General features: G+C 41.2%; 36 protein-coding genes. 18 read left to right on the top strand and 18 right to left on the bottom strand.

The features are described 5' to 3' along the window. Window positions 1–332 precede the first annotated feature (332 nt). From V7K55_RS14125 to V7K55_RS14110, 4 genes are all read right to left on the bottom strand, one after another. Entirely contained in the window at window positions 333–890 is a 558-nt protein-coding gene (locus V7K55_RS14125) for a metallophosphoesterase family protein (protein ID WP_334832261.1), read from the bottom strand. A 121-nt stretch (window positions 891–1,011) separates the two neighbouring features. Continuing rightward, window positions 1,012–1,701, bottom strand: coding sequence for an ElyC/SanA/YdcF family protein (locus V7K55_RS14120; protein ID WP_334832259.1), 690 nt, complete (start codon window positions 1,699–1,701; stop codon window positions 1,012–1,014). Then, on the bottom strand, window positions 1,701–2,354 hold the full coding sequence (locus V7K55_RS14115; protein WP_334832257.1) for a DUF2301 domain-containing membrane protein: 654 nt from the start codon (window positions 2,352–2,354) through the stop codon (window positions 1,701–1,703). The genes V7K55_RS14120 and V7K55_RS14115 overlap by 1 nt, the downstream gene beginning before the upstream one ends. 238 nt (window positions 2,355–2,592) lie before the next feature. After that, window positions 2,593–4,053, bottom strand: coding sequence for a TM0106 family RecB-like putative nuclease (locus V7K55_RS14110; protein WP_334832255.1), 1,461 nt, complete (start codon window positions 4,051–4,053; stop codon window positions 2,593–2,595). Window positions 4,054–4,454: 401 nt separating this feature from the next. On the opposite strand from V7K55_RS14110, the gene V7K55_RS14105 reads away from it, so the two are divergent. The 7 genes from V7K55_RS14105 to V7K55_RS14075 all read left to right on the top strand — a co-directional run bounded on the left by V7K55_RS14105 (window position 4,455) and on the right by V7K55_RS14075 (window position 11,058). After that, window positions 4,455–5,648, top strand: a complete 1,194-nt coding sequence (locus tag V7K55_RS14105; RefSeq protein WP_334832253.1) for an aminotransferase class V-fold PLP-dependent enzyme — start codon at window positions 4,455–4,457, stop codon at window positions 5,646–5,648. A gap of 253 nt (window positions 5,649–5,901) precedes the next feature. Continuing rightward, window positions 5,902–6,984, top strand: a complete 1,083-nt coding sequence (locus tag V7K55_RS14100; protein ID WP_334832265.1) for a glycosyl transferase — start codon at window positions 5,902–5,904, stop codon at window positions 6,982–6,984. Window positions 6,985–7,109: 125 nt separating this feature from the next. Beyond that, window positions 7,110–7,523: a secondary thiamine-phosphate synthase enzyme YjbQ gene (locus V7K55_RS14095; RefSeq protein ID WP_334832251.1), complete on the top strand. Its 414-nt coding sequence runs from the start codon at window positions 7,110–7,112 to the stop codon at window positions 7,521–7,523. A 425-nt stretch (window positions 7,524–7,948) separates the two neighbouring features. Further along, a complete protein-coding gene (locus V7K55_RS14090; protein WP_334832249.1) occupies window positions 7,949–8,698 on the top strand; it encodes a hypothetical protein in 750 nt (249 codons plus the stop codon). Between the two features lie 77 nt (window positions 8,699–8,775). Further along, window positions 8,776–9,564, top strand: coding sequence for a Nif3-like dinuclear metal center hexameric protein (locus V7K55_RS14085; protein ID WP_334832247.1), 789 nt, complete (start codon window positions 8,776–8,778; stop codon window positions 9,562–9,564). A 213-nt stretch (window positions 9,565–9,777) separates the two neighbouring features. Then, the gene (locus V7K55_RS14080) at window positions 9,778–9,999 is read left to right on the top strand and encodes a hypothetical protein (RefSeq protein WP_334832245.1); all 222 of its coding nucleotides are present in this window, start codon (window positions 9,778–9,780) and stop codon (window positions 9,997–9,999) included. A 747-nt stretch (window positions 10,000–10,746) separates the two neighbouring features. Further along, window positions 10,747–11,058, top strand: coding sequence for a DUF6679 family protein (locus tag V7K55_RS14075; protein WP_185580559.1), 312 nt, complete (start codon window positions 10,747–10,749; stop codon window positions 11,056–11,058). A 77-nt stretch (window positions 11,059–11,135) separates the two neighbouring features. Here V7K55_RS14075 and V7K55_RS14070 read toward each other — a convergent pair whose 3' ends face one another. The 5 genes from V7K55_RS14070 to dnaG all read right to left on the bottom strand — a co-directional run bounded on the left by V7K55_RS14070 (window position 11,136) and on the right by dnaG (window position 16,754). Next, window positions 11,136–12,803, bottom strand: coding sequence for an MBL fold metallo-hydrolase (locus V7K55_RS14070; protein ID WP_334832240.1), 1,668 nt, complete (start codon window positions 12,801–12,803; stop codon window positions 11,136–11,138). 614 nt (window positions 12,804–13,417) lie between these two features. After that, window positions 13,418–13,885 carry a DUF29 domain-containing protein gene (locus V7K55_RS14065; protein WP_334832238.1) on the bottom strand — a complete coding sequence of 156 codons (468 nt, stop codon included), beginning with the start codon at window positions 13,883–13,885 and terminating at the stop codon, window positions 13,418–13,420. Between the two features lie 176 nt (window positions 13,886–14,061). Then, the gene (locus V7K55_RS14060) at window positions 14,062–14,376 is read right to left on the bottom strand and encodes a HigA family addiction module antitoxin (protein WP_334832236.1); all 315 of its coding nucleotides are present in this window, start codon (window positions 14,374–14,376) and stop codon (window positions 14,062–14,064) included. Window positions 14,377–14,388: 12 nt separating this feature from the next. Further along, window positions 14,389–14,682: a type II toxin-antitoxin system RelE/ParE family toxin gene (locus V7K55_RS14055; RefSeq protein ID WP_334832234.1), complete on the bottom strand. Its 294-nt coding sequence runs from the start codon at window positions 14,680–14,682 to the stop codon at window positions 14,389–14,391. Between the two features lie 155 nt (window positions 14,683–14,837). Continuing rightward, a complete protein-coding gene (gene dnaG, locus V7K55_RS14050; RefSeq protein ID WP_334832232.1) occupies window positions 14,838–16,754 on the bottom strand; it encodes a DNA primase in 1,917 nt (638 codons plus the stop codon). A gap of 257 nt (window positions 16,755–17,011) precedes the next feature. On the opposite strand from dnaG, the gene tftA reads away from it, so the two are divergent. Beyond that, window positions 17,012–18,364 (top strand): hormogonium tapered terminus morphoprotein TftA, encoded by a 1,353-nt coding sequence (tftA, locus tag V7K55_RS14045; RefSeq protein WP_334832230.1) that lies wholly within the window; start codon window positions 17,012–17,014, stop codon window positions 18,362–18,364. 150 nt (window positions 18,365–18,514) lie between these two features. On the opposite strand, the gene V7K55_RS14040 is transcribed toward tftA, so the two are convergent. Then, a complete protein-coding gene (locus V7K55_RS14040) occupies window positions 18,515–18,646 on the bottom strand; it encodes a hypothetical protein (RefSeq protein ID WP_334832228.1) in 132 nt (43 codons plus the stop codon). A gap of 15 nt (window positions 18,647–18,661) precedes the next feature. Here V7K55_RS14040 and V7K55_RS14035 point away from each other — a divergent pair, with 15 nt between their 5' ends. After that, window positions 18,662–21,244, top strand: a complete 2,583-nt coding sequence (locus V7K55_RS14035) for a BsuBI/PstI family type II restriction endonuclease (protein WP_334832226.1) — start codon at window positions 18,662–18,664, stop codon at window positions 21,242–21,244. Between the two features lie 302 nt (window positions 21,245–21,546). Beyond that, window positions 21,547–23,181 (top strand): alpha-D-glucose phosphate-specific phosphoglucomutase, encoded by a 1,635-nt coding sequence (locus V7K55_RS14030; RefSeq protein WP_334832224.1) that lies wholly within the window; start codon window positions 21,547–21,549, stop codon window positions 23,179–23,181. 213 nt (window positions 23,182–23,394) lie between these two features. On the opposite strand, the gene V7K55_RS14025 is transcribed toward V7K55_RS14030, so the two are convergent. Both V7K55_RS14025 and V7K55_RS14020 read right to left on the bottom strand, forming a co-directional pair. Beyond that, window positions 23,395–25,239 (bottom strand): tetratricopeptide repeat protein, encoded by a 1,845-nt coding sequence (locus V7K55_RS14025; RefSeq protein ID WP_334832222.1) that lies wholly within the window; start codon window positions 25,237–25,239, stop codon window positions 23,395–23,397. Window positions 25,240–25,566: 327 nt separating this feature from the next. Then, the gene (locus tag V7K55_RS14020) at window positions 25,567–26,868 is read right to left on the bottom strand and encodes an adenylate/guanylate cyclase domain-containing protein (protein WP_334832220.1); all 1,302 of its coding nucleotides are present in this window, start codon (window positions 26,866–26,868) and stop codon (window positions 25,567–25,569) included. A 147-nt stretch (window positions 26,869–27,015) separates the two neighbouring features. Here V7K55_RS14020 and V7K55_RS14015 point away from each other — a divergent pair, with 147 nt between their 5' ends. Continuing rightward, complete coding sequence (locus V7K55_RS14015; RefSeq protein ID WP_334832218.1) at window positions 27,016–28,614, top strand: DEAD/DEAH box helicase; 1,599 nt, start codon at window positions 27,016–27,018, stop codon at window positions 28,612–28,614. Continuing rightward, complete coding sequence (locus tag V7K55_RS14010) at window positions 28,544–29,758, top strand: DUF790 family protein (RefSeq protein WP_334832216.1); 1,215 nt, start codon at window positions 28,544–28,546, stop codon at window positions 29,756–29,758. Before V7K55_RS14015 ends, V7K55_RS14010 begins: the two co-directional genes overlap by 71 nt. A gap of 327 nt (window positions 29,759–30,085) precedes the next feature. Here the strand turns inward: V7K55_RS14010 and V7K55_RS14005 are convergent, their stop codons facing one another. Both V7K55_RS14005 and V7K55_RS14000 read right to left on the bottom strand, forming a co-directional pair. Next, window positions 30,086–30,706: a 2OG-Fe(II) oxygenase gene (locus V7K55_RS14005; protein ID WP_334832263.1), complete on the bottom strand. Its 621-nt coding sequence runs from the start codon at window positions 30,704–30,706 to the stop codon at window positions 30,086–30,088. A gap of 53 nt (window positions 30,707–30,759) precedes the next feature. Continuing rightward, on the bottom strand, window positions 30,760–30,948 hold the full coding sequence (locus V7K55_RS14000) for a hypothetical protein (protein WP_334832214.1): 189 nt from the start codon (window positions 30,946–30,948) through the stop codon (window positions 30,760–30,762). 497 nt (window positions 30,949–31,445) lie between these two features. On the opposite strand from V7K55_RS14000, the gene V7K55_RS13995 reads away from it, so the two are divergent. Continuing rightward, the gene (locus V7K55_RS13995) at window positions 31,446–32,687 is read left to right on the top strand and encodes a phosphotransferase family protein (protein WP_334832212.1); all 1,242 of its coding nucleotides are present in this window, start codon (window positions 31,446–31,448) and stop codon (window positions 32,685–32,687) included. A 74-nt stretch (window positions 32,688–32,761) separates the two neighbouring features. Continuing rightward, window positions 32,762–33,850 carry a T3SS effector HopA1 family protein gene (locus V7K55_RS13990; protein WP_334832209.1) on the top strand — a complete coding sequence of 363 codons (1,089 nt, stop codon included), beginning with the start codon at window positions 32,762–32,764 and terminating at the stop codon, window positions 33,848–33,850. Window positions 33,851–33,994: 144 nt separating this feature from the next. Here the strand turns inward: V7K55_RS13990 and xth are convergent, their stop codons facing one another. After that, complete coding sequence (xth, locus tag V7K55_RS13985; RefSeq protein WP_334832207.1) at window positions 33,995–34,777, bottom strand: exodeoxyribonuclease III; 783 nt, start codon at window positions 34,775–34,777, stop codon at window positions 33,995–33,997. A 455-nt stretch (window positions 34,778–35,232) separates the two neighbouring features. Here xth and V7K55_RS13980 point away from each other — a divergent pair, with 455 nt between their 5' ends. The 3 genes from V7K55_RS13980 to V7K55_RS13970 all read left to right on the top strand — a co-directional run bounded on the left by V7K55_RS13980 (window position 35,233) and on the right by V7K55_RS13970 (window position 37,686). After that, entirely contained in the window at window positions 35,233–36,303 is a 1,071-nt protein-coding gene (locus V7K55_RS13980; protein ID WP_334832205.1) for a glycosyltransferase family 4 protein, read from the top strand. A gap of 56 nt (window positions 36,304–36,359) precedes the next feature. Then, complete coding sequence (locus tag V7K55_RS13975; protein WP_334832203.1) at window positions 36,360–36,545, top strand: hypothetical protein; 186 nt, start codon at window positions 36,360–36,362, stop codon at window positions 36,543–36,545. A 118-nt stretch (window positions 36,546–36,663) separates the two neighbouring features. Further along, window positions 36,664–37,686 (top strand): zinc-dependent alcohol dehydrogenase, encoded by a 1,023-nt coding sequence (locus tag V7K55_RS13970; protein ID WP_334832201.1) that lies wholly within the window; start codon window positions 36,664–36,666, stop codon window positions 37,684–37,686. Between the two features lie 383 nt (window positions 37,687–38,069). Here the strand turns inward: V7K55_RS13970 and V7K55_RS13965 are convergent, their stop codons facing one another. Then, window positions 38,070–39,686: an ArnT family glycosyltransferase gene (locus V7K55_RS13965; protein WP_334832199.1), complete on the bottom strand. Its 1,617-nt coding sequence runs from the start codon at window positions 39,684–39,686 to the stop codon at window positions 38,070–38,072. Between the two features lie 675 nt (window positions 39,687–40,361). Here V7K55_RS13965 and V7K55_RS13960 point away from each other — a divergent pair. After that, the gene (locus V7K55_RS13960; protein ID WP_334832197.1) at window positions 40,362–41,531 is read left to right on the top strand and encodes a hypothetical protein; all 1,170 of its coding nucleotides are present in this window, start codon (window positions 40,362–40,364) and stop codon (window positions 41,529–41,531) included. 241 nt (window positions 41,532–41,772) lie between these two features. Here the strand turns inward: V7K55_RS13960 and V7K55_RS13955 are convergent, their stop codons facing one another. Together V7K55_RS13955 and V7K55_RS13950 are read right to left on the bottom strand one after the other, a co-directional pair. Next, window positions 41,773–43,113: a recombinase family protein gene (locus V7K55_RS13955; protein WP_334832195.1), complete on the bottom strand. Its 1,341-nt coding sequence runs from the start codon at window positions 43,111–43,113 to the stop codon at window positions 41,773–41,775. A 59-nt stretch (window positions 43,114–43,172) separates the two neighbouring features. Continuing rightward, on the bottom strand, window positions 43,173–43,532 hold the full coding sequence (locus V7K55_RS13950; protein ID WP_334832193.1) for a VOC family protein: 360 nt from the start codon (window positions 43,530–43,532) through the stop codon (window positions 43,173–43,175). Between the last annotated feature and the right edge of the window lie 141 nt (window positions 43,533–43,673).

Below are 43,673 nucleotides of genomic sequence, written 5' to 3'. Positions count from 1 at the left end.
CAGTTGAGTGAGGTACAAGAACCCCACCCCCAACCCCCTCCCCGCAAGCGAGGAGGGGACTATGATGTACCTCATGTGATTAGTAAACGCTATATAGCTATCCTAAATAATTGGTAAAAATTTTAGAGATGATTGGGCGAATAGAATTAACTTTTGACGAATTAATAGGAGGTCTAAATCCATTCACCCCAATCCATCTTAATTTTTTTAAATGGTCGTGGCGTTAGCTAAAAACGTCCTTCTGGATACTAGGAAAAAGTTGTTTAAATATTATTTGGTAATGGGTAAAAGCCTGTACTATAATTTTTCCATTTTGCACCCAATCCCTTTACCTAATCTCCCCTCAGTTGGGGAGCTATCCAGTTTTTTGTTTTCAAAATACGTTTAACATCGTTGTAATTTATGGGTGCATAATTATGGCAATCTACTCCCACATCAAAAGATAAAGACGTGGAATCGTCAGGTAATTGACCATGTGAGTGTCCATAAAGATGACAAGTACCGTAGTGAGAAGCTTGCCAAACTCTCATAGCATAGTGCAACAGAACAATTAATTGTCTGCCTTGATATGCCTCAGAATCTGGCATTTTCAACTCGTAATAATCTTTGATCCACTCAAAACGGTCTTTACAAGCTTCGGCTGCTTGATCGTGATTGCCACGAATCAGATATATTTTACCGTTAAGCCGTTGAAGAATTTTCTGTAATTTCTGAGGAGAACACAGTCCAACATCTCCTACATGATACACTTCATCATCAGCAGAGACTTTGCTGTTCCAGTTCTCAATTAATGCTTCATCCATCTCCTCAACAGAAGAAAACGGTCTTTCTGTGTACTCTAAGATTTTTTTATGCCCGAAATGAGTATCAGCAGTAAACCAAATCATCATTGAACCTGTTTTGTTAGGGTATTTTTGAAAAATTGTAAAGGTAACTCTTGGGAGGATACCTCAAATTTATCCATTTTTTCGCTAATAACGCAGCCAAATTATGAACTATGAATTATTACTTTTAGGCTTTCCAATTCAAAAACCGCGCATAAATATAAGCGACACCTTCATCAATAATTGTCCGCACGCCTTGGCTAGAATCCCACCATTTGCTTGGATCGTAATCTTGTGTTTCAGCAGCGATCGCCCCAACTTTGATTTTAGGGCTGAGTAGTTTTCTGAATAGCAACCAACTCCTACGAGTGTGAACGTCCAAAGAAAAAAGATTAATTGATTGCAGCTTTAAATTTGAATTAGATAGCCAGCGATCGAACTCGGCAGCAGATGCATAACTCCGATCCTTAATTACCATAGGTGTAGGAACAGCTACCACCTTCTCCGATTCTAAACCGAGTTTCTCAAAGGTGGCAGCTGATACTTCTGCAAAGTTTTTGTATTCGCTAAGATAATTTCCTTTTTCTATTGAGCCTCCCGTGGTAATTACTAGACGATAGGAACCGTTTTTAAATTCAGTCAAAGCTTGTTGGATGGCATAATCTGGTAGCCATCCTTCAACAACTAATATTTCTGCTGATTTGATCGGGGAAGTCACGGCGAGAAATGAGTGTACATGAGTGATAGTGAAAAATATTAAGTAAGCAATCAAAGCGATCGCAATCGCCCACCCCTGAGCCGTAAGTGTCCACATTTCTTGGCGTTTTATTAGTTTGACTTTTGGAAATTTTTGACACCGACGATTTTTTGCCTGCATTAAACCTTAGCTAAACGTTGTTCTTTTAAGTAACTAAATACAGACTTATCTCCAATATCATCAGGAATTGCTTGCACTGTCTTTCTCAGGGCAAATACCAAAAACAGCGTTGCCCAAATTCCTAATAAAACACTTTCACCCTGAACTGGTAAAATTCCCACCAAATGTCCTAACAACAGTAGCGGTACTATTAGGGTTAATACTTTGGTTTCCAAGCGATTGAAGCAAAAAGCCTCTTTAAAATAAATCCCTGTTAAAGCAACGAAGATAAAACCAACTCCAAATAAGGTGAGAGGCTGATTGTAAACAGTCAGAGCTAAAGGTTCAGTATTAGAGATTGCCAGAATCACTGATGATATACTACCGATAGCCCAAAAAATTTGCAACATTCGATGCAGTGATGCCATGTAGATATGAATGGTAAATAGACTTACACCAAGAGCGAGACTAAAGCAAGCATATAAAGGTGTAAGTGCAGTTACAATCTGGTTGTTGTTGAACAAAACCAAACCGCTACCGATGGCAAAGCTCAGTGCTGCTACCATTAAGCCAGCACGGTAGATAATTACGCCAGTGCGATCGCTCTGAGTAACTGTAAATTCCCCAAACTGACCCTGATAAACTTCTGGTGAAGATAGTGTTTGCGTAGTCATAGTTAAAAATATTGTTACGATTTACTAATAGAGTACAACGGGAAATTCCTGAAAGCTTACTTTTATTATTATGGGCAAGGAAACTAACTTAAGTGTTACAATGCCGAGATTTTTAGGCCACTTTTGTAGTATCGGTTGACTTGACGTACATGGTAACGGACGAGTTATCTCTACAATATTAGACCCCTTTTCAACTGGATTGCAGGCAATTGAAAACCTTAAGAGAATCCGAAATTACTTAAGCTAGTCGCAAACCATATTCATCCTGAAAAAAGTTTACAAGCCAGTCTTTGACTTTATGGGTAGCGCGACAGTCATCTTCGTTGTAGCTTTGGATAATTTCTAGTAAGGTGCGATCGCCTGTTTCTAGCCACTGATCGTACCAGTAAATACATTTAGCACCACTAGCTTCTTTTTCTCGCCATTCAAATCCTAACCAACGAGCGATCGCTTTCAGGGCATAACTTTCTATAGGTAATGCTACACTTTCGGTTAATTGTTCATACACATCCACAAATCGATTCAATACAGGACGCACTGAGGAGTATGGAGTGTTGTAAAGCTTTGCTAGCCGTTTGACTGTATCAAACTCGTAGGCACAAAAATGATAAATTGGTGCTTCGGGATATTGCCAAACCAAATCCAAAAATTGCTGCCAAACTAACTCTTCGTCTTCTGGTTTCTCTGCTAAAAACGAATAAAATTGTTCTGTGTTGGCAAGTCTATCAACGACCAAAACCCCCAAAAGATAATCTAAATCTAAGTCTGGCTGCGCCTCAATATCAAAGTAAAGTTCTATGGGTGCTGTGAATGTAATCTCTTTTATTGATAGTGGGTATGGTAAAAGAAGCGGTCGTCTTTCCAGTGCTGATTTAGCTTGCACTACTAACTTGGGTGCTACTTTCCGGTCGAAACCAAGCAGGTTTTCTAAGGTGCTAGGACTGGTATTAGCGAGAGATTCTAGTGTGGTGATGGCTACATCTTGGAGTTGAGTATAGCGCAGAGGTGTTACGCCTGGTAATAGTGAGAGATGTTTTTCAGATTGAGCAACAGCATAACATTGACTATACCAATGGCAAAAATTACACTTTTGCCGAGAAATAAATACCTCTGGCGGATTCGGTAACTCTAAAACTTCAATGAACTCCTCCAGAATTTGCTGCATCCGTGGCATCCATTTAAACAAATCCACCGTATAGTTGGTGTTTTTGGTTCGTAATATCAGCAAAGCTGTTTCTGGTACAACTTCTTGTACTGTTGCCAAGACTTGGGTATGAAATGCAGCGACAACTTGATACTCTTGTTTAGGGCGCTTACCCAGTTCAATACTAGCCGGGACATACATCCAATCTCCAAAACGAGACTTTCCTGGCTGTTTGACGAGTAAATTTGGCCGACTCAGCAGGGTATATGCTTCAGAATAAGTTGCTAATAGTACTCCTTTATAAATGTACTCAACCCCACGCTCCATCAATTCTAAAGTTGCCTTCTCTGCCTTTTCCCAGTTTCCATAAGAATAATCTGGTTGGTGATAAGTCATCTGTGCCAAAGCACCCATCTGATGAGCGATTTTATCCTGTTGCAGTTTCCGCAGCAACTCATTAGGGGCATCGCGCTGATTTTTGTCACCGTGGATATCTAGAAAAGTGCGGCGTTTACAGCGTTGGTATTGCAGTAGGAGTTCAGCATTGATTAGCATTCTTTTAAGTTAACAAGAATTAGTATTATGTGGGAGTAACTTAGACAACTAAAGTTTGCAAGTAGCGATCGCTTTTACATCTGATTTGCTGTTTATTCTATACCAGCCATATCTTTATTAATTCTCGCACTGCGTTTCTATCCCGCCTGGGAATTCAGTTTTGGGTGGGATGTCAGTCAGCGTGACAGTTTCACTCTGACAAAAATCTGGGTAGAGGATTTTTCGACTTGTGTGTATACCGTAGGGTGAGAGATGAGGGAGAATAACAAAATCGCGTTTTATCTATCCATCATTGCAAGCGTACATCTAATCTCATCCTTATTTTTAGCGTTGTTACTAGGACAAAGTACAAATACCTGCTATATAAATAGCCTGTAAACAGCAGATATCCCTTTTAAATTATGACTAGTCTTTCTGTCGCCCAAACTAAGTTACATAACCATCGAGAGCAATTTCCCGCTTTAGCCAATAAGACTTATTTCAATTATGGCGGACAAGGGCCGATGCCCCAAAGGGCAATGGATGCGATGACCGAAACTCAAGCTTATGTTCAGCAAATAGGCCCCTTTGGGAATGAGGCTTATCGCTGGATAGCACCGCAGACTCAAGCCGCTAGAGTTGCGATCGCTTCTGAGTTACATGCACCAAGCGAAACAATTACTCTTACCCAGAATGTCACGGTTGGCTGTAATATCGCCATGTGGGGTATAGATTGGCATTCTGGCGACCATATACTGCTCTCAGACTGCGAACATCCAGGCGTAATTGCCACCACACAGGAAATCGCCCGGAGATTCGCCGTAGAAGTTACCACTTGTCCCCTGAAGGTGACTTTAAATGAGGGCGATTCTGTAAAAATTATTGCCCAGCACTTACGCCCTAATACCCGTCTTGTAATATTAAGTCATGTTTTCTGGAATACTGGTCAAATTTTACCTCTTGATAAAATTGCCGAAGTATGTAGAAACAATCATTCTTTTTTATTGATAGATGCTGCCCAATCTGTTGGTTTGCTGCCTTTAAACTTGACAGAATTGGGTGTAGATTTTTATGCTTTCACTGGTCATAAATGGCTATGTGGCCCTGCGGGTGCTGGTGGTTTGTATGTTCGCCCAGAAGCGCGAGAAAGCCTGAAACCTACCTTTATTGGCTTAAATGGTATTGTTGTGGATAGTCAATCTCAGCCTGTAGACTGGCTTCCAGATGGGCGACGCTATGAAGTGTCTACATTAGCTTATCCATTGTATGTTGGGTTAAAGGAAGCGATCGCAATTCATCAGCAATGGGGAACCTCACAGGAACGTTACGAGCAAATTTGTCAAAACAGTGAGTATCTTTGGCGGCGTTTAGTGGCGTTACCCGATGTTAAATGTTTGCGAACTTCCCCACCGGAAAGCGGTATAATTTCATTCCAACTTGTAAATAATCAGTCCCAAGCTAATCTTAAGTTAGTGCAGTTTTTAGACTCACAAAACATATTAACTCGCACAATTGCCGATCCTAGCTGTATACGCGCCACTATACATTACCTGACTTTAGAATCGGAAATCGACCAATTGGTTGAGGCAATTCAAAGTTTTTGCAAAACTAGTTAGTCATTATTCATTAGGAGTTAAAGTCATAATTCCTAATTACAAATACTTCTCTACGAGACACTACACGAACGCTCATACCATTTCTTTGTGAGGCTGCGCCAAATTTTCTTTCTTTCTCTCTCTCTTTCTCTCTTTCTTTCTTTGTGTACTTTGCGCCCTTTGCGGTTCGTTTTTTTTTCTTATACTTCACTCCTAATATGGTTTAGCGCATCTTCATGCAGAATTGGTATCAGTACAAATGACAAACATAAAAATGGAACGCCCAATCTTATACTTAGCCATAACTAACCACGGCTTTGGACATGCTACCCGCATGGCTTCTGTAGCTGCGACAATTCAAAAATTATGTCCCGAAGTTCTGCTAATTCTCGTAACCACTGCCCCACGCTGGTTGCTAGAGTGTTACATAGAAGGCGATTTTATCTATCGTCCCCGTGCATTTGATTTGGGTGTGGTGCAAACAGATAGTTTGACAATGGATAAAGTAGCTACTTTAGAAAAATTGCTGGATATTAAGAAACATCAAAATTCGCTCATTGCCTCAGAAGTTAATTTTATCCGCCAAAATCGCGTTAATCTCATTTTGGCAGATATTCCCTTCCTCGCTCCTGGGTTTGCCAAAGGTGCAAATATTCCTTGCTGGATGATGAGTAACTTTGGCTGGGACTTTATCTACCGGGATTGGGGGGGTGAATTTACAGCAGTTGCAGATTGGATTAGTGATTGGTACTCAAAGTGCGATCGCTTATTTCGTCTACCCTTCCACGAACCGATGCAAGCTTTTCACAATATCACAGATGTTGGTCTAACAGGCGGTTCCCCCCGTCACTCTGCTGATGATTTACGTTCTCTTTGGGGAATAACCGCACCTGTCGAAAAAACTATTTTATTGACATTTGGCGGCTTGGGTTTGCAGCAAATCCCCTACGATAATCTGCGACGATTCCCAGATTGGCAATTTATCGTCTTCGATCAATCAGCGCCTGATTTACCTAATATAGTGAAAATTAGCGATCGCAAATACCGTCCTGTAGATTTTATGCCTATTTGTGGGCGAGTCGTCTCTAAACCAGGTTTCAGTACTTTTGCTGAAGCCACACTATTAGGAGTACCTATTGTTACTATCCCCCATAAGGATTTTGCCGAAGCAGCTTTTATAGTAGAAGGCATAACAAATTATAACCAGCATCAAATTATCACCCCATCTGAGTTTTTTCAAGGTATTTGGGATTTTCTGCATGAGTTACCCCAAGCACCAAAGCAATCTCAGCCAATTGCTAAGGATGGTAATGAAGCGATCGCTAAAGCGGTTCTCAATTATTTACAGACGAAATAAAGTTATTCAAAACAATATAAATTAATATATGAATACCAACCAGGACGATACAACATCACAACAACCAAATCAAGCAAATTTAACTGCTAATTAGCTTTTACTGTCATCAATAATTACTGTTTTAAATGACTCACTACCAAAAGTTACTAAAAATTTCCACTACTGCCAAATCTTTTTATAACATCACCTCTAAAGTTGAAGCCGCAGTCACCGAATCGCGGATTGAAACTGGTCTTTGTACTTTATTTTTACGCCACACTTCAGCTAGTTTAGTTATCCAAGAAAATGCCGATCCTGATGTTCTTCTAGATTTAGCTAATTTTATGGCAAAACTCGTCCCCGAATCAGACAAATACATCCATGATGCAGAAGGTGCCGATGATATGCCAGCACACATTCGTACCGCACTCACCCACACTTCTGAACATATTCCCATTAATCGAGGTTATCTAGTACTGGGAACTTGGCAGGGAATTTATATTTGGGAACACCGCCAGCGCAGTCATTTAAGGGAATTGGTTATCCATATTTCTGGATAGCCGAGTCTCAAGTTTTATTTAAGGTAGAGTTTAAATACTCTGGTTATTCTACCTACCCTTTGGATATAATCTCATAAACTCGCGGCGATCTGCATTAAACAAATTTCGCTGTGATAGTTTTGTAATGAGAATTATTGATACGGAATTAATTATAGGAATCATATTTGATTTTTGAAAAAATACAAGTATTTGTAGGGTGTGTTAGACGGAACGTCGTAACGCACCATCAGCTTGGGATAGTGCGTTACGCTACGCTAACGCCCCCTACTCAAAAATCAAATACTAGTCCTATAGATATAATCTGTTAAAGAATTAGTATAAATTTGTAAAGTTGAAAGTTAAGTTTGTTTTTGCTTATTTAATAATTTTCTTATTTCGATATACACTAATAGTTAGTGTAAGCTGTTTGGGTTATTTCAATTACTATGAAGCAAGAACTGACACCAACTCATACTTTCCAATATATTGATGAAATACTTGCCCAACAGTCTATTCATTTGTTATCACTTAACCCTCAAAAGACATTAAGTACCAGTTTTGCAGAATTGGAAAATTTAATTACTGAGCAAAACACCGATATTCAACTTCTTACAAATCTCCAAGAAACTCTTGAAAGTATAGTCCGTACTCAGTTACAAAACTTCCCAGAAAATATATTCTGGGACTTTGATTTTCTGGTCAGTAGTATGATTAGACAGGCTTTAGTAGCAGATGAGGGTGCTATTCCTTTTTTAAAAGTTTTTGGTGAAAAAATGGTTACTCTGATAGAAATGTTCGGAACTAAAACAGAAATTCGTTTCCGTTACGTTCACGATTTTATCTATGGGTTTGAGTGGGCAAGGTGGGTACAAAAAGAACCACAAAATCGCGCCCACATAGAGCCTTTTAGTTTGGTTTTTTTAGATTATTTGCTCGCCAAAGGTAAGGAACTTTTACAACGAATTAGTCACGGACAGGTTACATCTTATAAACTATGTGATACAGGCTACCGCAATCCATTCACATTTTCTCGTGAACCAGAAGACGAACGTCGTCTGCTAGCTTATCTGGCTGAGGAGCAACTTATCCCAGTAGCGGTATGGAATTGGAATGCTAGCCCTGTATGGAACAAACCTTTTCAAGAAATGCGCCAGCAATTAGCATTAAAATTAAATATTCAACCACAGAGACACTAATTCGTAATGCGTAATTAAGTAATATAACTGGGATTTAAACCCCTAGAATTGTTTTAAAATTGCTGAAGAAAATAATTATGAAAATTGCTGATTTAATTACTTGGTTTGAAGCATGGGCTAATCCCGCGTGGTGTGAAAGCTGGGATAATTGTGGCTGGCAGATTGAACCAGGAGTTTTGCAGGAAAAAGCACGGGTTTTAGTATGTTTGACACCGACTTTGGCAGTAATGCAAGAAGCGATCGCTCTGAATGCTAATCTGATATTTGCCCATCATCCCTTGATTTTTAATCCTCTCAAATCTTTACGCACTGGTGAAGCGATCGCAGAAATGGTACGGTTAGCTTTTACCGGAAATATTGGTATTTACAGCGCTCACACCAATTTCGATCAAGTGCAGGATGGGACTGCTGACGTTTTAGCTCAAATTTTAGAACTCAAAGAAGTTACTCCCATAGTACCGACACAAGGAGGCTTAGGATATGGTCGTGTTGGTTTCCTGGAGCCATTTTTAACACTACAAGAACTACTCGCAATCATTCAAACCCGACTTGCTCCCCCTAACTTGATTTTTTCTCCCAGTGCTGATTTACAGCAAACAATTTCACGAGTTGCTGTTTTGGGTGGTTCGGGGGCTGGTTACATTTCAGCCGTCGCCAAAACTGGTGCGACAGCTTATCTGACTTCTGATTGTAAGTTTCATCAGTTTCAAGAAAGCCGCGATCGCAATATTATCTTAATTGATGCTGGACATTATGCTACCGAACGTCCCGCTTGCGATCGTTTGGCACAAAAGTTTCAGTCTTTAAACCTAGACTGGGTACAACTAAGTCAAAAGGATGAAGATTTCCGCCAGTTTTTTGCTTGATTAACAACATTAATACTGAACAAATTTGGATTAAAATCTCACCGTCGGTATCAAATATTTCCATTAAAAGTTCATGTTTTTACCATTTTTGTGATATGAATCACTGAATACGTGTAATTATAATCACATTCAATCAATGTTTCACATCAATTAGTCGCACAAGAAAATGTTCCACACTTGAGGTAACAAATTGTTTACTTTGCCCCAACCAAAATGATTCGCACAATCATTGAATCTGCTTTCCAAACTGGATATCTTAGTGTTGAATCTGAGGGTTTACTTCATCAAGTACTCGCTACTAAATGCTATCAGCCAGAGGATTTGCCCGCTCTCGCAGTCCTATATGATGCAGTTCGCGCAGGTAAAATTAAACGAGAAGCATCCTCGTCAAACGTGCTTATGGAATTTCCTTTTCCACATAATAAATCTTGCTGATAAGCTATTGTGCATTGAATTTGCACAGCTAGGGCGGGCAAGATGCCCACCCCACAAGAGATTTATTTTTTGGAGAATGCAAATTAAAATATTTTCAGCTTACTCCAAAAAAAGCAGAGGAACAGAGGAAAGCGTAGTGTAAATATTTGTACTTATTTTTCGCCATCTTGTACTTATTAAATCCTCTAAATATTATATTTATGGTTATTTCTCTTGCCCCCTGCCCACTTACCCCTCATCAGGCAAAAAATCTTAAAAATTCAAAACTATTTGGGTGTTGTTGCTGAAAACTATCAAGGTCAGCAAAAGAATGAGTTAAGATCAGATACAAGTGGGTAATAGTAAAGTCAAATCCCCAGACTTCCCAATAATGCCAATGAGTAAAAGCAGGCAAATTAAACAACCGCAATCAACGATTGCTTTGGAGTATTATTTATTACATAATGGTAAGAATGACTCATCAGGAAATATGAGCCTGCTTAGAACAGGTTGCGAATTGTTTGACTTCTATGAAGCAAATATCCCGTAAAACGAGCCGGAAGGAGATGAGTTCATTGCTAGAACAACCATTGATTTATGACTCAACATTTCCCGATATCTTGACAACTACAAGCAAATTTTGGGATTGGATTGTGAATCCTACTTGTTCTCAAAGGTGAAATTCACCTCTTAAAGGTGTAATGTAATGGGGTAGAACCCAGATTTTGACAGGTTTAACTACGTTGTTTAAAAAGGCAGAAACAATACATGCTACACCGCAAGATTTATCAACTGTGTTGCGATGGGCGCGAGGTATGTGTTTTCTTGCGGGACCAGCAACGCTGGATTGAACGCGCCCGCATCATCGACATAGAGGGAGATTTAGTGACTCTACGCTATGAAACAGAAGAAGAGGACGAAGTTTGTTCTTGGGAAGAAATGGTTCGCCTCGAGAGCATTGGTGCTGTAACGCAAAAACTGGCTTCAGTACCGCGCGGAAATGTGGAACCTCTGATGACTGAAGATTGTCCCGAAGCAGAGCGCATCCCCAACCGTTACACTGACTCGAATCCAGAATAATTAGTGATTAGTCATTGGTCATTAGTCATTAGTCATTAGTCATTAATTAAAAATGACAAAGGGCAGCGGATTAATGACTATTGACTATCATTCAAACCTTCAAAAGCAGGACAGTAACCTTCGAGAGTTACCTTAAAGTTATACAATGGCGAAGCTGGGTTCCAACATCTCTGCCCTCTTTGATGTCGGCAGGTGCCGCAACAGTCTACATCTGTCCATGTATAGCGATCGCTATTTTGGCTAAGAAGCTCTCGTTGAGACAATCCCCTTAAGACTAGTTCTTCACCTTGCCAACGAGCTTCGATTAAACCAGTATCGGCAAATTGCCGCCAACGCGGATCGGCAGTAATCACATTGGGGAGGGTGATTGTGATTACTGTTCCTAACTCTGTTAGTTCGCCCTCATAGTTAGTTTCTGGTGCTGCTGGTTGTAAAAATGTATCACCGATAGGCAGTTCTACTAAGGTGTTAGCCGCCGGAGAATGGACGTGGTAGCGGTTTTGCAACTCCTCTAAGCTAGTCAAGTCTGCTAAATAAGCAGGAGAACCGTGAATAAATATGACATGCTGGGGTCGCAAATTATGAATTAGCTGCGTAGTACCAGGGCCATCACTATGTTGAGCTAAGAGATAGGTTTCAACAGTGGTAGGCGCTAAATATTCTTTGTTAATTTTTATATCAATTTTTTCTGGTAGGAGAATCAGCCAGGGGCCTGTATCTAGTTGGCAGTGCTTGCCCAGATCATCTGTAGAGTCGGTAAGGACAATACAAGGTGACTTGCCCACTGTGGGACGATCTTCTGCTTTTAAACGACGCACGCGAGGGCGCACCCGTTCATCCCAAAATAGGGGTTGATGGCGGGCAAAATTCTGTACAGATGGCGGGAGGTGGGGTAGCAGTTCTAGGTAGGCATCACAACCAGTAGCAACAGCACCATCTACCCAGATATCTAAATCTCGTCCGGTGAAGTGATGATGAGAGCGTAATAGCATTAGCATCTCTTGACCCAATCCTAAAGCAGGAGTGGGCAGGATGACAGAACAATGATCAGCGATCGCGCGATTAATTCGCTCTGCTAGTTGATTTTCTTGGTTGCGGCGGTGAGGATGACGGGATGTACCGTAACTACCTTCAATAATTAGCACATCCAAATCTAAGCCCCGCAGTTCTTCTAAACGCAAACCTTCTACCAAGCGGGAGTTTGATAAGAAAAAATCTCCCGTGTATAGTAGCTTGTAAGTACGCTGCTTGGTAGTGTAGGTAAGGAGAATTGCCACTGCTCCTGGTAGATGTCCGGCGGGAAATAATTCTGCTACCAAACCATCTTGGAATTCTACAGGCGATCGCAACGGCAAAGCATGACAAAATTTGGAAATTTCCTCAGCGTCTTGATCTAACCAATTCAGTGGCAGTAATTTGCTGGTTACTTCGCTACCATAAATAGGTAATTTAGGAAAAGCTTTATGCAGTGCTAGCAAGCCCCTAGCATGATCTGGGTGAGCATGACTAATCAAAACTAAATCTGCTGGCAGGGACGAACTAGATTTACCTTCCGACTTCGTAAGCCCCTTACCCAGCGATGAAATATCCTCCATACCACAATCCAATAGAATGCGGTGTGGCCCCATCTTCACCAGTAAACACACGCCCTCATTGTCATGCTGGACACTATAGGGCAAACATTCTAATTCACTACCCGCCTCCGCAGCATCTACGCCAGAGGATGCCGACAGATTATCCCTCATGCTCTCCTCCCCTCAAATCTCGTCATAGACATATCCCAAAAGCCAAAAATTACACAAATTTTGGTTTTGTGACTTAGGGGTAAGTTTTATAGTGCGCCCCTACACCCTGAGAATACAGATTTTGATTGGGGAGGACACCTTTGCTAACCCGCACTGCTTCGGAAAGGTGGGCTAACTAAAAGCCATCAAACTAGGAGCTAAAGGAGTTTGCCTCGTATGTATTTTCCCTTTGCAAGTTCTGAGCTATCTTAGCTAACTCACCCTACGCGAAGCCGCATCTACAGATTGAACTCAATGTGCAGAGCCATTTCCGTGATAGTCATCGGAATCATAGAATCCATTTTTCGTGCCAAAAAATAGGCACGAAAGCGTGAATATAACTGTTAATCCAGCTAGAATCAGCTTTACATCCATTTGCTTGCTGCCCTTTACTCAAGACTTTCTTATATTAATTTAGTGCTTCCGCAATCAAACGTAATCACTAGAAAATCTTTACTATGCTTATGTTGATTAGACAATAAGTAAATTCACCGTAATCAGTCAGATTGTAAAACCTTTCGGTTCACCTGTCTATCCATTTAAATATTAAGCAATGTAATAGTAAGGGCAATTCTCTACAAACCGTAAAAATCCTCATCTAGAATCTGGTCAATAGAAAAAGGACAAACGGTAGGATACTCACTTTCCTGGGGGATGCGAACCCCAAACTTAGCTAGCTTGCTTTCTTTAATCCCTAGCTTACGGGCATCTGGGTAGGCTTTTTCCACTGCCTCTAAGAGAAAACTTTTTAGAGAAGGAGTATCTGCTAAATTATTGAGAACTCGCTGACGATGTTCAAGTATTGAGCTATACCAGCTTCCTTTCATACTATCGGGTACATCATGCTGAACTCGTAAATTGAGTAAATACGCCAACAGGATTGTCAGATTGCTTTTCAGGGCATTTTTCTCTGCCTTACCCAAGTCAACTAGCTCCTCAATCAAATGCTCAATATCCAACACCTCAAATTCATGATTTTGTAAATGTTGAATGGTTTGCTCAATCCATAATTGCAAATCTCGATCGTATAGCGTGTTAGGCATTTCTCAGATCGACTCCTAGTGATTTGAGATTACAGTTAGTCCCGAAACTCGATCCGATCGTAGCGATGAAACGCCCTGAAATTAATATTGTTATTGCAGGCAAAATAAGTTAGGGCGTTTGCCTCTACACTCACACCCAGACAATTACTTTGCAACATAACCATTGCTACTTTTTCTCATGTAGTTGCTTCAGAAGTATTGAACTGTCTAATAGTTTTTAATTCCTCTTTTTCTTCCTTAAGAACATGGTAAACTTCCCAATTCTGTTGGAGATTTAACCAAAACTCTGAACTATTTCCAAAAAATTTTGATAATCGTACTGCTGTACTAGGCGTAATACCTCGTTTTTGATTTACAACCTCATTAATTCGTTGATAAGGAACGTGAATTGCATCTGCAAGTTCTCGTTGTGATATTTCCATTGGCTCTAGAAACTCTTTAAGTAATATTTCGCCCGGATGCGAGGGAGACCTATGCTTTGGAACTCTCATCTTTTGCTAACTCTAATGGTAATCTACTATTTCAACTTCTGATGGCCCTTGGGGTGTCCATGTAAAACAAATCCGATATTGGTCATTAATCCGAACACTATACTGACCCTTGCGCTCACCCTTTAGAGCTTCTAAATTGTTACCTGGTGGAACTTTCATATCATCTAAAAAGAACGCTGCATTGAGTTGATCTAATTTTCTCTGTGCAACTTGCCAACAGTTTATAGGACACTGTTTTCGCGCTTGCTTTGAATCTTTACCATCAAAAATGTCTTCAGTTCCTTTGTCATTAAATGATATTATCATAACTAGCACGATAACACGGTTGTCATGCTAGGAAAAAGTATAAGTCATACCCAGCAAGGGATAGGGTAGTTGACTTGTCGTTGATACTCTTGATAAGCTCGTAACATCGAGCCACGTGTGCGCTAGGGTTGGTTGTAAATATTGCCTAGACCAACTTAGATCAAATCTGTGATGGAAAATAGCCGTTGCTTATCTATTTGCTGAAGCTTAATTTTTTCGGCGTAGAAAGCCTGATAATAAGATTGATAGCGCTCTGGTTCAGCTTCTGGATCGGTTTGTTGCCATAGTTCCAAAAAGTGACGATAGCGTTTTTCAAGCATCACCAAATCCATACAAGCGATCGCAGCTTGAACTACTTGAGGAGTCCGAGGTATTTCTATCTTCCATTTCTCGTTCAGATGAAACAGATGCGACACTAATCCTAATTCTTCAGACGATTCTAGGTATCTGTTTTGCAAAGTTGATATTAAATCTAGCTGTTCTTGGGCTGTTTCTAAAATCTGTTGCCATAAAAATCGGTGGTGGGAAAGACTAAATTGTAAATCTCGCTCCTCTAATTCGGCAATAATCGCTTGACGCTGTTCGGGACAATGTAAGTAAATCCTTAGTAATAACCCCTCTGCGTGTTCTAAAAGGCTGCGTTCTGTAGGAAGTGGAGAGTGAGAAACTTTGCTACTTCCCCATGCTTTCTTCGCTGATACGGGCTTAGTATATGCAGTCGCCGCCGGAGCAATTTGAGTTAGCAGATTTTCGACTCGCAGGGGTATAAGTCTGGTATCTCCCAAGCTGAGTATTTCGGCACAGTAAGAAACGTAATAATTTCTTGTATCGCTGTTAGCTATATTTTTAAGTAATTTGACTAATTGCTGAGTTACTTGCTGAAAATCAGTAGCCTGTTTCAAGTCTCGATCTTGAATAATTTGCTGAATTTGCCAGTCTAACCAAAGTGGGGCATTTTTTAGCAGTTCTCCATAATCTTCTGGAGTGTGACTATGCAAATATTCATCAGCATCTTTACCATCTGCTAAATTCAGAATTTTTAGTTGAACTTCACCTTTGTATGCTAGTTCGGCAATTTCCCCGATCGCACGTTCGGCGGCATTGGTTCCGGCTTTATCAGCATCAAAGTTGAGTACTAATTGTTTCGATTCGGTATAGCGTAATATTAGCCGCACTTGTTCTAAGCTTAAGGCTGTACCGAGGGAGGCAATGGCGTTATTAATCCCAGCAGCGTGGAGAGCGATCGCATCAAAATATCCCTCTACCACCACAGCTTGATCGAGTTGGGAAATTCCACCCTTGGCTTGATCGAGGGCAAATAATGTTTTACCTTTACTAAAGAGTTCCGTTTCTGGTGAGTTTAGATATTTCGGTTGTTCATCAGTCAGGGTTCTTCCACCAAAGGCAATGACGCGCCCTTGAACATCACGGATGGGAATCATTAAGCGATCGCGGAATACATCATAATAACCGCCTCCTTCCTTGCGTGGCTTAATTAATCCCGCTTTTTCTAGTATCTGCGCTGGGTGATGTTTATCTTCTACTAAATAACGATAGAGAGTTTCCCAACCTGCGGGGGCAAAACCTAAGCCAAATTGCTGTATAGTTTCTTCTTTGAGTTGGCGGTTAGATTGCAAATATTGAAGTGCCTTTTGTCCTTGGGATTGTCTCAGGGCGTGTTGATAAAACTGGGCGGACATTGCCAGAACTTCATATAACTGCTCGCGCAAAGATAGCTGACGCTGTAATTCTTGGCGTTGTTCGGGTTCTAGGGTTTGTACAGGTACTTGGTAACGCCGTGCTAAATCCAGTACCACATCAGGAAAAGAACGCTTTCCCAACTCCATGACAAACTTAATGGCATTTCCCGCAGCTTGACAGCCAAAGCAATAATACATTTGCTTGGTTTGACTAACGGTGAAACTGGGAGATTTCTCATCATGGAAGGGGCATAAACCGACAAAATCCTTTCCACGTTTGCGTAAAACTACGTATTCGGAGACGACATCTACAATATCAGCCCGTAGTTTAACTTCCTCAATTGTGTCTGGGTGCAAGCGGGGGATTTGCATGGGATTAGGGATTGGGGACTGGGGATTGAGGATAAGGGGTAATGGGGATTAGGGATGAGGGATTAGGTGTTGGGGATTGAAAGTTTACCTATTACCCAGTCCCAAGTCCCCAATCCCCAATCACTAGTCATAAACTTTGGAGAAATACCAAAGGACAAATGACTTTAGACTTCTGATAGCTATTATATTCTTGTTGTCAGACCAAGAATGATGTATACAATTGCTTAGACTTAATTTTATCAGAGGAAATACTGAGGATGGGACGTATTTTTATATCAGCCGCTCATGGAGGCAAAGAAGCTGGAGGAGTAGATCAAGGTGCGATCGCAGGTGGTACAACTGAAGCTAAAGAGATGATTCTGCTGCGGGATTTAATTGTCACGGAACTGAGGGCGCGAAATTTGGAGATTTTGGCGGTTCCCGATGACTTGAGTGCCGCCCAAACCATCACCTGGATCAATTCTCGCGGACGACGGGGTGATGTTGCCTTGGAAATTGAATCTAACGCGGCTAACAGCCCTTCTGTGCGTGGGGCTAGCGTCTTTTATATTGTTAATAATAGCGATCGCAAAAGTAATGCTGAACAGTTACTAATGGGTTTGTTGCGCCGCGTCCCCCAATTACCGAATCGGGGAGTCAAGCCAGATACAGATAGTGGATTAGGTAGTTTAGCATTTTGTCGCCAGACAACGCTTCCAGCTTTGGCGATGCAAGTGGCGTTTCTCAGCAATCCAGAGGATCGGGCTTTGCTGCAAACTCGTCGCCGCGATTTTGCATTGGGAATTGCTGATGGATTGGTAACTTGGAGCCGTGCGATCGATCCCAGTCCTGGAACTCCGGCAGAACCAAATTATCCGCCAATAAATATCAATATTAATGGGCAAAATTACTCAGAACAAGGAGTTTTAGTTAATGGTAATGCTTACATTCCCATTGATTTAGTAGACGTTCTACGGATTGACCTTTCAAAAGCAGCTAATGTCAATCGGATTACCTATCACAAAGTAGTTTATGTCAAAGCAATCGAACTGCGAGATTTTAATGTTGCAGTCAATTGGGATGCTGCAACTCGGACTGTTAGCTTGCGCTCGAATTTGATGGTTTGCTCCGGTCAACTTTCGCGGGTGATGTCGAACGGTAATACTTCAGAAGTCCAGTTACAATTATTTCTGAGAAACAATAATCAAAATGCTTTAGCAAAATTTCCTGACATTCCAAAACTTTATCGAGAAGAAGCAGGTATAGAAGGAGTGAACTATGATATTGCCTTTTGCCAAATGTCTGTAGAAACTGGATTTTTACAGTTTGGTGGTGATGTGAAACCTGAGCAAAATAACTTTGCAGGCTTAGGTGCGATCGGTGGTGGTTCGGAGGCTGCGTCTTTTCCAAGTGCCAGAATTGGAGTTAGGGCGCACGTCCAACATCTAAAAGCTTACGCTAGTTTAGAACCTTTGGTACAAGAAGTAGTAGATCCAAGGTTTCGTTTTGTCACACGTGGAATTGCCCCATTAATCGATCAGCTATCAGGGCGCTGGTCAGCAGATTTGGATTATGGTACGAAGATTTCCGCAATGGTCAAACGATTATATGAATCAGCAGGACTTCTTTGAGTTATGCAAGAGTTTTCAAGTTTATCAATCCCTATATTGTCAGTACGTAACTTAATTAGAGCAGTTAGCATCGCTTGGGAAGTCTCAAAATTACCAAGTACAGTATTTTATTAATTCGTAGCAAATTGAATTTCGTCATCCTCTACAATGTCATGCGTCGGCTTGCATTAAAAACGCTATGCTTTTAGGCAAAACTGGACTAAGATTTTGCACAACGCGATCGCAAAGGTGGTCTATTTCCGGCATCAGGATGTCGTAAAGTTGTTGTAGACTTGATAGCAATTGAAAAAAAATATCGTGAGTGTCCCATCAAGCAGTAGAGCGTTATTAGCAAGTCATAACCCTAGTTTGAGCTTTAGGAGTCTAGCAGAACTATCAACTGGAAAATTGCTTGCAGAAGTGGATCTTCATCGGGCTGTAGCAAGTTTGAAGCTAAGGCAAGACAAAAAAGCATCAATGGGTCAATTTCTGACTCCCGCCTCAGTAGCACAATTAATGGCTGGGATGTTTAATCGGCTGGATTTAGCTGAAATATCCTTGCTTGATCCTGGAGCCGGAATCGGTTCATTACTAGCCGCTTTTGTTGCGAAAGTATGCCAGCATCGACAACACACGTCAAGTTTGCGCGTTGTGGCTTATGAAATTGACCCCTTTCTAATTGGATATTTGCATCAGACTCTAGAGCTATGTAAAAAGGAATGTCAAGGTGTGGATATTTCCTTTAATTACGAAATTCGTGAGACTGATTTTATCGAAGATGCAGTTAGGCTGCTTCAGATTGGTTTATTGAATAGTGTAAACGCAACAGAATTTACTCATGCTATTCTCAACCCGCCTTATTTGAAAATCAATGCTAATTCCAAAGTGCGTGAATTGCTGCGTTCCATCGGTTTAGAAACTAGCAATCTTTATACTGGTTTTATGGCTGCTACAGCGCAACTTCTAAAACCAAATGGCGACTTTGTAGCGATTACCCCGCGCAGTTTTTGTAATGGCCCCTATTTCCGTGACTTCCGCAAAATGTTTTTAGAGATGATGGCTTTACAACAAATACATCTTTTTGAGTCGCGGCAAGAAGCATTTAGTGACGATGATATTTTGCAGGAAACTATCATCATCCAAGCTACAAAACAAAGGCAAAAATCTAGCAACGTCATCATCAATACCAGTTCTGGTGCTAATGATGACTTAATAATGTCACACTCTGTACCATATACAGCTTTAATTAAACCTGACGATTTAGAGCAGTTTATTCATATTATTCCAGATAATATAAGCCAGCAAATCGTTCAGCGAATGGAACTTTTCAGTTGTACGTTGAAAGATTTAGGGCTAACAGTTTCAACAGGACGAGTAGTAGATTTCCGTGCAAAAGAGTACTTAAGGACAAATCTAGAGAACAATACCGTCCCTTTAATTTATCCGGTGAATTTAGCGAATGGATATGTAGAACACCCAAAAATCACCAAAAAGACTCAAGCGATAGTGCATATAGAAGAAACAGCGAATCTTCTAATACCAAATGAACATTATGTTTTATGCAAAAGATTTTCATCGAAAGAAGAGAAAAGGCGTATTGTTGCAGTGGTTTATGATGCGAACCAATTTAATTATGCCTATGTCGGCTTTGAAAATCATTTAAATTACTTTCACAAAGATAGGCGTGGACTTAGCCTTACTTTGGCTCGTGGACTTGCTGTTTATCTAAATTCAACCCTAGTCGATGCTTTTTTTCGGTTATTCAATGGGCATACTCAGGTCAATGCAACAGATTTGCGAAAATTAAAGTACCCTAATTTGGAACAGCTATTTTCATTAGGGACAGCGATTAAAGAGCGGTTTCCTTCGTTGCAAGAAATTGATGAACTTATAGAAAATCAGCTAATTAGTATGTCAAGTCTGTCAGAAAATAATCCAATTAAAACTAAGTCTAGAATTGATGATGCATTGCAAATTCTGACACAATTAGGCTTTCCACGAACACAACTTAACGAACGGTCAGCTTTAACTCTCCTGGCGTTGCTTAACTTAAAGCCGATAGACTCTTGGCAATTAGCAACTTCCCCTTTGATGGGAATTACGCCAATGATGAATTTTATGGCTCAACATTATGGGAAAACCTATAAGCCCAATACACGGGAAACAGTTCGCCGCCAGACAGTTCATCAATTTCTGGATGCAGCTTTGATAGTTGCTAATCCAGATGATTTAAGCCGCCCTATCAACAGTCCAAAAACTGTATATCAAATTCAGAATAGTGCGCTTGAACTCTTGCGAACCTACGGTACTGAAGAATGGGAAAAAAGCATCTCTACTTATCTTGCTTCAGTTGAAACTTTGAAAAAGCAGTATGCTCAAGAACGGGAAATTTCCCGTATTCCGATAGTAATTGACGGAGAAATTAAAACTTTATCGCCAGGTGGACAGAATATTCTAATTGAAAAAATTATTAATGATTTTGCTCCTCGTTTTACTCCTAGTGGAAAGCTCATCTATGTTGGCGATACAGATGAAAAGTTCGCCCATTTCGATGAAGTAGCATTGACAGATTTGGGTGTTAACATCGATTCTCATGGCAAAATGCCAGATGTGATTATTCACTTCACAACAAATAACTGGTTGGTGCTGATTGAGGCTGTAACCTCACATGGCCCAATTAATCCTAAACGGAAGAAGGAACTTGAAGTCTTATTCAGAAGTGCCGAAATACCTCTGGTGATGGTGACAACATTTCTCAGTCGTAAGGCAATGATGCCATATTTGGCAGAGATTGCTTGGGAAACGGATGTTTGGGTTGCTGAAGATTCAACTCACCTAATTCATTTCAATGGTGAATCTTTATTGCAGGGTTACCAAATAGAGAAGAAGCAAATTTTCTGAGTACAAAGCAATACGGTTTAGTTAGGGCTTAACTCTTTATCAAAGTCAATTTTTTTAACGAACCGCAAAGGGCGCAAAGAACACAAAGCAAAAAAAGAAAAGAAAAAGAAGAAATACTTAACTGAACTGTATTGGAGTATAAAGCAGAATTCAGGTGTCTGTGTACTTAGTACAGCTTTGCGTAAAAATGAATCACTCCAAAGGTAGAAAGAGAGGATACACAAAGGTTTAATACGGGGCAATTTTTTTTGTAACGAACTTATGCAAAGCTGTAAGAGAAAATGCCTTGTTAAATACGCTCTATGAACATCCGTAAAATCTCTACTACTCCCTTTAGCGACCAAAAGCCCGGTACTTCTGGGCTGCGGAAAGCAGTTAAGCCTTTTCAGCAACCCCACTACCTGGAAAATTTTATCCAATCCATCTTCGATTCTGTGGGGGAATTACAGGGGCAAACCCTAGTTCTGGGTGGTGATGGCCGTTATTACAATCGCCAAGCCATTCAAATCATTTTGAAAATGGCTGCTGCTAATGGTATTGGGCTGATTAAAGTTGGTCAGGGGGGGATTTTGTCTACTCCGGCAACTTCCGCTATTATTCGCAAGTACCAAGCCATTGGCGGCATCATCTTGTCTGCTAGTCATAATCCAGGCGGGCCAAATGGTGACTTTGGTGTGAAATATAACATTAGCAACGGTGGCCCAGCGCCAGAAAAGGTGACTGAGGCTATCTACGATCGCAGTAAAGTAATTGATAGCTACCAAATTCTGGAAGCACCAGATGTAGATTTAGAAACCTTGGGTGAGTCACATTTGGGAGAGACGGTAGTTGAGGTGATTGACTCCGTACAAGATTATCAAGAATTAATGGAGTCCCTGTTTGATTTCGATCGCATTCAGCAACTGTTGACTTCTGGAAATTTTCGGATTAGCATCGATGCCTTACATGCGGTAGCTGGCCCTTATGCTCATGCCATTTTTGAGAAACGTTTGGGCGCACCAGTAGGAACTGTGCGTAATGGTACACCCCTAGAAGACTTTGGGGGCGGACACCCCGATCCAAATCTGGTTTATGCCCATGAGTTGGTGGATATTTTGTACGGAGAGAATGCGCCAGACTTTGGAGCAGCTTTTGATGGAGATGGCGATCGCAATATGATTTTAGGGCATAAGTTCTTTGTCACTCCTAGCGATAGCCTCGCAATCTTAGCTGCAAATGCCAAGCTAGTCCCTGGTTATAGTTCCGGTTTAGCTGGGGTAGCGCGATCGATGCCTACTAGTCAAGCTGTGGATCGAGTTGCCGCTCGGATTGGAATTGAATCTTATGAAACGCCTACTGGTTGGAAGTTTTTCGGAAATCTATTAGATGCGGGTAAAGCTACTCTCTGCGGTGAAGAAAGCTTTGGTACTAGTTCTAACCACATCCGCGAAAAAGATGGTGTATGGGCAGTTCTGTTCTGGTTGAATATTCTGGCAGAGCGGCAACAATCTGTTGAGCAAATTGTCCGGGAACACTGGCAGACTTATGGACGCAATTATTATTCCCGCCATGACTATGAAGGGATAGAGATTGAGCCAGCAAACACCTTAATCGCAAGATTGGATTCTTTATTGCCAACTCTTAAAGGCAAGCAATTCGGTAACTATCAAGTTGAATACAGTGATGACTTTAGTTATACCGATCCTGTTGATGGCAGCGTTAGCGAAAAACAAGGTATTCGTATTGGCTTTACCGATGGTTCTCGCATTGTGGTGCGACTTTCTGGGACGGGGACTCAAGGTGCAACGCTAAGGATTTACATAGAAAGCTATGAGGCAGATCCTGCTAAACATAACCTCGATCCACAGGAAGCACTTGCTTCTTTGATCGCTATTGTTGAGGAGATAGCCCAGATCCGCGAACTTACAGGGCGCGAAAAACCAACTGTAATCACTTAGTAAGAAGTTAGAGCTTTTCCTAATTAAAAGATGCAGATTATAGCCCAATACAGTCCAGTTAAAGTTAGTTTTTTTACTAACCACAGAGGCGCAGAGAACACAGAGAGAAGACATAAATGCTTTAACATGAACTGTACCGCATCATAGCCCCCTCCCCGCAAGCGGGGAGGGGGTTGGGGGTGGGGTTCTTGTATCTCACCAGACCGGGAAACGCTATATATCTTGTTTGTATACTTCTAATAGTTTGGGAATGTGATCGTACCCATCTACACCGATAACTGCAATGATTTTAGGGCGATGTTGCTGTAAGAAATTGTGGAATGCTTCTGCCCCAATTTGTCCTTGCAAAATTGTTAGTAAACCTGCCGCTTGTCGCCACTCATTAGAAGCTATTTGCTCTAAAAGATACATTCCCAAACAACCTGTGTAAACGGTTTTTTCCGAATTTTGGAGATGGTAATAAGCTTCTGCTAAATAAGCTAAGTTCCGCCCTTGGAGATACAAATCGCCGGAAACTTGCGCTGTTTTAAAGCCATCTTCAAGATATTTAATTGCAGTTTGGTGTTCTCCAATTACTAGATAGGCAATTCCTAAGCTGCTGACACATAAGGCTTTACTTTGAATATCACCTAATTTTTCCGATAATTTTAAACCTTGTTCTAAATAGTTAATTGCGGCTTCATAAGTTTCGGGTTCTAGGTTTTCTAGCTCTTGAGCCTGCATGACTTCGCTATAACCTAAATTTACCAGTGCGTTTGCTTCTCCGGTGCGATCGCCTGCTTGCCGACTCAAGATTAATGCTCGTTGGCTGTAGTTAATTGCTTCAGCATAATTTTGCTGTTGCACATAAGTACGGCTGAGGTGGTTGAGATTGGCTATTTCACAGGTGCGATCGCCTGCATTCCTGGCTATCTCTAACGCCTGCTGATGAAAATCTATTGAGCGCTGGTATTGTCCTAAAGCACGCTGCGAATAACCTAAAAGGGTCAAAATCCGTGCCTTTTCTTGGGTTCCCTCGCCTCGTCGCAATGGTTCATCCAAATAATCGAGGGCATCTCGCAAATAAGTACCAGTAAAAGAGGCAAATATCCCGCCATAAAAGGGAAAATACGGACGCTGGGCAAAGGTTCGCAAAATTTGGAGCATGATTTGAGAACAGGCATCAGCATATACTGTCCCAATGCTGCCAAAACCACTTGCTAATTGACTCCAAATCACTGCAAAGGTCAAAAAAGTGGAAATGGACAACTTTGGCCCCGCCTTAACATCGTAAGCTTGTTGGTCAAACCAGTTAATTAGCCCCCGTTGCAAGAACTGTAAAATCAATGCCATTTCCACCCAATCTCTGAGGGTGATTCCCCGTTGTCGCTGGGCAAATTCAATTGCGGATTCTTCCATCGCTAAGGTGCGAAGCAGTGCTTTGGGTAACTCACTATTGAGTTGTTTAGCCCAACTTGCCCAAGGGCCACGTTCTCCGGGTACGCCGCCAAATCCTAAAGCTTCTTTTTGCTCGTACATCCAACTGAGCAAGTTGTCTTGCAATCGCTGCCAAGAAGCTAAACCACGGGTAATCCCTTCGGAAAACTGTTCTAAATCAGCATCTGCCTGGGCAAATTGCTGTAATGCCTTTGATAATTGCTGTAGCTGTTGCGAATTTAGCGGATACTTCTGATTGGGGTCAGTAATCCGTAAAAATGTCGCTAGACGCTCGTCAGCCGGGGCTGTGGTAATTTCTGCAACTGCGGAAGCGATCGCTTCTGTGGTTTTATTTTGCTCTTGCCAACGTTGCCATTGGCTTTGAATGGTCTTAATGGCTCTCAAACTGCGAGTAGCCTTGCCTTTCTTGAGTTCGTCGTTTTCACTATCTACTTGGCTTTGGAGAGCATTCAGGCGATCGCTCAAAACTAACTCAAAGACTTCCCCAGTACCGGAAGTAATGCCTTTAAGCAGCATTTGATACACCATCTCAACAGAGCTAATTTTGCCCTTGAGGGTGGCTTCAACAATTTCATCGATTAAGGCAAGATAGCGATCGCGCAATGGCAGAGAATCTGACACTTTAGCTATTAAGAAACGTCACGTCAATTCTAATTCTAGTCCCCGTTAACGAGTATTTGAACGAGGGACTTGGGAAACTTGGATGGGGAGTCAGACCCCACCCAACCAAGTTTTGTTCGCGCAGCGTCTCGTAAGAGAGCGTCATAGCCTATCGGAGACATCGCTCAACATTTATTATGCATCGGAAAAATACACATCAAAGCAGTTCCTTCTGCGAATCTATCTAAAGTAATAAAACTTAGTTTTAGCAAAGGTTAAATAGCTGAAATTTATCGCTCTAATTACACACTTTATATTTTTAGATATCCGCCAAACAGCATAGTTTTATTAAGCTTTTAACTTAATTTCTTTTAGGATATAAGTCATCATTTCTCCTTTGCCTTTGACCTGAATTAAACCTCGTTTATCCAATAGGTATTGATCCTTTAAAAGCTGATAAGTTGCTTCACAAACTTGAATACTACCTGCTATCCCATGTGATTCCATTCTACTAGCAGTATTTACTGTATCTCCCCAGAGGTCGTAGGCAAACTTTTTCAGTCCAATCACCCCTGCCACAACTGGGCCTGTACTAATGCCAATACGGATGCGAAATAATTGATTGTTTTCTGCATTGAAGGTAGCTATAGCAATTTGCATATCTAACGCCATATTAGCTATTGTTGGAGCATGGTCATTAGACTTATTTGGCAATCCGGCAACAGCCATATATGCGTCACCAATAGTCTTGATTTTCTCTACCCCATGACGTTCTGCTAATTGGTCGAATAAACAGAATATTGTATTTAATAACTCGACTAATTCCGCAGGAGATGTCCGAGTTGAAAGCTCTGTAAAACCGACAATATCGGCAAATAATACCGTAACTTCTAGAAAACTGTCAGCAATAGTTGTAGGCTGTTGTTTTAATTGTTCTGCAATCATCTCTGGCAGAATATTTAGTAACAGCCGTTCAGATTTTTCCTGCGCCAGTTCCATTGCTTTACGGGCGTAAAATTCTTTTTTTCGCAAGCGTTCGTATAAATAGACAGAAAATACACAAATTACGCAAGTCCAAAAGAAGTATAATCCTTGTTCAGCATAAAAAGCTGATGGATTCTTCAATGTAGGATTATATAAGAGATATAAGGTTAAATAGCAAATTATTGTTCCGAGTTGAGATATTAAATGCATCCACCATTGGACTGGTATGATTGTAGCCTGAGTGAGAAACATCAGAGTCCAAATATTGTTTCTAGGTTCCAGACTATTAAACAGCAAAGCTATATCAATTTGGACAACACAAGTTACAGCCCAGCATAAACTCAAAAAAATTAAGTCAGGATGGCGGCGACCGATAGGAGTTTTACATAAACCCCAACAAATAAGAGTGAATAATTCTACTACAATCCCAATTTTAAAAGCGTATATCTTGCCTTCTAGATGTGAATTTGCCCAAAGAAAAAAAGCGATTAAAGTTAAGCCAGCTACCAGCAGAATCTGCGCCTGCAATTGCAGCCGTTTTATCAGAAAGCTCTGTCGCTGTTCTTTGTAAGATTTGGCAAGGCTATTGTTTGTTTGTGGATCGGACATTCCATGACTGATGAGCGCATCTAGTTGGTTTTTGTCTAAGTTACTTGGATGAATCATGCACTTTTTACGTTATTAGTAATCAAGGGAGTGGGGACTGAGGGGGAAGAAAGAACGGGAGCAATTCCCAATCCTAATTCCCAATCCTAATTCCCAATCCTAATTCCCAATCCCCAATTCCCAATCCCCAATCTCCAATCCCCATAAATGGCTCGTACCCCTACACTAAATTTTGATCGTGGCACATTAATTTTGCATCCACCACCACGTGGCAAAGGTTGGATGGACTACGCTACGTGGGATGATAGAGTTGAAAAATTCCGCATTCCAGCAATTAGATACCGATCGCTAGTGGAAGCACTACAAGCGGAAGATGTGAATTTTATCGATGAGGCCAAGCAATTTTATCCTGTAGAGTTGGTTCCCACTCTGGAAATGGAACCCTATCCCCACCAAACTGAGGCGCTAGCGGCTTGGAAACTGGCGGGTAGGCAAGGGGTAGTTGTGCTTCCCACGGCGGCGGGAAAGACCTATTTGGCGCAAATGGCGATGCAGTCAACGCCGCGCACGACGTTGATTGTAGTGCCAACTTTGGATTTAATGCATCAGTGGTATGCACATTTAGTAGCGGCTTTCCCTGATGCTGAAGTGGGATTGTTGGGAGGTGGTTCGCGGGATAGAACGGCTATCTTAGTTGCAACTTATGACAGTGCAGCAATTCACGCCGAAACCTTGGGAAATCAATATGCGTTGATTGTTTTTGACGAATGTCACCACTTACCAACAGATTTTAATCGGGTAATTGCGGAATATGCGATCGCACCTTATCGTCTGGGACTCTCTGCTACACCAGAACGCACCGATGGTAAACACGCTGACTTAAATATCCTCATTGGTCAAGAAGTATATCGCAAACGCGCCGAAGATTTGGCGGGGAAGGCGTTAGCAGAGCATGAAATTGTCCAAATAAAGGTCAAGTTATCGCAAGTTGAGCGGGAAAGATACAACCAGTTAATTCAAACCCGCAACGACTTTTTGAAGCAATCGAAAATTTCTTTGGGGAGTCTGCAAGGTTGGCAAATGTTCGTGCAAATGAGTGCGCGATCGCAATCTGGAAGGAGGGCGATGTTAGCGCACCGGGAAGCGAAAGATATCGCTTTGGGGACTGATGGGAAGTTGCGAATTTTAATTAATTTATTGGCAGAACATTATCCAGCACGAATTTTGATTTTTACTGCTGATAATGCGACAGTTTACCGTATTTCTCAAGATTTGCTAATTCCGGCAATTACTCATCAAACTCCTGTGAAGGAACGGCATGAAATATTAACTAAGTTTCGAGAGGGAAAATATAATACTTTGGTTGCTTCTCATGTGTTGAATGAAGGGGTTGATGTACCTGCGGCTTCTGTGGCGATTATTTTATCGGGGACGGGTTCGGCTAGGGAGTATACTCAGCGATTGGGGAGGATTTTACGGAAGGGGAATATTGAGAATAAACAGGCGATTTTGTATGAGGTGGTGGCGGAGGATACGAGTGAGGAGGGGACTTCGGCTAGGAGAAGAGGGGAGAGGAGGGACGAACCGCAGAGACGCGGAGGGCGCAGAGAGGAGGAGAAGAAGGGGAAGTTGGAGGTTGTGTATGGGAGTGGGAAGGAAAGGGGTTTGAAGGCTGCGGAACAGTTAGAAATTAATTATTCAACGGGAAGTCCAAAATCTAAAATCAAAAATTCAGATGTTACCGACAGATTTATTGATGCATCGCCAAAACGGGGAGGAGATCATCCCGAAGAGACTGAAGATTGATCGGGTAACTTCGGAGTTGGCGATTGAGTTAATTAATTATTTTCAATCAGCAGTGGGGAAGACTCAAGGTGTGCTTGAGCGACAATTGACTGATTTTGAAGGAGATTCTACAGATTATCGGGTGAAGCGAGGGTTAGCTTATATTCTCAAAAGCGGTTTTTGTACTTTTGAGGTGGTTAGTCCTTTGGAACCACAAATGTTAAGAGAACGGGTGTTTTCTCTGTCTGCAAAGTCTGTTTCTAGTCGGGAATCAACACAAGTTACTTTGAGTAGAATTGCTGATGAGTTAACTCAAGAACTTGAGCGGGAAGTTTTATTAGAACAAATTCGGAATGGATTATATGCTGATTTATCTGAAAATAAGATTTTGACTGTTTTTGATGCACCAACAGCGCCAGATGTGTTAAATCGATATAACTTATCTCAGGTGCAGGGTGTGTTTTATAAGGCCAGTAAACTGGTGTTAAATGCTCATCGGAATGTTCCGGGAGAATATAAGCTGTTATTTCGCTATTTAAAGTTGTTTCAATTGATGGCTTATATTGAGGGTGATGCTGACCACGGGTTTACAATTACGATAGACGGCCCGACTAGTTTGTTCAATTCTAGTACGCGATATGGGTTAGCGATCGCTAAAATGATTCCGGCTTTACTTCATGTTACTAAATGGAGTCTTTCTTCGATTCTGCAAACCCGCGATGCTTATACAGATACTTGGAAAACTGGACGTTTTACCCTCAATTCTGAATGTGGTTTGGTATCCCACTATCCACCAGGAAAGCCCTACGATAGTATGCTAGAAGCATCCTTTGCTGATAAGTGGGATGCGTTGAAAAGTGGTTGGGCGTTAGAGCGAGAAGTTGATTTGATCCCAATTCCCGGTAGCGTGATGATTCCTGATTTTCGCTTGGTGCATTCTGATGGACGCACCTTCTTATTAGAAATCGTTGGTTATTGGCGGCCTGAATATTTACAAAAGAAGTTTTCTCAAGTGCGACGGGCTGGACGTGATGATTTAATTTTGGCAATTTCCGAGCGACTTAATTTAGAAAAGGCGGGAGTAAAATTAAATGATGTCCCCGCGAGAATTGTTTGGTTTAAAGATAAGTTATTGCCGAAAGCTGTGTTAGCTGTAATGGATTGATTAAGATGAATCCCCAGAGAGTTAGCGATCGCGCTCGTACTCCTGTGCGGTTTCACAGTCACGCTGAAACTGTTCTAAAGCTTCCATTCTTTTGAATCAAATGGAATAACATAGCCAGGAACTTTGTCCGTCTTCACTTCATTGATTTTTTCCTAACAGGAAATGACAATGAATATTATCCCAGGTACGGGAAAGTTGAATAATGGATGAGGATAAATAGATCAGTATCGATCCGCAAACTAAGAAGCTATCACTTCGCTTTAGGGTTCGTGGGTTTTCTCGCCAGTTTTTGGAATAGGCGATTGAGGTAGTAAATTCAACACTAAGCTATGAGGCATACTTTCTCTTTTTGGTTGTAGACTGAGTGATTCTTGACTCTACAGTGAACTCAGGGATTTCCTGGAGTTCAGCTTCACTCAAACTATACTGTTCGCAAACGAGACTTAGGCGATTTCCTGGAGTTTTGACAGCGTTAACCGAATGGGTTAAATCACCTTGAAAATAAACTAAAGTATTGAATTGGGGCTTAATTTGCCCAAGTTGGCGTTTGTGCGATCGCAATACCAATTCTCCCCCTTCCATATCGGCTGGTACGCGCACATAAAGCACACTCACAACCGCAGGTGGTTCAATGGTTTTGGAGTAGGAACGTAAGGAGCGATCGATATGCGGATCGACGCGGGAGCCTTCTTTTAGCTGTAAAGGATTGAGGTAAAAAGCATTACAATTCCCCTGGAGAGCCAAATCGAGGTAAGGTTTGAAGTAGGGAAACTGCTGTTCTACTTTTGCTAATCCAGAACGCTGAAATACTACAGAAAATCCTTTAGTAGCGACAAAATCGCGGTTAAGGTTGTTGATTGCAAAGTAAGGACAAGCTTGGATTTCTCCCCACAAGTTGTTTAGGTAATCGCTGGGGAAGGCGTTTGTTTGTTGTTGATAGTGTTTCACTGGGTATGTGAGATAAATATACTTATAAACTGAATTTTTATCTAGCTTTAATTTCACGCACTTGCTTCCTTCTTCTTTGTCAAAAGAAGTTCCACAAAAACATCCCGCGCCATCTCTGCGCCATAGGCGATACAAGCCAGCACATCTTCTCTTTCTATCCTACATTTCCATAAGATGCACTCATGTAACCGTTGTCTGCGATCGCATATCGCCATCTCCAATACGTAAGTAACAAAAATCACGTAATAACAAGGCTTTCAGACATCAGTTCTGAAAATTAAAGAAAAAAATAATGACTAATTGCCTAAAAATTCCGGTTTTTTTCGCTTTGGGATGATAAATAAAAATAATAGCGTTGAATGTCATGCTTCCCTCTGCGAAGGATTACTGAAATTCTTCGCTGCTTTCAGGATGACTACTGAACATTAAATAACATCTGCCGCCAATCAGTTTTTTGCTGGAGATTCTGCTACATCAAAAGGCTCTACCACAAAACTTGCTCTCGATGTATCTAAGTAACTATGCTGATAAAGTGTAAAGATGTCACGGTATCTAGGAGTGAATTTTAAAGCAATTGTAAAAGAATTTGTACCATTTTGGCAGGTTTTTATCGGAAAGATGGGATATTAGTAGATTGTACAAATCTTTATTCTTATTCACTATCTACCGAAAACTGCTAAGTACAACCAAATACCGACACAGACAAGTTTAAGTAATTTAATGAAGTAGGAAATAATACATGGTATTATCACTGTCTTCTCATAACGTTATCCAGTATCTGCAAGAAGCGGGGCTGTGTAGCTCAGAAGATGACGCATCAGATAAATCTGAGTTGCCAGGAAGTAGTAAGAACAATTCCGATTTACTCGTGACTCTAGCAGATAATCGGAAACTGCTCGTTAAACAAGAACGTAACGTTAAAAGCGATGACGGCGCTCCTCATGAATTGTTTCAGGAGTGGCTATTTCATCAGTTGCTCCAGCAGTTTCCAGTTCTTGGCACTATTTCCGCGATCGCACCGTTGGTAGTTCATTTTGACGAAGAAAATTCTATTCTTGTCCGCAACTACTTAAGTGAATATCGGGAACTTGCGACATTCTACCACAACAATGAGATTTGTCCACAAGAAATTGCCATTGCCATCGGCACGACTTTAGCGGGACTCCATCGCGCAACCTACAACCGCCGAGAATATCAGGATTTCATGGCAACTGCTCCCCAAGGAGAGTTTCGCTATGGTTTTTACAATCCGGCGCAAGGGTTAGAGTCAATTGGGCCGGAGATTTTTGGGACGGTTCCCACGGATGCGCTGAAATTCTATCTACTCTACCAGCAATCAGAGAGTTTAGAATCTGCGATCGCAGATTTGGCGTATGACTGGAATCCTTGCTGCTTGACTCACAACAACCTGAAATTGAACAACATTTTGGTTCATTCCAGGTGGGATAAACTAGACAATTGCCTAGTAAAACTAATTAATTGGGAAGCTTGTTCTTGGGGAGATCCAGCTTTTGATTTAGGTACTTTACTAGCAAGCTATTTAGGCATTTGGCTCAATAGCCTTGTAGTAGATCCCACCATTGAGTTACAAGAATCTCTACATCTAGCGTTGACACCGTTGGAGAGTTTACAACCTTCAATTATTGCTCTAATTAGGGCTTATCTAAATGCTTTCCCTATGATTTTGGAATACCGTAGTGACTTTATTGAGCGCGTTATTCAATTTGCTGGGCTAGCACTAATTCATCAAATTCAGGATATGATTACCTGCCGGAAATCATTTAATAATGCTGATATTTGTATGCTGCAAGTGGCTAAAAGTTTACTCACTATGCCGCAGCAAGGTGTACTGACTATTTTCGGGATATCAGAGTCAGAAATCCTTAACCCTGTGGAAAAAGTTCATAAACTTCCTCAGCCTGTAAAGGAGCCACAGCTACTTCGTCTTTACTACGAAAAAACCCGGCTTCGGGGTTGCTAATAGCAGGGAGTAGAACAATTCTGAATTCTGGCTCCTGAATTCTGTTTTTTAAAGTTTGAATTCTAAATGGATTAATGCTAAATTACTCTATCAATCAACCGCTAACTTCTCTATTTGACATTGCTAAGAATATTCAGATTGAGTCAAATTTTTGTATTTATCATCCCAATTATCAACCCTTTGCTCTACCGACTAAAGTAGCAGATAGATTTCAGCAAAATTCTGTAGATTTACAACAGAAATATCTCAGCTTATTGCTGCGAAACTTTCTTTATGGTATCTATTACAATGGCTCTCTACAAAGTACTTTAGCAGTCAATAGTGATAGTAGTAATTGCCCGCCAAGGCAGAATTTAGCAGATAATTCCATCTTAGAAATTGATTGGAAGTTTTACGAGCATCTACACGCCAGTAATCACGGCATAGGTTACTTTGACCCTCAATGGCAGGTTTTGCGGAAAGAACCTGATGGTACTATGGCGGTGATTAAAGGCGGTTTAACACTTTATGTTGAGCCAGATTGCCATCTAAAATCCAGCAAAAAATCTACCAAAGTGGGTGATATGGTGGCAATCTGGATGCCCAAAAATCGATTGCAAAATGGCTGTTACTTAGCAGTTAGTAATGTCGGACAGGAACAGCAGAGCAATCCTGATGCTGATTTAGGAGCAGGGCGAATTTACTTTAACTTTACGCCATCTGGTGCGATCGCTCTCATGGAAAGTCTGACACTGCAATTGAATGCAGCTTTGATACCCTTTAGCTTTCAGGTTCTTCACAATCCCTGTGCATACGGACGCTATGATTCGGGGCTACTCTACTTTGAACTCCCCGACTATCCAGCAATTCGTACAATCCTTCAGGCTATTTATCCAGAAAATCAATCCCATTTCCAGCCCGAAATTCCCTTATTTACCAAATTTTTAGCCCCAGGTTTAGGTTTAGCCGAAGAACCAACCCAAAAATTTGCCGCACAAGAAAGTTTTGGGATGAACCGTTGCCAAATCGTCGCTAATGCTTTGTTGGAAGCTTGGCAAAAAGGCAAGAATGCAATGGAGGAACGAATGAGAGTTATTGACCAACATTTTGAGCGACACCTAATAGATTTACAGCGTCCTTATCTCAATCCCAGTTCAGAGGATATATATAAGCCGTTAAATTGATGGGGAATGGGGGAGAAGAGGCAAGGGAGCAGGGAGCAGGGGGCAGGGGAGCAAGGGGAGCAAGGGGAGCAGGGAGCAGGGGGAGCAAAGGAAGAATTACTGATTATTGAGCTATCCCCAATTCCCAATTCCCAATTGCCAAATTCAAAATTCCACAATTACCGGCGTATGATCGCTGGGTTGGGTTAATTTTCTGGGTGCGGCATCAATGACGCAACTTGTAGCACGCTCGTATAGCACGGGTGTGAGATAGTGATGGTCAATCCGCCAACCTAAGTTGCGACGGAAAGCGGCGGCGCGATAATCCCACCAGCTATAATTTCCGCTTTCTGTGGTGAATTTGCGGAAAGCATCGGCAAATCCCAGTTTCAGAATATCCCGTAAGGCTTGGCGTTCTGTTTCCGTTGCCATAATGTGATTTTCTGTACTCACTTGCTCGTGAATATCCTTGTCTTCTAGGGCGATGTTGAAGTCACCGCACACACATATTGCAGGTTCTGACAGCACAAGCAATCGCAAATACTCGTGTAGCGCTGTCAACCAGCTCAGTTTGTATTCATATTTTTCAGTTCCTACTGCTGCACCATTGGGAACATATAAATTAACAATCCGAACACCGTCAATTACACCTGTAATTACCCGCTTTTGCTCATCCCATTCATGATGTAAATCTGGCAAAATCGCCCTAAAACCGCTAGTTACGTCCATAAGTGGCTGGCGGCTAATCAGGGCTACGCCGTTATAAGATTTTTGTCCTGATATATAAAGGTTATAGCCCAACTGCTCAAAAGGCGATCGCGGAAACTCAGCATCCGCAACTTTGGTTTCTTGCAAGCAGAGAACATCAACAGGATTATTAGTTAACCAATCAGTAACTTGTTCGAGGCGAGTGCGAATTGAGTTGACGTTCCAAGTAGCGATTTTCATTAGTTATCAGAATTTTTTGTAAATTAATAATTACAAATTATGTAATTATTGTACAATTACTTAATATTTATAATTTCTTTTCCATTTGCCAATTACGTTTAAACAAGCCTTCAATCATTTGATCCCATTGAACATTTTAGTATTGCCAGCTACAAAATATTCAATTTTGTAAGTTCTGATACAAAATATTCTACTTCATTATGACCCCCAAGACAGATGCAACAAGTAATTGATTTGCTATAGGTTATAAATGTAGCTCAGGGTTTACTTTTGCCGATAGTCCTTTAGATTTGTCGGTAAAAGATTTGCGAGAGGGTTAACCGTTATTGTGCTTTTGGTAGCCTGTTAGGTTAATTTAAATTTCAAAATAGTGAGTAGGAATGCTTTGTTCTCATACAATAATGATGCAACTCATCATATTGAGGACAATTTCATAGACTGAACCAAAAAAACTTATGAAAATCGCTCAAGTTGCCCCCTTATGGGAAAGAGTTCCACCTCTTAGTTATGGAGGAATAGAACTGGTAGTGAGTCGCTTGACTGATGAACTTGTTAGTCGCGGTCATGAGGTAACTTTATTTGCCTCTGGTGATTCTCAAACTTTAGCTCATTTAGAAGCAGTTTATCCGCGTGCATTGCGCTTAGACCCAAATGTTAAAGAGTATGCCGTGTACGAAATGCTAGAACTGAGCCAAGTTTACCAACGTGCGAAAGAATTCGATCTTATCCATTCTCATGTAGGGATTTCGGCACTACCTTTAGCGAGTTTCATAACAGCAACTTCTACAGTGCATACCCTGCACAATAATTTTACAACCGATACCCGTCACGCATTTAGCTATTATCAGAACCAACCTTATGTCAGCATTAGTAAATCGCAACGTCAAATCGAGCTAAATTATGTTGGGACTGTTTATAACGGAATAAAGCTAGCGGATTATCCATTCGTAGCCCAACCGTCAGAACCTCCATATTTAGCATTTTTAGGTCGTTTTTCCCCAGAGAAAGGGCCACAACATGCGATCGCGATTGCAAAGCAGAGTGGGTGGCGTTTGAAGATGGCAGGAAAGGTTGATGTCGGAGACTCTAAGTTTTTTGAACAAGAGATTGCCCCCCACATTGATGGTCAGCAAATTGAATATCTAGGTGAAATTAACCACGCCGAAAAAGCTGAACTTTTGGGCAATGCAGCTATAACTCTTTTTCCCATTAACTGGCAAGAACCTTTTGGGTTAGTAATGACTGAATCAATGGCAACTGGTACACCAGTTATTGCCATGAATTTTGGCTCTGTACCTGAAGTTATTGCCCACGGTAAAACAGGTTTTATCTGCAAAAGCTATGCAGAAATGACGGCAATGATTCCCCTAGCTTTGGAACTCAATCGTCAAACCTGTCGAAAATATGTAGAAAAAAACTTTAGCGTTAGCCAAATGGTTAACGGATATGAAGCTGTTTACAGACAAATTATTAAAGACCGAATAGAATCGAATGGTCGCATTCATGCTACCAAAATCAATTTTTAATCAACTGATTTTTTGCTGAATTTAAAACAACAAATTTTTTTAATGAGGATATTGGTATGAGTACGAAAGCCAACACCTGCCCGTGTTGCGGTGGTTCCCTCCTGCGTCATGCCCGTCATGGTGAACTATATTGGTTTTGCCTGTCGTGCCGACAAGAAGTGCCACTGTTAACTGCTACTCGTTTGCCTAATGTGGAAACCCGGAACACTGTAGTGCTTCCCCAGCCAGTGGTAAATACCTAGTTTTTGCAATTTATTCAGATTAATAAAATTTGACTAAAAATCAAGACCGATTTGTTGATACCTATCAATTAGCTCAAACTGGTAAAATCGGATGGAGCTAATTGATAGGTTTTAAATTTTGTTAGCAGCGTTACTTTATGGGCAAGAAGATTTACGCTTAGAAAAAGTTGCTGACCCCACTCCTGCGGCTGGCGAAGTTGTGATGCAAGTGGAGACAGCAACAACTTGCGGTACAGATTTGAAAGTTTGGCGGCGTGGTGGTCATGCCAAAATGTTGAAACCACCAACGCTGTTTGGTCACGAAGCAGCTGGGCGAATTGTTGCTTTGGGAGCAGGGGTTACAAATTGGCAAGTGGGCGATCGCATCGTCGCTAATAATTCTGCTCCATGCATGAAATGCTTTTTTTGTCAACGTCAAGAGTATTCATTATGTCCAAATCTGACCTGGAATAACGGGACTTTTGCGGAATACTTGAAAATTCCTGCACCGATAGTACAGCACAATTTATTGCAGATACCCGATGAGTTGCCGTGGGAATTGGCAGCCATGACGGAACCTTTAGCTTGTGTGTTGCATGGTGTAGCCCGTTCCAATATTAAGCCCAAAGATCAAGTAGTCGTCTTAGGAGATGGGGCGATTGGGCTGATGTTTGTGGCGGCGTTGAGTGAGAAAGCTGAGGTGTTGCTGTGGGGAGGTAATAACCATCGGCTAGAAATTGGTCAAAAATTGGGTGCAACCCAGACCCTTAATTATCATCAAATCTCGGATATTCCTAGTGTGGTGAAAGAACTTACCCAAGGATGGGGCGCAGATGTAGTTATTGAAGCCACAGGTCTACCAAGTGTTTGGGAAACTGCGATCGCCTGCGCCCGTCCTGGTGCAACAGTTAACTTATTCGGTGGATGTCCACGGGATACCAGCATTACTGTCAATACAGAACAATTACACTACAGCGAACTGACCATTAAAGGCGTGTTTCACAATACACCAGAATATGTGCGCGAAGCTTTGGCACTAATAGCTAGTCGCAAAATTCCCTTTGAGTTACTTATTAGTGAACATCGGCCATTAAAAGATTTAGAACAGGTGTTTTGTGAGATGAAAGCGCGACAGGTAATTAAGGTAGCGATGATTCCTTAATTTTTTGCAGGGGTAAGGCAGATGTTCATTCTGTCGTTAATATCTTTTGTCAATGCGTAACTCCTATAGGACTCATATTTGATTTTTGAAATACACGTAGGGGAGCCGGTCGTGTGGGCGGGTGCGTTAGCGTAGCGGTAGCGACTGTACGTAGCGACACTGGCGTTGTGTTAGCACGGAGAGTACGGCACCAAAAACCTTGGAACCAGGTGCGTTACGGCTTACGCCTAACACGCGCTACATAATAAATGGAGGGTGTACCCGTTATTGGCTTAACATCAATGACCAACCTGGTGCGACTCCTTGCTAGGGCAAGGAGCAGAGGGGAATTATTTAACCAGTTTCTTCACAATTCCCAATGCCCAATGCCCAATTCTCTACCTTTACAACCGACTAGTATCTTTTGTAACTAGCTTCCAGCCTTCAGCTTGGTCAATTAGCTTCATTGAATCTAGCTGGAGATTGTTGAAAGCAGATGCATGAAGCAGAAAGTAGGGTTGCCCGTTGTAGTGCCAATAATATTCTAGTTCGCCAACAGAAGCGGGAATGACGGTGCGATCGCTATAATAATCCAACGAGGGACGATGGTAGGGAAAAGACGTGTAAATCTTCCTCGTAGCTGGATTTGCCCGCACAATCATGGCGGCGACTGGTTTAACTGGATAGGCTTCAGATAATTCCCAAACCCAGTAGTTAGATTTCATTAACAGCAGCAGCGAAAGATAACTTCCCCAAAACAAAATCTTCAAAAATTGCCCGTCGCCTCGTTCTGCCAAAATAGCCGCTAAGGTCATTGTTAAGGCTACTGCTGCAAAAATCAGTTGTAAGTCTGTTTTTGGTGTACCCCAACTGAAATAAATGCTACCACCAGAAGCAACTAAAGCAAGTATTGCCAAACCAGCAACCCAAGCACGGGGATAGGATGAGAGTAAAGGCGAATTTTCTGTATCTGATAACTGGATACCAAAGGCTAAAGCTAAACTGGGGTAAATGGGGAATAAATACCAGGGAACTTTGGTAATCATGAAAGAAATTACCATCAGATAAACACCACTCCACGCCATTACTAGCTTTGCCCAGCTAAGGTTGCGATTTTCCCAGGTTAAGCGGACAGTTTGTGGTAAGAATAGTAACCACGGCCAGGTGTATTTGAGAAGTTCAAGAACATAGTACCAAGGGGGTTCAGGATTACCCTCTGCAACAGAGCCAATTCGCTCTAGTGATGGGTTTACAAGCCCAACTTGGGCAAAAGTGTAACCATAGTGAATTAGTTGGGCGCTATACCAAGCAGCTACAGGCAGAATGCCAATGAAGATTGCTAACCACAGATAGTAACAAGTGAGCAGTCGTGGCGTATCCCAAAAGAGAAATACGATCGCGATCGCACCTAGTAATATACCTAGTAATCCTTGAGTTAGGCAAATCAACCCAAAACTCACACCAACACCAAGACAATAACGTAAATCTCGGCGCGATCGCAGCACGCACAACATCATCACCATCAAAAAACTTACCATCGCCCCATCCAACATTGCCAGCCGCCCATGACGCACTACAGGTAGCATTGTTAGATAAATCAAAGCGCTATAAATAGCAGCCCAACGTTGGCGAAATATCTCTCTAGCAATGCAATACAGTAAAGGGACAGATGTCGCTGTTAAAATTGCTCCAGGTAGACGTGTTGTCAACTCATTTTCGCCTCCTAGAGAATAAGCCCAGGCAATGAGCAAATGCATCAAAGGTGGCTTGTTATGATACGGTTCGCCTCCTAGTGTTGGGTAAAGCCAACGCATCGAACCTGCTGGAGCGTGCCAAATTTCACGAGCAACCTGTGCCACAGTCCCTTCATCCCAATCTCGCAACGGCAATCCTCCCAGATTGATGCTAAACAGTAACACTGCTGCCAACAGCAATACTATTAGCCATACCCAATCAATCCATTTGCCAACCGTGCGATTTTGTTTTTCTAGATGACTCCAAACAAAGCTTCCTTCTTGCATATTCTATGGTAATCATTTTACTTGCTGGTTTGATTACATAGAGACATCTAGCGAATCTCCAATGCTGCCACCCAGTAGCAACGTATATTCTTAACAATTGCTAGTTTCCAAGATTAACTCAACTTTATCTAATTAGCGCTATTTTTTGAAAAATTTATCTTAGTTAGTGAAAGAACATATAATCCAAGAAATGATAAAAAGAATACAACAAAAAAATTATTTATTACCTGGTTATTAGTCCGTAAATTAACTTGTATTTCATTTTGAATGTAATGCTTAGTTCGATTTTTGTCTGCTTAGTTTAAACTAGCTATGTTCAGCAAAATATGAATTAATTGCTACAATTTTTAAATTATGTGCTGAATGCTTATAGAAATTTACTTTGATTTTAAATTTTTTCTTCTTGGCTTGTTCTTTATTTCTGTATTTGGCGGTTTGTTCGTCAGATCGTTTGGTGTATCTTCATAGAGAAATTGGTGTCAATATAAGATTTGAGGTTATCAAGAACAATTCCCGACTGTTGTAGAGATGATTATTAACTACAATTCCAATTTAGGAAATTTTGACATTTTAAATTTAATTAAGCGATTATTTAATTAAAATATCTATGTTATACAATCTTTTTAAAGGATTTTTTACAAAAATAAACAGCTAATAAATTATTGGAGCCTATCAATGAATTTACCTGTGGTTGTAGATATTACTCTTGGCTTAGTTTTTATTTACTTAATTTTGAGCTTACTAGCTTCTGAAATTCAAGAGCTGATTACCACATTATTACAATGGAGAGCTAAACATTTAAAATTGTCAATTGAATTACTTTTATCAGGTGGTAGCGAAACTGACAAGTCAGATATTATTAATGCAATCAAGTTAGTCCAAATACTTTATAACGATCCTTTGATTAATACATTGAATCAACAAACCAAGGGAAAAGTAGAAAAGCATTTTCGGAGACTTACTAGAAATCCTGACGAAAAAGTACTAGAAAAAGAAAGCGGCCCTTCCTATCTTCCTTCTGAAACATTTGCAATTACTTTATTAGATACCTTAAAAATTCCCCAGCTAATTAATTATGTAAAACATCCTAGTGAAGAAACAAGAACAAACTTACATCTGATATTAGCATCTTATAAAGAACTTAAAAAAGGCATTAACGATCCAACGAGTGCAAGTTACACTAAGATTCAAGAAGTCTATGGAGATATTGACCAGAAATTTGTAGATTTTATTAATAATGAGTTACCGGATGAAGTCCCTGATAGTTTAATCAAAAGCCTTGCTGTGATTGCTCAACGTAGTAGGATAAAGGTTGGCGATCTCACAGAAGAAATAAATCAGTTTAAAAATGAAGTCGAAACATGGTTCGATCGCTCTATGGATCGAGCCAGTGGTGTTTATAAGCGCAATGCCAAAGGAGTTGCTATTTTAATTGGAATATCAGTTGCTTTCTTAACCAATACTGATACATTCCATCTGGTTAAAAGATTGTCAGAGGATTCGGTTATCCGCTCTACCATTGCTCAAAGTGCAAGCCAACGAATCGATTATATCAACGATCCAGCAGCCAGAAGGGACATTGAAAAACTATTAGGAAATGCTTCTATACCCATTGGATGGCAAAATATTAATCAACAGTTTGAGTTATTAGATACTACGAAATCAAATCTGGTTTACATCAGAATTTCGCAGGTTATCAAATTAATTTGTGGTTGGGTAGTAAGTGGTTTCGCTATTGCGATGGGTGCGCCTTTTTGGTTTGATATCCTCAATAAAGTTATTAATGTGCGAAATTCAGGGCCAAAACCTGTTGCGTATACGAAGGATCAACCGTCTCAGAGATAGCTATGGCAAAAGTCATTCGCTGCTATATAGCGGTTCCCATTCAGGTACAACATTACATCACCAGGTGTAGGGGCACGGCAGTGCCGTGCCCTTACGGGTGTACCTCACGTAAACGAGAACCGCTATATATTTTCATCGAATAACCTTAACCGAACCGTATTGAACCCACCTACATGGGTTTCAAATTCCTGGAGTAGATTTACAAAGGTTAAATGCTCTCATTTGTAACCGTCTCTTTAACTTAAAAAATAAAAATAACTTGTAATTTTAATTCTTTATTTTGAAGAGTAATCTCAATTTGTCTGATAAATTCTCGAAAGTAAAATCGTCGCTCTGTTTCCGACAAATCTAACCAAAATTGTGGTATGGAGACAGCTTGAGCAACAGAACGCAAGTTAACAGGGGGAAGCGTCGCCAACTTTGCTTCGAGTGCAGAAATTTCTGTGCGGAGTTTGTAAGCTCTTAATTTTGCTGTTTCAACATCTAAAATTCCAGTTTCAATTAAAGCGGGTAACTGAGCAAGTATTTCTTGCTGACGAGCGATCGCTTGTCCTAAACTATTCTTGACTGCATCCAATTGCGGAAAATTCATCCCCGCTACAGCTAAGGGTAAATCACGGCAAACGGTTTCAATTGTATGTTCCAACACATCTTGGTAGGGAATAGCCTTACACTTGGGGCGTTGAGGACAGCTAGTAGAACGTAAATAAAGATACTCCTTATCTTGGTTGCGTTGGGTGACACGAGTAACTGTCAGATGTGACTGACACTCAGCACACACAACCAATCCAGCTAAAGAACGCCTAGCACTAGCAGTTCGGGATGGTAAACGGCTGTTGCGGCGTAAAAGTCGGTCAATTTGGGCTGCTTCTTCTTTAGAAATTATCGGAATATGGGTATTGGAAATAATTTCACCATTTTGGTAAGCTGTATTGCCGCGATAAACTGGATTAGTTAGCCAGCGTCTTCCAGTAGTTACAGAGATTTTTTTGCCGTATTTTTTTGCCAAGTAGCGAACTGAACCGCGCAGGGAACCATAGAGTAAAAAGTGTTCAAAAAAATCTTTGACTACTGGTGAAGTACTGCGATCGATAGTATATTTTCCCTTACCTCTGCGATAGCCGTAGGGAACTTTACCGGGTGGCGGTGCAACCTCAAGCCGATTACGGGCGTGTCCTTGACGGATGCGACGACTGCGTTGTTGACGTTGAATTGCATTGAGCAAATTTAGCAAGTCAGCGCCGAGAGGGTAATTTTCGGAAGTGTAGGGTTGTTCAGTGGCAATTATCGCTACTCCCATTACTTCGAGTTGATGCAAGCGATCGCTAATTTCCTCTACAGTATCCCCTAATTCTTCCAATCGCCGAATCAAAAGATAATCTGCTGGTTCAGTTTCGCAATCGGTAAATAATTGTTGTAATTGCGATCGCGTAGCGTATCCAAATGACTCTTTTATACCTTGTCCAGAAGACTCTGGCTTGCCCAAATCTTCATAAACCCGATCCACCTCCCATCCCCAATCGGCTAGATCGGGAGCAGATTCTAATAGCGGATTGGTATAAGAGTAGGCAATTATTTTCATTTGTCATTTGTCAATAATCAATAAATAGTTCTTCTTCCCCTGCCTCCCCTGCCTCCCCCTCACTGCTGACTCAACTCAATAATATTTCCATCAGGATCTTGAGTGAATAGGGCAGGGCGACCAGAAGCGCTGGGTTGAATGGGATAATTGTGATTGAGCAACTCTTGTTTGGCAGCATCCAAGTTAGCGACTGAGAAAGCGACGTGGGGGTTGCGTCCCCATTTTTCATTAGGATTTTCGCTGGGGACAGTAGGTGCAACGATCAGGTGAATTTGATAGTTACCGACTTGATACCATGCACCAGCGTATTTTAGGGAACGATCTATTTTAGATAGTCCCAATACTTTGCCATAAAACTGTTCAGAGCGTTCTAACTCAGTTACGAGGATTGCTGTGTGCAGACTTTGGATAATTTGCATTGTCGGTAAGTGCGATCGCGTTTAGTTAAATTTTGACGTAGTTTGAGACTAAGCTGTTACGCAGCTAAATTTAATAAACTGCATTACCTTTATTTTTAATTTTACGCTCCCATTTAATAATAAGACCTCCTTTATTTAGCA

Source organism: Nostoc sp. (genome assembly GCF_036919895.1).
Taxonomy (GTDB): Bacteria; Cyanobacteriota; Cyanobacteriia; order Cyanobacteriales; family Nostocaceae; genus Nostoc.
Note: the sequence above shows the minus strand (reverse complement) of the source record. Positions and strands in the feature narration are given on the sequence as shown.

Coding starts and splice junctions, on each gene's coding strand:
- V7K55_RS14125 (WP_334832261.1), bottom strand. CDS start 890: ATGATGATTTGGTTTACTGCTGATACTCATTTCGGGCATAAAAAAATC.
- V7K55_RS14120 (WP_334832259.1), bottom strand. CDS start 1,701: ATGCAGGCAAAAAATCGTCGGTGTCAAAAATTTCCAAAAGTCAAACTA.
- V7K55_RS14115 (WP_334832257.1), bottom strand. CDS start 2,354: ATGACTACGCAAACACTATCTTCACCAGAAGTTTATCAGGGTCAGTTT.
- V7K55_RS14110 (WP_334832255.1), bottom strand. CDS start 4,053: ATGCTAATCAATGCTGAACTCCTACTGCAATACCAACGCTGTAAACGC.
- V7K55_RS14105 (WP_334832253.1), top strand. CDS start 4,455: ATGACTAGTCTTTCTGTCGCCCAAACTAAGTTACATAACCATCGAGAG.
- V7K55_RS14100 (WP_334832265.1), top strand. CDS start 5,902: ATGGAACGCCCAATCTTATACTTAGCCATAACTAACCACGGCTTTGGA.
- V7K55_RS14095 (WP_334832251.1), top strand. CDS start 7,110: ATGACTCACTACCAAAAGTTACTAAAAATTTCCACTACTGCCAAATCT.
- V7K55_RS14090 (WP_334832249.1), top strand. CDS start 7,949: ATGAAGCAAGAACTGACACCAACTCATACTTTCCAATATATTGATGAA.
- V7K55_RS14085 (WP_334832247.1), top strand. CDS start 8,776: ATGAAAATTGCTGATTTAATTACTTGGTTTGAAGCATGGGCTAATCCC.
- V7K55_RS14080 (WP_334832245.1), top strand. CDS start 9,778: ATGATTCGCACAATCATTGAATCTGCTTTCCAAACTGGATATCTTAGT.
- V7K55_RS14075 (WP_185580559.1), top strand. CDS start 10,747: ATGCTACACCGCAAGATTTATCAACTGTGTTGCGATGGGCGCGAGGTA.
- V7K55_RS14070 (WP_334832240.1), bottom strand. CDS start 12,803: ATGAGGGATAATCTGTCGGCATCCTCTGGCGTAGATGCTGCGGAGGCG.
- V7K55_RS14065 (WP_334832238.1), bottom strand. CDS start 13,885: ATGCCTAACACGCTATACGATCGAGATTTGCAATTATGGATTGAGCAA.
- V7K55_RS14060 (WP_334832236.1), bottom strand. CDS start 14,376: ATGAGAGTTCCAAAGCATAGGTCTCCCTCGCATCCGGGCGAAATATTA.
- V7K55_RS14055 (WP_334832234.1), bottom strand. CDS start 14,682: ATGATAATATCATTTAATGACAAAGGAACTGAAGACATTTTTGATGGT.
- dnaG (WP_334832232.1), bottom strand. CDS start 16,754: ATGCAAATCCCCCGCTTGCACCCAGACACAATTGAGGAAGTTAAACTA.
- tftA (WP_334832230.1), top strand. CDS start 17,012: ATGGGACGTATTTTTATATCAGCCGCTCATGGAGGCAAAGAAGCTGGA.
- V7K55_RS14030 (WP_334832224.1), top strand. CDS start 21,547: ATGAACATCCGTAAAATCTCTACTACTCCCTTTAGCGACCAAAAGCCC.
- V7K55_RS14020 (WP_334832220.1), bottom strand. CDS start 26,868: ATGATTCATCCAAGTAACTTAGACAAAAACCAACTAGATGCGCTCATC.
- V7K55_RS14015 (WP_334832218.1), top strand. CDS start 27,016: ATGGCTCGTACCCCTACACTAAATTTTGATCGTGGCACATTAATTTTG.
- V7K55_RS14010 (WP_334832216.1), top strand. CDS start 28,544: ATGTTACCGACAGATTTATTGATGCATCGCCAAAACGGGGAGGAGATC.
- V7K55_RS13995 (WP_334832212.1), top strand. CDS start 31,446: ATGGTATTATCACTGTCTTCTCATAACGTTATCCAGTATCTGCAAGAA.
- V7K55_RS13990 (WP_334832209.1), top strand. CDS start 32,762: ATGCTAAATTACTCTATCAATCAACCGCTAACTTCTCTATTTGACATT.
- xth (WP_334832207.1), bottom strand. CDS start 34,777: ATGAAAATCGCTACTTGGAACGTCAACTCAATTCGCACTCGCCTCGAA.
- V7K55_RS13980 (WP_334832205.1), top strand. CDS start 35,233: ATGAAAATCGCTCAAGTTGCCCCCTTATGGGAAAGAGTTCCACCTCTT.
- V7K55_RS13975 (WP_334832203.1), top strand. CDS start 36,360: ATGAGTACGAAAGCCAACACCTGCCCGTGTTGCGGTGGTTCCCTCCTG.
- V7K55_RS13965 (WP_334832199.1), bottom strand. CDS start 39,686: ATGCAAGAAGGAAGCTTTGTTTGGAGTCATCTAGAAAAACAAAATCGC.
- V7K55_RS13960 (WP_334832197.1), top strand. CDS start 40,362: ATGAATTTACCTGTGGTTGTAGATATTACTCTTGGCTTAGTTTTTATT.
- V7K55_RS13955 (WP_334832195.1), bottom strand. CDS start 43,113: ATGAAAATAATTGCCTACTCTTATACCAATCCGCTATTAGAATCTGCT.
- V7K55_RS13950 (WP_334832193.1), bottom strand. CDS start 43,532: ATGCAAATTATCCAAAGTCTGCACACAGCAATCCTCGTAACTGAGTTA.